Source organism: Streptomyces griseorubiginosus (assembly GCF_001514195.1).
Classification (GTDB): domain Bacteria; phylum Actinomycetota; class Actinomycetes; order Streptomycetales; family Streptomycetaceae; genus Streptomyces; species Streptomyces griseorubiginosus.
The window spans coordinates 1-56,390 of sequence record NZ_KQ948741.1 but is presented as its reverse complement, the minus strand read 5'-3'; the positions used below and the strand labels follow the sequence as shown (position 1 = coordinate 56,390).

Genomic DNA, 56,390 nt, shown 5'->3' with positions numbered 1-56,390 from the left:
GCAGCTGCTCCAGCGCCGGGTCGCCCGCGACCGGGAGGCGGGCCAGGGTGAGCGCCAGCCTGCCGTCGCACACCGCGTCGACCAGACGCTCGGTGCCGCCCGGCCAGCGCTTGATCTCGAACCGGTCGCCGGCCCGTTCCGCCAGGGCGTCCATCCGCTCCCGCACGTCCGGGTGGATGCCGGTGGGGACGCCGAGCAGCAGGGTGGCGCGCCGGGGGCGGACCGCCTCGTCCAGGCGCCAGCCGATGGAGTCGACCTGTTCCAGGACCCCGCGCGCGATCGGCAGCAGCGCGCTGCCGGCCCGGGTGAGCTTCACATGGTGGGTGTCCCGGTCGAAGAGCCGGTGCCCGAGTTCCTGCTCCAGGTCCTTGATGCGCCGGCTCAGCGGGGAGGCCGCCATGTGCAGTCTGCGGGCCGCGGTCGAGAAGTTGAGTTCTTGGGCGACGGCGACGAAGTAACGCAGGTGCAGGAGCTCCACGGGCTCACCCTAACCGCCGTGTCGAACACCCCGGGCGAAGGGTGCCCAAGGGTGCCCGGGGTGCGGGCACCGGGAGCAGCCACCGCCCACAGCCACCGCCCACAGCCACCACCAACAGCCACCGCCCACCGGCCGCCGTACACGGCCACCGCCCACCGACCACCGCCCACAGCCGCCGGAGCCCCCCGTATGCCCGCCGACTCGGCGAAGCGAACGCGTTAAGCGGGTGAAGCTTGGGCCCGCCTCCGTGCCGTGGGGCATGGATGAGGCTGCCGGCCGTATCCGGACGAGTCGGTGGACACGACGCGCTGGAGGCGAGCGATGAACCACAGAGCCGAACGAGTCGAACACGAAGAACAGGTCGAACGAACCGAACGAGCCGAACGGGCGGAGCACGTCGGCCCCGCCGTCCACCGGGTCCCCGTCCTCATCGTCGGCGGTTCCCTGGTCGGCCTGTCGACCTCGGTGTTCCTGGGCCGGCTGGGGGTGCGGCACACCCTGGTGGAGCGCCACAGGGGCACCTCCATCCACCCCCGCGGCCGGGGCAACAACGTCCGCACGATGGAGCTGTTCCGCACGGCGGGCGTCGAGCCGATGATCCGTCAGGCGGCCGCCACGCTCGCCGACAACCACGGGATCCTCCAGACCCCCACCCTCGTCGGCGACGCGGGCGAGTGGCTGTTCAAGCAGATCGACGAGGGCGGCGGACTGGCCCGCTTCAGCCCCAGCTCCTGGTGCCTGTGCAGCCAGAACGACCTGGAGCCGGTGCTGCTGGAGCACGCGAGGGAGCTCGGCGGCGACCTGCGCTACGCCACCGAGCTGATGTCGTTCGACAGCGGCCCCGACGGGGTCACCGCGGTGGTCAAGAGCCGTGAGACCGGCGAGCACACCAGGATCCTCGCGGACTACCTCGTCGCCGCCGACGGACCCCGCAGCCCCGCCCGCGAGCAGCTCGGCATCGGCCAGAGCGGCCCCGGTGAGCTGTTCAGCAACGTCAGCATCACCTTCCGCTCCCGCGCGCTGGCCGACGTCGTGGGCGAGCGGCGCTTCATCGTCTGCTACCTCACCGACCCGGACGCCGACGGCGCGCTGCTGCCCGTCGACAACCGGGAGAACTGGGTCTTCCACGCCCCCTGGCACCCCGAACGCGGCGAGACGCTGGAGGAGTTCACCGACGAGCGGTGCATCGACCACATCCGCCGCGCGGTCGGTGTCCCCGACCTCGACGTGGAGATCACCGGAAGGGCCCCCTGGCACGCCGCCCAGCGGGTGGCCACCAGCTACCGCGCGGGCCGCGTCCTGCTGGCCGGCGACTCGGCCCACGAGATGTCCCCCACCGGCGCGTTCGGCTCCAACACCGGTATCCAGGACGCCCACAACCTGGCCTGGAAGCTCGCCGCGGTGCTGGGCGGCTGGGCGGGTGAGGGTCTGCTGGACTCGTACGACGCCGAGCGCCGCCCGGTCGCGGAGGCGACCAGCGCCCGCGCCGCCGTCCGGTCGGCCGAGCACAGCCACCCCGGTTACGCCCCGCCGCCCGGCGCCGGTGGCGGCGGTCCGCAGCGCGGCATCCTGAACGTGGCCCTCGGCTACCGCTATCCGGTGGGCGCGGTCGTCGGCACCGACCCCGCGACCCCCGTCGTACCGGACCGGCTCGACCTGTCCGGCGCCCCCGGCAGCAGGGCGCCCCACCTGGCCGTACGCCTCCGTGGTGAGCCGATCTCCACGCTGGACCTCTACGAGCGGTCGTTCGTGCTGCTCAGCGGCGCCGGCGACGAGGGCGGCTGGCACGCGGCCGCCGTACGCGTCGCCGCGGACACACCCGTCCCGCTGGACGCGTACCGGATCGGCGAGGGGCCCGGCGCCGAGCTGACACCCGAGGGCGGCGCCGACTGGGCTCAGGCGCACGGTACGACGTCCGGGGGCGCCGTCCTCGTCCGGCCCGACGGGTTCGTGGCCTGGCGGGCGGCGGGGCCGGTCCCGGACGCCGAGGCCGTGCTGCGGGACGTCCTCAGGGAGCTGCTGTCCCTGGGCTGACCTCCCCTCACGTCCCGATCAGACGCCACGTCAGGCACCGCGCCGGGCGTGGCGTCAGACGTTGTGTCAGATGTGCGGATGGGGCCCGTCCGCCGCCGCGGGCACGGTCGGGTTCACCCGTGTGACCGCCTTGAGTGGTGAGGTGCGGTCCGCTGGATGACGGTGGATCACGTCGGGGGCGGGCCAATCCAGCTGACGAAGCACCAGCTGCCCGGCCGCCGACGGAAGGAACGTCAGATGCGCTCTGCTCGCATGATTCTGGCCATCGCGGCCGCCTCCACCGTCCTCGCTCTGGGTGCCCCCGGCGCCTACGCGGCGGCCGGCGGCGACTGGGACCAGTCGGACTCCTCCTCCTACAGCAAGGAGCAGGACAAGGAGCAAGGCAAGGAGCACGGCAAGGGCAGCGACCACGACCGTCCGCACGGCGGCATGCACACCGGTGGCGGTGCGCTGACCGCGGTCAACGCCGACGACTGGGGAACCGCCAAGGACCCCAAGTACGACCCGGAGACCTACAAGGACAAGGACCAGCAGGGCGGCAAGGAGTCCGGCGGCTGGAGCGGCAAGCAGGAGGAGGACGGCGGCTGGAGCGGCAGCCACGAGAAGCCCAGCGGCGGCATGCACACCGGAGGCGGCGCGCTCGCCTCGCCGGGCATGACGGCGGGCGGGCTGGCCGTCCTCGCGGTCGCCGGGGCCGGGCTGTACGCGGCGCGTCGCAAGAAGACCGCCGGAAGCCTGGCCTGACCGATGCCGGATGCGATAGCCGCTGAGGCCGCCACGCGTGCGCGCCGCGTGGCGGCCCGGCCGGCCCGCTCCGGGCCCCGTCCCGCCCCGCCGTCCGATCCGCCGCCCTGTCCCCTCCCTCTCCCGTCCGATGGGCCGCCGCGCCCCGGTGAGGTTGATTCCGTTGGCAGTTCGTTCCTCTTCCCCCGCAGACGGCTCCGGCAGCCGCCCCCTCGACAGTCTGAGCGGCGGTGAACCGGCCCGGAACGGGCGGGGATCCAACTCCGGCCTGGTGCTGGCCGCCGTGGCGATCCTGATCCTGGCCGTCAGCCTGTTCGGCGGCCGAAACGACAGCGATCCGTCCGGCCCCGTGCAGGCCGCCCCCCGGTCCACGTCGTCCCCGGTGGCGGGCAACCCGGCGGACGGCGCCGCGCCGACCACGGGGGCGGTGGGCCCGCACCTGCCCCGCTCGGAGCCCGTGCGCCTGCTCATCCCGAAGATCTCGGTCGACGCGCCCTTCACGAAGCTGGTGATCGGCCCCACCGGGCAGCTCCTGCCCCCTCCCGCCGCCGACACCAACCTCGTCGGCTGGTACGCCGACGGCGCCTCCCCCGGCGAGACGGGCACCTCGATCATCGCCGGGCACGTCGACACGGCCACATCTGCGGCCGTCTTCGCCAACCTCGGGGAGCTGCGCAAGGGAGACGTCTTCCACGTCGAACGCGCCGACGGGAGCCGGGCGAACTTCGTGGTCGACAGCGCGGAGACCTTCGCCAAGGACGACTTCCCCAGTCAGCGGGTCTACGGCGACACCGCCCAGGCCCAGGTCCGGCTCATCACCTGCGCGGGCAACTACGACCACGCGGTCAAGGACTACACCGACAACCTGGTGGTCTTCGCCCACCTGACCTGAGCCGGTTCCTGGCGGCCACCGGGCCGGTCACCCGCTCGGTGCATACGAGTCGCGCGCCTCACAGGCGAGGCACAGGATCAAGGCACGCCGACGTCACCCCCCGTGCGGCCGACGTCCGTCCGTCCCCCACGAAGGAGTTGTGCACCGCATGACCACCACGTCCGAACGTGTCACGAAGCCGCTTGCACAACAGGCGTCGCAGTGTGTCTCCCAGTCCGTCTTCGACGGTTCGAGACTCCGGGTCGTCCTGCTGGTCGACGTCTACGACGGCGCCCAGCAGCAGTTCCTGGAGGCCTACGAGCAGCTGTGCAACCAGGTCGCCTCGGTCCCCGGACACGTCAGCGACCAGCTGTGCCAGTCCATCGAGAACCCCTCCCAGTGGCTGATCACCAGCGAGTGGGAGAGCGCCCCACCCTTCCTGACCTGGGTGAACAGCGAAGAGCACGTGCACATGGTGGAGCCGCTGCACTCGTGCGTCCGGGACACCAGGTCGCTGCGCTTCCACATCGTCCGCGAGACCGGCGGCCCCGCCGTGGACACCGGGTCCGAGGAGCGCCGGCTCCAGGCCTCGCCCCGCATCGGCGACGGTCTGATCCGGCACGCGCTCACCTTCACCGTCAAGCCGGGCAGCGAGGAGGCGGTGGCGAAGATCCTCGCCGACTACGCCTCCCCCGACCCGCGCGTCGACGACACCACCCGGCTGTGCCGGACCTCGCTGTTCATGCACGGCAACCGGGTCGTGCGGGCCATCGAGGTGCGGGGCGACCTGCTCGCCGCGCTCCGGTACGTCGCCCGGCAGCCCGCGGTACGGGCCGTCGAGGAGGCCATCAACCCGTATCTGGAGCAGGACCGGGACCTCGACGACCCCGAGTCCGCCCGGGTCTTCTTCACCCGCGCCGCGCTGCCCGCCGTCCACCACGTGACGGCAGGTCAGGAGAGCCCGGACGCGGTGCGGCACGCCCTGTACTACCCGGCCCGCGAGGGTCAGGGCATGCGGCTGGCCGAACTGCTCGCCCGGCGGGACGTGGCGGCCGCGGACGATCCGCGCGGGTCCGTGCTGCGCAGCACGATCTTCCAGCGCGACGACATCGTGGTGCGCCTCGTCGACGCGCGCGGCGAGCTCGCCACCGACGCCGGCCAGGACGCCGAGCTGACCGCGCTGCTGGACGGCGGGGCGGTGTCCTCGATGGACCTCGTCACCGACCGTCGCTCGCCCGACGCCTGACCACCCTCACCGGGGCCGTACCGGCCACGCCCACACGCAGGTGCGGCACACGCAGGTGCAGCACGTCGCTACAGCACATGTTCGGAGGAACGCCGTGATCGATCGTCATCCCGGAATCGTGGATCTCAGCGAGGTCGAGCCCAACACCCGGCGCGGTGGCGACCTGCGCGCCATGCTCACCCCCACCACGGTCGGCTCCACCAGCGGCTTCATGGGCGTGGCCATCGTGCAGCCCGGGGACCGCATCGCCGAGCACTACCACCCGTACTCGGAGGAGTTCATCTACGTCGTCTGCGGGCAGCTGGAGGTGGATCTCGACGGGGAGCCGCACCCGCTCCAGCCCGAGCAGGGGCTCCTGATCCCCGCCCACATGCGGCACCGCTTCCGCAACGTGGGCCGGGTCGAGGCCCGGATGGTCTTCCACCTCGGCCCGCTGGCCCCGAGCCCGCCGCTCGGACACGTCGACACCGAGGACGCCGACGGCGTGCCGATCCCGGTGGAGGCGCACGAGGTCGCCGCCACGGCCGAGCGATCACGGGTGAGCTCATGAGCAGGCGCGTGGCGGTCACCGGCATAGGCATCGTCGCCCCGGGCGGCATCGGGGTCCCGGCGTTCTGGGACCTGCTGACCAGCGGCCGTACGGCGACGCGAGGCATCACCTTCTTCGATCCCTCCGGGCTGCGCTCCCAGATCGCCGCCGAGTGCGACTTCGACCCGGCGGCCCACGGGCTGGACGCGGAGCAGATCGCCCGCGCCGACCGCTACATCCAGTTCGCCCTGGTCGCCGGTGAGGAGGCGATACGCGACTCCGGTCTCGACCTGGCCGCGGAGAACCCCTGGCGCGTCGGGGTGTCCCTGGGCACCGCGGTCGGCGGGACCACCCGGCTGGAGCACGACTACGTGCTGGTCAGCCATGGCGGGCAGCGCTGGGACGTGGACCACCGGGAGGCCGGTCCGCATCTGCACCGGGCGTTCGCGCCCAGCACCCTCGCCTCCGCGGTCGCGGAGCGGTTCGAGGCGCGCGGGCCGGTGCAGACCGTGTCCACCGGCTGCACCTCGGGGCTCGACGCCGTCGGGTACGCCTTCCACACGATCGAGGAGGGCCGGGCGGACGTGTGCATCGCCGGCGCCTCGGACTCGCCGATCTCCCCGATCACCATGGCCTGCTTCGACGCCATCAAGGCGACCTCCCCCAGCAACGACGACCCCGCGCACGCCTCCCGGCCCTTCGACGCCGACCGCAACGGGTTCGTCATGGGCGAGGGCGGCGCGGTGCTGGTCCTGGAGGAACTGGAACACGCGCGGGCCCGCGGTGCGCACGTGTACTGCGAGATCGGCGGCTACGCCACCTTCGGCAACGCCTACCACATGACCGGTCTGACCGCCGAGGGCCTGGAGATGGCCCGGGCCATCGAGGACGCCCTCGGCCAGGCCCGCCTCGACGGCACCGCGATCGACTACGTCAACGCGCACGGCTCGGGCACCCTCCAGAACGACCGGCACGAGACGGCCGCGGTGAAGCGCGCTCTGGGCGCGCACGCCTACGAGACGTGCATGAGTTCCATCAAGTCCATGGTGGGTCATTCCCTCGGCGCGATCGGGGCGATCGAGGTCGTCGCCTGCGCGCTGGCCCTGGCCCACCAGGTGGTGCCGCCCACCGCGAACTACGAGACCCCCGACCCCGAGTGCGACCTGGACTACGTACCGCGTGTCGCCCGTGAGCGCCGGCTGCGCAACGTGCTCTCGGTGGGCAGCGGGTTCGGCGGCTTCCAGTCCGCGGTGGTCATGACCCTGCCGAGGGAGAAAACGCTATGAGCGCCTCGCATGCCCGGCGCGCGGCCGTCACCGGAATCGGCGTGGTCGCGCCCAACGGAACCAGCACCGACGCCTTCTGGAAGGCCACCAGGGAAGGTGTCAGCGTCATCGACCCCATCACCCGGGAGGGCTGCGAGGGGATGCCGCTGCGGGTGGCGGGACAGGTGCGCGACTTCGACCCGCCGTCGGCGATCGAGGAGCGCTACCTCGTCCAGACCGACCGGTTCACCCACTTCGCGATGGCCGCGGCCGACCGCGCCCTGGAGGAGGCCGGGCTCGGCCGGGCCGACACCGACGCCGCGCCGTTCTCGGTGGGCGTGGTCACGGCGGCCGGCTCCGGCGGCGGCGAGTTCGGACAGCGCGAGCTCCAGCAGCTGTGGGGCAAGGGCAGCCGGTTCGTCGGGCCGTACCAGTCGATCGCCTGGTTCTACGCGGCAAGCACCGGCCAGATCTCCATCCGGGGCGGCTTCAAGGGCCCCTGCGGGGTGATCGCCGCCGACGAGGCGGGCGGCCTGGACGCCCTGGCGCACGCGGCGCGGGGCGTGCGGCGCGGCACCGACGTCATCGTGGCCGGTGCGACCGAGGCCCCGCTGGCCCCCTACTCCATGGTCTGCCAGCTCGGGTACGAGGAGCTGAGCACCGTCGCCGAACCGGACCGCGCCTACCGGCCGTTCACCAGCGCGGCCTGCGGTTTCGTGCCCGCCGAGGGGGGCGCGATGGTCGTCGTGGAGGCCGAGGAGTCGGCCCGCGACCGGGGTGCTCCGGTGCGGGCCCTGGTGGCCGGGCACGCGGCCACCTTCACCGGCGCCTCCCGCTGGGAGGAGTCCCGGCAGGGGCTGGCCCGGGCGATCCAGGGCGCCCTGGAGGAGGCCGGCTGCGCGCCCGAGGAGATCGACGTGGTCTTCGCGGACGCCCTCGGGGTGCCGGAGGCGGACCGCGCCGAGGTGCTGGCGCTCGCCGACGCCCTCGGTCCGCACGCCGGGCGGGTGCCGGTGACGGCGCCGAAGACCGGTGTCGGCCGGGGCCTGGCCGCGGCCGCCGTGCTGGACGTCGCGGCGGCGGTGCTGGCGATGGAACAGGGCGTGCTGCCCCCCACCCCGAACGTCTTCGACGTCTGCCACGACCTCGACCTCGTCACCGGCCGCGCGCGGGCCACCGAGACGCGCACGGCGCTGGTCCTCAGCCGGGGACTCATGGGGTCGAACTCGGCGCTGGTGCTCCGGCGCGGTGCCGCCGACGCCTCGTAGCGAGGCCTCGCGAACACAGATCACAGAGCAAGGAGACAACCGTATGAGTGAGCGCATCACCGTGGAAGAGCTGGCCGGGCTGATGAAGAAGGCCGCCGGGATCACCGTCGCCCCGGAGGACCTCCAGCAGCTCAGCGACTCCGGCTTCGACAGCTTCGGCCTCGACTCGCTGGGCCTGCTCGGCATCGTGGGCGAGCTGGAGAACCGTTACGGCACGCCGATGCCGCCCGACGCCGAGAAGTGCAAGACCCCTCGGCAGTTCCTCGACCTCGTCAACAGCGCGCTGCTCGCGGGAGCCTGACATGACCGGACACACGCAGAACGAGGTCACCATCGGGGCCCCGCTGGACCTGGTCTGGGACATGACCAACGACGTGGCGAACTGGCCGAACCTGTTCAGCGAGTACGCCTCCGCCGAGATCCTCTCCCAGGAGGGCAACCGGACCACCTTCCGGCTCACCATGCACCCCGACGACAACGGCAAGGTGTGGAGCTGGGTCTCGGAGCGGGAGGCGGACCGCGACACGCTCACCGTGCGCGCCCGCCGGGTCGAGACCGGGCCGTTCGCCTACATGAACATCGTGTGGCAGTACGAGAAGGTGCCCGAGGGCACCCGGATGGTCTGGACGCAGGACTTCGCGATGCGCCCGGACGCCCCGGTGGACGACGACTGGATGACGGACAACATCAACCGGAACTCCAAGGTCCAGATGGCTCTGATCCGGGACCGCATCGAGAAGGAGGCCGGCGAGCGCCGGCCCGTCTCGGTGCTGTCCGACTGACCGGGACGGAGACCCGACGATGCACCAGTCCCTGATCGTCGCCCGCATGGCCCCGGAGTCGGCCCTCGACATCGCCAAGGTGTTCGAGGAGTCAGACCGGGGAGAACTCCCCCACCTCGTGGGGGTCGCGCGGCGCAGCCTCTTCCAGTTCGACGACGTGTACCTGCACCTCATCGAGTCCGAGCAGGACCCCGGACCCGCCATCGCGAAGGCGGCCGGACACCCCGAGTTCCGGGACATCAGCGAACGGCTGTCGGCGTACGTCACCGCGTACGACCCGGCGACCTGGCGTTCGCCGAAGGACGCGATGGCGCGCTGCTTCTACACCTGGGAGCGGGACGCCCGCTCCTGAACCACCGCCGCTCGCCGGGCACACACCGTCGTGTGCCCGGCGAGCGGCGTTGCGGAACCGGTGCCCGAGGTCAGCTCGGGACCGTGCAGTCGAAGGCGTGCAGATAGGGGTTGACCGGGCGGATGTCGTCGATGACCAGGCCCGCCTCGGTCAGACGGCCGGTCAGGGACTCGGTGGTGTGCTTGGCCCCGCCGACGTTGAGGAGCAGCATCAGGTCCATCGCGGTGCTGAACCGCAGCGAGGGCGAGTCGTCGACGAGGTTCTCGATGACCACGACCCGCGCTCCCGGGCCGCCCGCCTCGACGACGTTGCGCAGGAGACGGGTGGTGCTCTCGTCGTCCCACTCCAGGATGTTCTTGATGATGTAGACGTCGGCCTTGACCGGGACGGCCTCACGGCAGTCGCCGGGCACCAGCCGCATCCGGTCCGCGAGGGCGCCCCCGTCGCGCAGCCGCGGATCGGCGTTGGCCACCACGCGCGGCAGGTCGAGCAGCGTGCCGTGGAGGCCGGGGTGCTTCTCCAGCAGGCTCGCCACCACATGCCCCTGGCCGCCCCCGATGTCGGCGACCGAGCTGCTCCCCGACAGGTCGAGCAGCTCGGCCACGTCCCGCGCGGACTGCACGCTGGAGGTGGTCATGGCCCGGTTGAAGACGTCGGCGGACTCCGGGGCGTCCTCGTTGAGGTAGGTGAAGAACTCCTTGCCGAACAGGTCCTTCACCACGCTGCGGCCCGAGCGCACGGCCTCGTCGAGCATCGGCCACGCCTGCCAGGTCCACGGCTCGGTGCACCACAGCGCGATGGCGCGCAGGCTGTGCGGGTCGTCCTCGCGCAGCAGCCGGGACATGTCGGTGTGCGCGAACCTGCCGTCCGGCTGCTCGGCGAAGATGCCGTAGCAGCACAGGGCGCGCAGCAGCCGTCGTAGCGTCTTCGGTTCGGTCTTCACCTCGGCCGCGAGGTCCTCGACGGCCAGGGGGGTGTCGTCGAGGGCGTCGGCGACACCCAGGCGGGCGGCCGCACGCAGGGCGGCGGCGCAGGCCGCCCCGAACACGAGCTCCCGCAGCCGCATGGACGGCGGGGTGGCGGTCTGTACGGCCGTCATGGGCCGTCCTCCCTTGTCGAGTTCTTCGTTTTGTCTGATGGTCACGGCGGGTCAGCAGAGTCCGGCGGGCCGGGACGCCGTGCAGGCGTTGCCGGTGAAGGTGTTGTCGTGTCCGGTGTCCGTGTCGACGAGGTCGGCCGGGGCGTTGCCCTCCAGCGTGTTGTCGGTGATCCGGTTCCGCTCGCCGGGGGTGCCCACGAAGCTCTTGAACAGGACGATGCCGCCCGACAGCGAGGAGGTGCCGGCGTTGCCGGTGACGTGATTGCCCGTCACCAGGGTGTCCTCGGTGCCGGTGAGCACGATGCCGGAGCCCTGGAGCGCCTCCAGCCGTGCGGTCGCCGGGCAGGACTTGTTGTTGTCCGCAACGGTGTTGTCGCGCACGGTCAGGGCGCCGGCCCGCGGCTTGTTCTCGTCGCCCACGACGAAGACGCCCGCACAGTTGCCGGTGAGGTGGTTCTCGGCGACGGTGAGGTTCCGCAGGCGCCGGACGGTGATGCCGATCCGGTTGCCCTCCAGGCGGTTGTGCTCGACGACGGTGCCCTGGGTGTCGGCGGCGCCCGCCTCCTCCTTGATGGTGTTGGCGAGGAACAGGCCGGCGTCGCCGTTGTCCCTGGCGGTGTTCTTGACGAACAGCCCGCGCACCGAACGCTCCTGGGCGATCCCCCACACGCCGTTGTTCACCGCGGTGACGTTCCGCACGGTCAGGCCGTCGGTCGCCATGGCGAACACGCCGGTCCCGGTGAAATTCCGCACGGTGAGGGAGGCGACGGTGACGCCCTCGACGTCGCGGTCCTTGGTCCCGAGCACGCAGATGCCGTTGCCGTGCTCGGCACAGCTGTCGGCGGCCTTGGTGGTGCCGGGCTCGATGACGGTCTCGCGGCCCGTGCCGCGCAGGGTGAGGCCGGGGGTGCTCACCGTGACGCTCTCGCGGTAGGTGCCGGGGGTCACGAGGACGGTGTCACCGGGCTGGGCGGCGTCCACCGCCCGCTGGATCGACTGTCCCGGGAAGACCAGACGGGTCGTCTGATGCCTCGTCTGATGCGTCGTCTGATGGGCGGCGGCGGTCGGGGCGGCCGTCAGGGCCGCACCGATGATCGCCGCGGCGCAGGCCAGGTAGGAGATATGAAATCTCATCATATCCGTACGTTATGGGGCGAACAGCCTCGAACAGCCCGGATAGCCCACCTGGGGGCGTGTCACGGGGTGAGGACGACCTTGCCGACGACCGTGCCCGACTCGGCCAGCCGCAGGGCGTCGGCGGCCTGGGCGAGGGGCAGCCGGGCGGCGATCTGGGCGCTGATCTCGCCGCGCCGGTGGGCGGCGAAGACCTGGGTGAGGTCGGCGCGCAGCCGGGCGCGGAACCGGTTCCTGGCCAGGGCCTTGCCGGCCCACACGTTGTAGAAGTACGCGCGGCGGCGGTTGGGCAGCGCGTTCCACAGCCACACCCGGCCGAGGAGCTTCAGCACGGGCCACTGCTGGGAGCCCTCGGCGTCCCGGGTGGCGGCGGTGCCGTAGGCGACGAGGGTGCCGCCGGGGGCCAGCAGCCGCCAGGAGTCGACGATGCCGCGGCCGCCGACATGGTCGAACACGGCGTGCACACCGCCCTGCGGGGCGAGTGCGCGGATGCGGGCGGGCAGGTCGGCGGCGCGGTAGTCGACGGGGACGACTCCGCGAGCCCGCAGGGCGTCGTGGTGGCGCTCGGAGGCCGTGCCGATCACGTGGGCGCCCGCGGCCCGGGCGAGCTGGACCAGGACCGAGCCGACCCCGCCGTTGGCGCCGTGCACGACCACGGTCTGCCCAGCCTTGACCCGGGCCTTGCGGTGCAGCATCTGCCACGCGGTGATGCCGTTGACCACGAGGGTCTCCGCCTCGGCCGCGCCGATCCCGTCGGGCACCGGCACCACGTCCGCCGCCTCGACCACGACATGGCTGGCCCAGCCGCCGACCTTGACCAGCGCGGCCACCCGGGCGCCGGCCAGCTCCGGCGCGACACCCTCGCCGGTCGCGAGGACGGTGCCGACGAGGTCGTAGCCGGGCACGAAGGGGAACGGCGGCTGGTCGAAGTAGCGGCCCCGCCGCATCTGCTGCTCGGCGAAGGAGACGCCGGTCGCCTCCATGCGGATCACGACCTGGCCGGGGCCCGCGGCGGGCACGGACCCGCGCCGGATCCGCAGCCCCTCCGGCTCGACCTTGCCCGGCAGGACGACCTCGACGAGTTCCTCGGTGCTCATGGCGACACCCCTCCGAAGAGTTGATTGGCGGTTAGCTGTCTTCGCGTTGGTTAGAAGCTATAACCGCCCATCGGAAGTGTCAATAACTTCAGTGATAACCTCTAACTATGGTGAACTCGGAAGCGAAGACCCCCCGCGAGCGCTACCGCGCCCAGGTCCAGGCGGAGATCAAGGAACGGGCGTGGGAGCAGATCGCCACGGCCGGCGCGTCGGCGCTCTCGCTCAACGCGATCGCCAAGCAGATGGGCATGAGCGGCCCCGCGCTGTACCGGTACTTCGCCGGACGGGACGAGCTGATCACCGAGCTGGTCCGGGACGCGTACCGCAGCCTCGCCGACACCTTCGCGGCGACCGTGCGGACCGGCTCCGACGTCACCGCGCTGGCCCACGCCCTGCGGACCTGGGCCCTGGACGACCCGCACCGCTACTTCCTCGTCTACGGCACGCCCGTCCCCGGCTATCACGCGCCCGACGACATCACCGCGATCGCACGGGAGATCATGGCGCCGCTCCTGGACGCCTGCGCCCGGCTGCCCGAGGACCGCCCGGCGACCCCGTTCGACGAGTACCTCGAAGAACACCGGGACTGGGCGGAGGGCCACCCCGCCCCGGCCGCCGTCCTGCACCGGGCCCTGACGTTCTGGACCCGGCTGCACGGCGCGCTGTCCCTGGAACTGGCCGGCCACTTCACGGGCCTGGGCTTCGACCCGGCCCGCTTCTTCGCCGCCGAGCTCCACGAACTGACCGGCTCCCCCGAGTGAGGGGGGCGGGTCACCGAGTGAGGGGGCGGGTCACCAGGAGACGGCGTCGTCCATGTCCTGCTGCCAGTACGTGACCTTGAGCGAGTCGTCGACGTAGACGCCCTTCGCGGGCAGGGCCGGGGTCGCGCTCCTGCCGACGCTGCCGCTGAGGGAGCGGCCCTGGAACCAGACGGTCAGGGACTTCGCGGTGTGGCCGTGCGCGGCGCTGCCGTCGGTGGCGGACAGGTTCACGGAGGCGTAGCCGGACTGGCCCGGCTCCAGCGTGACCACCGCCTGCGGCTGCGAGTCCTCGATGACCGGCGGCACGGACTGGGCCTCGTCGAACCGGACGGCCGGGTAGCCGTAGAGGAAGCAGGTCCTGCTGCCCGTGTTGGTCACGGTCAGCAGCAGGTGGTTCACGGGACGGGTCAGCGGGGCCGCGACCGTCTTGGTGTTCGACCCCTCGCAGGTGACCGGGGTGGTCGCCGCCGAGGAGCCGGTCGACTTGCCGGTCGAGGAGCCGGTCTTGGGGGTGCGGCTGGCGCTGGACGTCTTCGACGCGGCCTGCCGGGCGCCGGACGCGGCGGTCGGGGCCGCGGCGGTGGAGTCCGTGCGGGGCGCGCCCTCCGGGGTGCTGGCGCCGGTGTCCGTGCTCGCGGAGGCGGAGGGGCTCTTGGTCGCGGCGCCCTCGTCCTGGGTGCCCGTGCCGTCGCCGCACGCGGTCAGGGCGAGCGCCGCGAGGACGGTGCCGGCCGCGGCGGCGACGAGACGGGTGCGGGAGGTGCGGAGGTTCGACATGTCTGCTGTGCCCCTTGGGAGTTCGGGTGGCGGTGGTGATTGGATGACCGGAGCTTGGAAGGTGATCCGTCCCAACCGCCACACCCAGCGGGCAGTTGGGGACGCTGGAACGCCGAAACGGGCTTTGACCAGCAAGAATGCGGTGCCCTTGGAATGCGTTCCCGGGACGCCAGGGGTGAGGGGTACAGGTGTCAGGGGCAACCGGGGCCGGAGAGCCGGAGGCGTTCGCGGAGCTGTTGCGAGAGCTGAAGGACCGCTCGGGACTCAGCTACGGCGTGCTCGCCAAGCGCCTGCACATGAGTACGTCGACCCTGCACCGTTACTGCAACGGCACCGCGGTGCCGGTCGAGTACGCACCCGTCGAGCGGCTCGCCCGGGTCTGCAAGGCGACCCCGCAGGAGCTGGTGGAACTGCACCGCCGCTGGATCCTGGCGGACGCGGCCCGCGGTCGGAGGGCGGATCGGGCGGGCGAAGCCGCCGTGGAGAGCGCGCAGGCCGCGGAGAACGCGGGTGCCACGCAGCACGCGGGCGACGGAAACGGGGACGGCGGCGACGGCGACGGCGACGGCGACGGCCACAGCGACTCCGGTGACCCGGTCGTCATCGACCCGGTGGGTGACGGCACCCCGCCCCGCCGTTCCTCCTGGCCCCACCGTCGCCGTACCGTGCTGATCGCCTCCGTCGCTCTCGTCGCCGCGCTCGGAGGCGTCGCGTACGCCCTGCGCCCGACGGGTCTCCGCGCCGGGGACTCCACGGCACCGACGATCGTCGACACCCGGGCCGCCGACCCCGGCCGGGAGCCCTCCCCCACCCCGTCCGCGGTCCGCGGCGGGTCCGGACCGTCCCCGTCGGTGTCCGCCTCCCCCACCGGCCCGGCCGCGGACTCCGGGTCGGGGGCCTCACGGAGCGCCGGCGAACCCGCCGCCCGGCCGTCCGCCACCGGCGCCCCGCTCGCCGTCGCCACCCGCCCCTACGTCTACGACAGCCCGTGCAGCCAGCACTTCCTCGTCGACAGCGAGCCCGCCCAGGTGGGCCCGCCGGCGAGTGAGCAGGACGCCCCGCGCTGGGCGGCCGCGTACGGGGCGGTCTCCTCCGGTGAGCAGCGCATCGCGCTCACCGTCCAGGGCACCGGGGCGGAGACCGTCGTCCTGAACGCGCTGCACGTCCGCGTCCTCAGCAGGAACGCGCCGCTCGCCTGGAACGACTACGCGATGGGCGTCGGCTGCGGCGGCGGGGTCGGGACCAAGTCGTTCGACATCGCCCTCGACAGCGGCAGCCCCGCGGTCACCGTGAAGAACGGCCAGCGCGCCTTCCCGTACAAGGTCAGCGAGTCCGACCCGGAGGTCTTCTACGTCACCGCGCACACCACGGCGCACGACGTCCGCTGGGACCTCACCCTGGACTGGTCCAGCGGCGACCGCAGCGGGACCGTGCACATCGACAACGCGGGCCGCCCGTTCCGCACCAGCGCCGACGTGGGGCGGCCCGGCTACGACTATCCGCTGGGCGGCAGCGAGTGGATCGAGCGGGTGGGGGGCTGATCCGGGCGCGGTTCCCGCTGGTTCCGGGCGGGGTTCACGCCGGTTCGGGGTGCGGCTGCGGCTCCCGCACCGGCACCTGGGCCGTGTCCCAGCGGGCGACGGTCCGGACGTAGCCGTAGATCACGGAGAGCATGGCCAGCAGGAGCAGCGGGCCGGCCAGCCAGGGGTTCTCGCCCATCTGGACCGGCAGCAGAGCGTACGACAGCAGGAGTGCCGTGAAGATCCCCGTGCCGTAGGCCGTCAGCCGGAGCCCGGCCGGGTCCCAGCCGCGGTCGTAGGTGCGCACGGCCGTCTCGATGGTGAGGGTGAAGACCACACCGGCGATGAGGTCGACGCCGTAGTGGTAGCCGAAGCCCAGCGTGGCGCAGAGCGTGGCGATCAGCCAGAAGGTGCCGGCGACGCGCAGCAGGCGCGGGCCCTTGCGGGAGTGGATGAAGATCGCGGTGGCCCAGGCGGTGTGCAGGCTGGGCATGCAGTTGCGGGGGGTGACGGTGTCGAAGGGTATGGAGTGCGGGGCGGATATCGGCGGCGGGGTCTCGGGCCACAGGTTCGCCACCGCCCAGTGTCCGTCGCTCGGTATCTGCGGGGACCACAGGGCGATCGACGCCCAGTGGTCGGTGCCGGTGCCGTAGGCGAAGACCGGGCCCACCACCGGGAAGATCATGTAGATCGCCGGGCCGAGGAGGCCGATCAGCAGGAAGGTCCGCACCAGGTGGTGGCGGGGGAAGCGGCGCTCGACGGCCACGTTGCGCAGCTGGTAGAGCGCCACGACCACGGCGGCGACCGCGAGCTGGCCGTAGATGGTGTCGAGGAAGTTGAAGCCGATCGCCCCGGTCGCCGTGACGAGCCGGCCCATCAGCCAGGAGGGGTTGCCGAGCGCGTGGTCGGCGGCCGCCAGATAGGGGTCGAGCACCTGCGGGCGGCTCTTCGCGGTGATGACCAGCCAGGTGTCGCCGAGCTTGCGGCCGGCGATCAGCACCAGGCCGAGGCCGACGCCCTTCAGCAGCAGCACGCGTTCCGGGCCGGTGCGGCGGGTGAGGGCGAGGACTCCGCAGCCCAGGACCACCCACAGTGCGCCGTTGCCGAAGGGGTGGCCGTGGGTCACCTCGACGCCGAGGACCCAGCGGACCAGGAGGAGGCCCAGGTCGATGGCGATCGCCGTGCCGAGCGCGATGAACCGCTGCCGCCAGGTCATCACCACCATCGTCAGCGCCAGTCCGGCGTACAGCAGCGGCCCCGACTTCGGCGGGAGGACCGTCTCGCGCACCAGCGTGGTCAGCGGCCCCTCGAGACCGTAGCCGCGCGCGGCGAACTCCAGCGCGACGAAGAGGCCGAGGCCCACGGCCCCCACCGCGGCCCAGAGGCCCGTCCGTGCGTCGATCCGCTGGAGTATCTGTCTCACTGTCGGCCACTTCGCTAGATGTCGTACACAACCGCCCGCCCTCAAGGGGAAGAGGGACGGATCACGGTCTCGGTTCCGGCGGCACGAACCCGCGCACGGTGAGCTGCCCCCTCCCCGAGACACCCGGCGCCCACCGGGTGGAGGTGACCGGCGGCGGGTCCCCTCACCGGACGGGGGTGCGCGGACGCCGCCGAAAGTGCAGCGTATGACACGGCGAGGACCATCGGACAGGGTCCTCCCGGCCGGGCCGGCACCCGCCGCCGCACCCGGGCGCACACCAGGTCGTAACGGACCTGACGGACCGGCGCGCACCGGGTCGTCACGAGATGACCCGCGGTGAGGACCTGCGGGGGCCACTCGACGGCACGACGGGGCGTGGGCGTGGTGCCTCGGGGGCGCCGGTCGGGTGAGGGGTCCGTCTCCTTCTGGTCTGCCGGGGCCGGTTCGCGCGGTCGGTGGAAAACTGTTGGGGCGGCGTCACATTTCCGGGTGGGGCGACGTTAGGGTTGTGTCCATCCGGGCACCCCTGGGACGGGAACGGAACCCGTCGGTGTCCGGTCCTTTCGAGCGCGGTGTCGGGTCGACGGGCCCCCGCGCCCCCGAAACGAAGGTGCCATGTCCGCCGACCGTCTGGACGACGACGACTACCCGGCCTACACCATGGGCCGGGCCGCCGCCATCCTCGGCATCACCCCCGCCTTCCTGCGGGCCATCGGCGAGGCGGAACTGATCACCCCGCTGCGCTCCGAGGGCGGCCACCGCCGGTACTCCCGCGGTCAGCTCCGCATCGCCGCGAGGGCCCGCGAGCTCGTCGACCAGGGCACCCCGATCGAGGCGGCCTGCCGCATCATCGACCTGGAGAACCGGCTCGACGACGCGCTCCGCCAGAACGAGGAGATGCGCCGCCGGCTGGACGAATAACTGTCGCAGCCGCAGCAGAATCACGGACGGGGCGCGGCGAGATTTTCGGAGGGGACCGGCCGAGAATTGCGGACGACTTGGCTCCGCGCATCTACGGTGTGTTACCGTGATAAAAGTTGCAGTTTTGGTTTCCGGAGATTCTTCACGAAGCTCTCCGGGTCTTTCCGGGTCTTACCGGAGGGGTGATCATCGCGGCGACTCGGAATCCGTAAAGTGCGGATCCCGGCACTGCCCCTTAGGGAGATTCAATATGGCATCTGGCACCGTGAAGTGGTTCAACGCGGAAAAGGGCTTCGGCTTCATCGAGCAGGACGGCGGCGGCGCTGACGTGTTCGCGCACTACTCGAACATCGCCACCTCCGGCTTCCGCGAGCTTCAGGAAGGCCAGAAGGTTACCTTCGACGTCACGCAGGGCCAGAAGGGCCCGCAGGCCGAGAACATCGTTCCCGCCTGACGCTGACGCAGTTTTACGGCTGGGGCCCGCACTCTTGGGTGCGGGCCCCAGCCCATTGCCCGCAACTGTTTGCATTGCTTTCTCCCCGGCTCTTTCTTGCGAATTCTCGTGCGGTTTCGCCGCGCCTCGGAGGAATTCCTCGACACGTGCCGCACGCATCGAGGAAGGTTCCCCAGCCATGAACCGCACCCGTCGCACCGGGAACACCGGTAGCGCAGGTAACGCAGGCAAGACCGGGACGAACACGTCCCGCGGCCGCTCCCGTGGCACCGGCCACCAGCGCCCCCGTACGGCATCCGCCCCCCGCGGCGAGTTCACCCTGCCCACCACGCTCACCGAGGCCCTGCCCGCGGTGGAGGCGTTCGCCGACCTCGACCTGCCCGACCGGCTCCAGGCCGCGCTGCGCGCCGAGGGCGTGACCGAGCCCTTCCCGATCCAGGCGGCGACCCTGCCGAACTCCCTGGCCGGACGCGACGTCCTGGGCCGCGGACGCACCGGCTCCGGCAAGACCCTCGCCTTCGGGCTGCCGCTGCTGGCCCGCCTGGACGGACAGCGCGCCGAGCCCCGCCGCCCCCTCGCCCTGGTCCTCGTCCCGACCCGCGAGCTGGCCCAGCAGGTCACCGACGCCCTCACCCCCTACGCACGGGCACTGCGCCTGCGCGCGGCCACCGTGGTCGGCGGCATGTCGATCGGCCGCCAGGCCTCCGCACTGCGGGCCGGAGCCGAGCTCCTCGTCGCGACGCCGGGACGGCTCAAGGACCTCATCGAGCGCGGCGACTGCGAGCTCGGCCAGGTCCGCATGACCGTCCTCGACGAGGCCGACCAGATGACCGACATGGGCTTCATGCCGCAGGTCACCTACCTTCTGGACCAGGTGCGCCCGGACGGTCAGACGCTGCTGTTCTCGGCCACGCTCGACCGCAACATCGACCTGCTGGTCCGCCGCTACCTGCACGACCCGGTGGTGCACTCGGTCGACCCGTCCGCGGGCGCCGTCACCACCATGGAGCACCACCTGCTGCACGTCCGCGACGACGACAAGCACGCCACCGCCACCGAGATCGCCGCCCGCGACGGCCGCGTGATCATGTTCCTGGACACCAAGCACGCGGCGGAGCGGCTGGCCAAGCACCTGCTGTCGGTGGGGGTCCGGGCCTCGGCGCTGCACGGCGGCAAGTCCCAGCCGCAGCGCACCCGCACCCTCGGGCAGTTCAAGGACGGCCAGGTCAGCGTCCTGGTGGCCACCAATGTCGCGGCCCGCGGGATCCACGTCGACGACGTCGACCTCGTCGTCAACTTCGACCCGCCCGCCGACCACAAGGACTACCTGCACCGCGGCGGCCGTACCGCACGCGCCGGCGAGTCCGGCACCGTCGTCACCCTGGTCCTGCCGCACCAGCGGCGCGCGGTGGACCGTCTGATGTCCGACGCCGGTGTCAGCGCCCGGATCACCCGGGTCCGCCCGGGCGAGGCCGAGCTGAACCGCATCACCGGCGCCCGCACCCCCTCCGGCGTGCCCGTCACCCTCCCCGCGCCGGCCGCCGCCGAGCCCGCGCAGCGCACCGGGGCCGGGGCGCGCGGCCGCGGCAGCCGTTCCGCCCGGGGCCGCCGCCGTCCCGCGCGCACCCCCCGCTAGCCGTCACCAGCCACTCCCAGAAGGAGACGAACAGGGCCGCACCCTGGGCGTTCTCACCGTCCCCGTCCGACCGCTCCCCGTGGAGGTGCCATGCGCATCGTCATCGCCCGTTTCCCCTTCGACCTGACCATGAGCGAGGTCGAGAGGTCGATGCAGGGCGTCGAGCCCGAACCCGCCACCGGACCGTGCGTGACCGTGGGCGCCCAGGTGTACCCGGTCAAGCAGGTCGGCCAGGTCATCACCCGGCAGGACCGCCGGGACTTCACCGCCAACGAGGTGTCCCGGGCCCTGACCCGCCTCGGCTTCACCTGCCACGAGGTCCGGCCGCCGCGCCAGGAGGCCTTCAACGACCCGTCGGCGTCCCTCCCCTGGGCCGACACCCCGCTGGGCTGACCCGCTCCACCGGGTGCGTGGCCGCGCCTCCGACCCCCGTACGGCGCGCGGCCACGCACCCTGCTCATTGGCGGCCCGAGGCCCTCAGGCGCACCGCCCCCGGACCGGCACGGGAGGCCGCGCCTGCGCGACTCTCCACCGGCCCGGGATCCGTCCGTTCCGTTCGTGGCCGCCGCCATCGCTTGAGCCGGGAGCCGCGTGGCGGGAGGCTGGGAGGATGGACGGCAGGTTCGGTACTTCCGCAGGCGCCCGGGAGGGACCCGTGCCCGAGGACCTGGCGGTGGTGGTCGACGCCGGCGGGACGATCGCGGTGTGGAACTCCGGGGCGCGGCAGCTGCTCGGCTACGAGGCCGCGGAGGTCGTGGGACGCCCGGCGGCCGAGCTGCTCGCGGCCGACCTGCCCGAGTCCGCGCGCCGCAACATCGCCGAGGGCCGGCGCTGGGCCACCGAGGTGGCGCTGCGACACCGCGAGGGCGAGCGTGTCGTCGTACGGCTGACGGGGACACCGCTCACGGACGGCGACGACGCGCGGCCGTGGCTGATCACCCCCGCCGCCCAAGAACGCGTGTACCAGCCCGCCGAGCCGACCGCGGAGGCCCTGTGGGACCTCACGCTCGCACAGCTGCCCGTGGCGGTCGCGGTCTACGACACCGAGGCCCGCCTGGTGACGGCCAACGAGATCATGACCCGGGTGATGGGCCGGACCGTGGCGGAGATGCGCGGTCTGACCCTGTGGGAGATCGAGCCCACCCCGCCCTTCGACGAGTACGACCGCCTCCAGCGGCAGGTCCTGCGCACCGGCGAGCCGGTCTTCCACGAGAACTACGGCCAGGCGCCCGGCGAGGTCCGCGGCCACGCCTGGTCGATGTTCCTGTCGCCGCTGAAGGACGAGGCCGGCACGGTACGGGGCATGTCCGCGGCCGTGTTCGACACCACCGAGCAGTACTGGGCCCGCCGCCGCCTCGCCGTCCTCAACGAGGCGAGCCTGCGCATCGGCAGCACCCTGGACGTCGTCCGTACCGCGGACGAGCTGGCCGAGGTGGCCGTGACGGGCTTCGCGGACTTCGTCACCGTGGACCTGCTGGAGTCGGTGGCGCTCGGCGACGAACCGGAGCCGGTGCCGCCGGACCGGCCGGTCACCGTACGGCGGACCGCGCAGCGCTCGGTCCTGGAGGGCTGCCCGGAGTCGGTGGTGCCGTCCGGCGGGACGACGTTCTACCCGGTCGGCACACCCCCGATGCGGGCCCTGATCGCCGGCCGCGGCACCCGCCCGGCGTCCGGGGACCCGGGGATGCGGAAGTGGATCGAGTCGTCCCCGGCCCGCGCCGAGACCGTGGCCAAATACATGATCCACTCGGTGATGATGGTGCCGCTGCGGGCCCGCGGGGTCACCCTCGGCCTGGTGCACTTCATGCGTCACCGCAGGCCGGAGCCGTTCACCGAGGACGATCTGCTGCTCGCGGAGGAGATCGTCGCGCGGGCGGCGGTGAGCGTGGACAACGCCCGCCGGTACACCCACGAACGCCGTACCGCGCTCGCGCTCCAGCGCAGCCTGCTGCCCGAGCGGCCGCCGGACCTCGCGGCGATGCAGGTGGCCTACCGCTACCTCCCGGCCGGCTCCGGCGCGGACGTCGGCGGCGACTGGTTCGACGTCATCCCGCTCTCCGGCGCCCGGGTCGCCCTGGTCGTCGGGGACGTGGTGGGCCACGGCATCCACGCCTCGGCGACCATGGGCCGGCTGCGGACGGCCGTGCGCACCCTCGCGGACGTGGACCTCGCCCCCGACGAACTCCTCACCCAGCTCGACGACCTGGTGGTCAGGCTGGACCGGGAGGAGGGGCCGGAGACCCGCGACGACCCGGCGATCCAGGCCCCGACCCCGAGCGAGGTGGGCGCCACCTGCCTCTACGCCGTCTACGACCCGGTCGCGCGCCGCTGCACCATGGCCCGCGCCGGCCACCCGCCGCCGGCCGTGGTCACCCCCGCCGGCGAGGTCCGCTTCCTGGACCTGCCGGCCGGGCCGCCGCTCGGTCTCGGCGGCCTGCCGTTCGAGTCCGTCGAGGTGGAACTGGCGGAGGGCAGTCTGCTGGCCCTCTACACCGACGGCCTGGTCGAGGCGGCGGACCGCGACATAGAGGTCGGCCTGAACCTGCTGCGCGCGGAGCTGGCCGACGCCGCGGGTCCCCTGGAGGAGACCTGCGACCGGGTCCTGCGGACGGTCCTGCCGGCCCGCCCCGCCGACGACATCGTCCTGATGCTGGCCCGCACCTCCGCCCTGGACTCCGCGCAGGTCCGCACCTGGCGCCTGCCCGATGACCCTGCCGCGGTGTCGCGGGCCCGGAAGGCGGCGAGCGAGCAGGTCACCGCGTGGGGCCTCGGGGACGCGTCCTTCGCGACGGAACTGATCGTCAGCGAACTCGTCACGAACGCGGTCCGCTACGGCGCCGAACCGATCGTCCTGCGGCTGATCCGCGACAACACGCTGATCTGCGAGGTGTCCGACGGCAGCAGCACCGCCCCGCATCTGCGGCGGGCGCGGGTGTTCGACGAGGGCGGACGGGGACTGCTGCTGGTGGCGCAGATGGCGGAGCGGTGGGGGAGCCGGCAGACGGCCACGGGGAAGACGATCTGGGCGGAGTTGGGGCTGCCGGAGTAGTTCCTCCCGGGCGGGGTTGGGGCTGCCGGAGCAGTCCGTCCCGGGCGGAGCGCAGGACGTGGCCCGGCGGTGCCGTCGGGGCCGGTCACCCAATGCCTGAATTGCACCCTTCATGCTGTGCGGTAAACGGAACAGTACGTTCACCCACCTGTGCGACGATGCGCCCGTGAACGCACCCTCCACCCCCTCCGCCGGCAGACCCACCACGGAGCCGGCCCCCAAGTCCCCCGGTTTCGCAGCCGAGTTCAAGGACGCCGTGACCTTCCGGGCCTTCGGCCTGGTCCTCGGCGGCCTCCTCGTCCAGCTGGCGTTCGTGCTCTCGTACGTAGGCGCCTTCCACTCCCCCACCCCCCACCGCATCCCCGTGGCGGTGGTCGCTCCCCAGCAGGCCGCCGCGAAGATCGTCGCCCAGCTCAACGCGCTGGACGGCAACCCCGTGAAGGCCACGACGGCTTCGAGCACGGCCGAAGCCCGCGACTGGGTCATGACCCGCAGGACGGACGCGGCCTTCGTCTTCAACGCGCAGGGCACCGAGGACACCCTCCTGGTCGCCTCGGCGGGCGGCCCGTCGGTCTCCCAGACGGCCACCCAGATCGCCCAGAAGATCGAGGCGTCCGAGAAGCGCCGGATCTCGGTGACGGACATCCGGCCCCCCAACCCCGGCGACGGCCGCGGCATGACGTCCTTCTACCTCGTCCTCGGCTGGGTGATCGGCGGCTACCTGACCGCCACGATCATGGGCATGGCCGCGGGTTCCCGCCCGGCCAACCGCCAGCGCACCCTGATCCGGCTGGGGGCCCTCGTCCTGTACGCGGTGGTCTCGGGCGTGGCCGGAGCGATCATCGTGGGCCCGGTCTTCGACTCGCTGAGCGGGCACTTCTGGGCGCTGAGCGCGATCGGCGCCCTGGTCGTCATGGCCTCGGCGGCGACGGCGCTCGCCCTCCAGACCCTGCTGGGGCTGCTCGGCACGGGCCTGGTCATCCTGCTGTTCGTGGTCCTCGGCAACCCGAGCTCGGGCGGTGTGTACCCGGCCCCGCTGCTGCCGCCCTTCTGGAGCGCGATCGGCCAGGCGCTGCCGCCGGGGGCGGGCACGACCCTGGTCCGCAACACGGCGTACTTCTCCGGCCACGCGACGGCGGGCGCCCTGTGGGTGCTGAGCGCGTACGCGGTCGGGGGAGCGGTGCTCGCTTGGGGGGCCTCGTGGTGGCGGGAGCGCCGGGCGGCCGAGGCCGGGCAGGGGACCGCGACCCCGGCCGCTTCCGCGGCGACCGCCTGACGAACCCCCTTGGACGGTCGGGCAGTCGGTCAGTCGCCCCGTTCCCGGTTGTCCGGGAACCACCCCGGGATTGTCCTTGATCGGTAACGGACGCATCCCATGACCGCCCCCGCTCGTCCTGCCAGTTGTCGCAAGACGACCGGCCGATCGTTGTGTGTGTATCGGCACGGGTGAGCAACTGCGGGAGAGCGGGGCGGACATGGCACGGCACGGTGGGCGGGGCTGGTACGGCAAGGTGCTGGGGGCGGCGCTCGGAGTGACGCTGCTCGCCGCCGGCGCCTCGATGTGGACCGCGCAGGCCGGTGCCGTGGGCTCATCCCCGAAGACCTCGACGTCGGCCGGGCCGGCCCGTGCGGTCAAGCCGGTCGACGTGACGATCGTGCACGCCTCGGACAAGGGCGCGCACGGCGTCAACATCACCATCGACGACGGCCCCGACCCGGCCTGGACGCCCCAAGTCCTGGACGTGCTGCGCGAGTACGGGGTCAAGGCGACGTTCTGCATGGTGGGCACGCAGGCCCAGGCCCACCCGGACCTGGTGAAGAAGGTGGTCGCGGCGGGGCACCGGCTGTGCGACCACTCCGTGTCCCACGACACCACCATGGACAAGAAGTCCGAGGCCTACCAGTCCCAGCAGATCCTCGACGCCGAGCGCATGATCACCGAGGCGTCCGGTGGGGTGCGGCCGATGTACTACCGGGCCCCGGGCGGCGCCTTCACCCCGTACAGCCGCAAGCTCGCCGCCTCGCGCGGCATGCGCCCGCTGGGCTGGAACGTCGACTCCAAGGACTTCGAGCGCCCGGGTACGGCCGCGATCGTCGCCACGGTCGAGCACGAACTCCCGAACGGTCCGACGATCCTCTTCCACGACGCGGGCGGCGACCGCGCCGAGACGGTGCAGGCCCTGCGCGAACTCCTCCCCCGACTCCGCGACCAGGGGTACGTCTTCGGCTTCCCGGTCCGCTGAGAACCGGGCTTCGGCGGCCGGTGAAACCCGGTGGTCACCGGCCACGACGTTCTGTACGTTCCCCCCATGGCCGACACCCGAAGGGGCAGTGCCGCGTAGGCGCCCCTCAGCCCTGCGGGGCGACCTGACACAGCGCACGCCCGGTCGGCGGCGGTACCCGCCGATCGACGGCCTCTCCGGATCCTGCGCGGCCGACCTGCGCCGGCTCGAACGGGTCCGCTTCCGGTCCGAGGCCACGGAGGAGGCCTTCTGGCACTGGAAGACCCTGGCCCACGGCCCCCTGAGACACCTTCTCAACGCCCTCGCGGACGAGGACTGCGCCATCCCGACGTGCGGCTGCTACGGCGTCGACTTCCGCGGCCACCTCGAAACCGTGCTGCACGCGCTGCCGAGAAAGAGCGCGCGTGAGCTGCGCTCTCTCGTACGGCCCCTGGACCGGAAGATCCTGGCCAGAGCCAAGGCGCTCCCGGCCCACAGCCCGGACGCGCCGTGGTGGCGAGCCTGACGTCCCGCATCCCGTCTTCGCAACGGTCCTGGACAAGCGGCGACGGGTGGGGGGTCGTGGGCGCATACTGAGGACGATGACTAAACCTGCCGCACCGAAGCGTCATTTGCCCACCAGCCCCTTCAAGGCCCCGGTCGCGCCCGCGCCCAAGCACTTCGCCGTGGGTGACCAGGTCACGCACGACATGTACGGCCTCGGCCGGGTGCTCGGTGTCGAGGACGGAATCGCGGTACTCGTCGATTTCGGCTCGTCGCAGATGAGGATCCTGAGTCCGTACTCGAAGATGACCAAGCTGTAAGCAGCAAGGAGCTCCTCCCATCGACCTGAACTCGCTGTTCTCCGCCCCCGAAGGGCAGTCCCAGCGCACCCCCGCGGCCCTGCCGCCCCTCACCATCGACCCCTTCAAGGCCCCGGACTTCGGGGACGACGAGGACGAGACCTTCCCACGGCCGGAAGCGGCCTAGCTCCCTCCGCAGTTCTCTGCGCACCACGCCATGCCACACCCGTGCTGCCCGTCGGCGCCGGTGCGCTTTCGCCTGCCCTCGCCGCGAGCCCTGCCGGTCGGCGCACATGCCCGCCCCGGCGGATTCCGCATGCGGTGGGATACGGCCACCGTGCCGGGTGTGACTGAGCCCACCCTGTTTCTGACCTGTGGTTCCGCGGTGATTCGCCACAGCTGACGCCCAGCGAGGCATGTCAGCGTGATTTCCGGTTAGGCGCACCGGGATTACTCGAATCAGCCGGCAGGTGAGAAGCGATCTCTTTCATGGCGAAGGCACCGGACTCGACGGACGTGACGGAAGCGGAGCGGGAGGGAACGGACACGGCGGTCGACGCCCGTAGACCCCCAGCCCCGGTCGCACCCCGTGCGAGCCGGGGTTTTCCGTCCGCGGTCTCCCGCACCGGACGGGTGGGAGGCCTCGACGGCCTGCGCACCCTCGCGGTCGCGCTGGTGATCGTCCACCATGTGGAGCCCGAGGCCCTGCCCGGCGGCGCGGTCGCCGTCGACGTCTTCTTCACCATCAGCGGCTTCGTCATCACCCGCCTGCTGCTCGCCGAGTACGTCCGCCGCGGCGGCATCTCCCTGCCGTCCTTCTACCGGCGCCGCTGGCTGCGGCTGGTGCCCGCGATGCTGGCCGTGTGCGCGGTCTGCGCGGTGCTCGGCACGACCACCTCGCTGTGGGGCTTCGAGGGTTCGCTGGAGGCGGCGGGCCTGTCCGCGGCCTTCCTCACCAACGTCGTACGGGCCATGGAGTCCGGCCCCTACTCCGACCTCACCGCGCCGCTCGCGCACACCTGGTCCCTCGGCGTGGAGGAGCAGTTCTACTTCCTGTGGCCGCTCGCCCTGATCTTCCTGCTGCGGAGGTTCCGGGCCCGGACGGTGCTGCTGGGCACCGCGGCCCTGTGCGTGCTGCCGCTGCTGTGGCGCTGCGTCCTGTGGAACCCCGACGCGGCCCACCGCATCTACAACGGCACCGACACCCGCGCCGACCAGCTGCTCGCCGGCGCCCTCGTCGCCGTGGCCCTGGCGCGGCTGCGGGCCGACGACCCGCGCCTGGCCCTCCTGCGCACCTGGACCGGAAGGCTGGCCTGGCCGGCGCTCGGACTGCTGGCCCTCGTCGCGTGGCAGGTGCCGGTGACGGAGGATCTCGGCCGCTGGACGGCCGCCTACTACACGATCGGGTTCCTGGTGGTGGCGGTCCTGTCCGCCACGCTGGTCGCGGCGCTGGAACTGCGGCCCGAGACCGCGCTGTCCCGCCTGCTGGCCCTGACCCCGCTCGCCTGGGTGGGCCGCAACCTCAGCTACGGCGTCTACCTCTGGCACTACCCGGTCGTACGGCTCCTCGCCTCCCTCGGCGTCCAGGAGGGCCGCCTGGCGGCGACGGTGGTGCTCACGCTGCTGATGGCGCTGCTCTCCTACTACGTCATCGAGCGGCCGTTCCTGAGGAGGGCGCACCGGGCGAAGGCACCACGTCCGACGCCGGTACCGGCCACGGCGACGACGTAGGGCCACCGGGTATCCGGCCGGTACCGTTTCCTACACTCGCGGAATGGATGACCTCACCTGCACGCACTGCGGCACCGTCGGCCTGTCGGAAGGCTTCATCGAGGACGCCGGGGAGCACGCCCGCGGCTACGCGCGGTGGATCGAGGGCGCGTTGGAGCGGGGGATCTTCGGGGGCGCCAAGCGGATGGGCCGCCCCCGGCGCCAGATCGTGGCGTTCCGCTGCCCCAAGTGCGGACACCTCGACCTGTTCGCCACGGACCCGGTGTAGCCGGGCCCTCCCGGGCTGCCGGGCGGGTCAGTCGGGGCCGGTCCAGTCGAAGGGGAAGTGCTTGCTCGACTTTCCGGAGCGGTCCCAGGAGAAGCCGAACGCGTCCGCGCGGTCGACGGTGGCCCGGCCCCAGGTGGCGACCTGGCCCGGTCCGACCTCGGCGCCCGGCGCGTTGTGGACCTGGACGCGTGCGCCGTCCGCGGTGGTCGGGCCGGTGAGCGCCTCGGCGGCCGCCGTGACCCGGCCGGGGATCTCGGCCCGCCAGGTGGCGAGGTCGTCGTCCAGCTCGACGTGGATGGGGGCGACGTCCATGCCGCGGATCTCGGGGTGCAGCATCTGTCCGAACCGCGCCGGCCAGCCGCCCGCCTCGCCGCCGAACACGGCCCCGAGAGCACCGCGTTGCTGTTCGTCGGCACGTTCGTCGAGGAAGACGGCGGCGTAGGGGTCGCTGTGCTCGCCCGCCCAGACGTTGCCCGTGAAGGTGCCGAGCATCAGGACGTTGAGGCCGTCGAGACGCACGTCGCCGTAGCTGCCTTCCCTGATGTGCCAGACCAGGACGCCTTCGCAGTCGCCGTAGGTCGGGGGCTGGGCGAACGTGCACGGACAGGGGATGGCGCACTTGCACACATCGAACCAGTCGCCGGTCAGGTGCCAGCGCGTCGCGGTGGTGGCCTGTTCTGTCATCTCGCTTCCCTCCTGCCGAGCCCAGGAGGCTCACTCGGAGTGGCGAGACCGGGTGTACCGAGCCCGGTCCCGGGATCGGGAGACGGTCTCCCTTCCAGCTTGCACCTCGTTCCGCCGGTGGGGAACCCGGCGCCGGGATCACATGTCGTCCATCGACGGCATCGAGTCCCGCAGCCCCGGCAGCAGCCAGTCCTGGAACGGCGCGAGCACCGCCAGCACGAGGAACACGACGCCCATGGCGCGGGCGAGCAGCGGACCCCGGGACCACAGCTTCTCCAGGAAGACCACCACGGCAAGCCCGGCCATCGCCGCCACGTTCATCACGCCCAGCGGAACGAGGACCACCATCAGGCCGGCGCAGCAGCCGACGCAGTAGGCGCCGTGATGGAGGCCCACCCACAGGTCGCGGGCGGGTCCCCGGAAGCCGGAATAGTGCACCAGGTGGCCCAGGGGGTCACGGCAGTGCCGCAGGCAGACGGACTTCAACGGGCCCAGCTGGTACAGGCCCGCGAGCAGGAAGGCAGCCGAGCCGATCCAGCGGCCGACCGTGGGGTGGTCGTCCAGGAGACTGTCGGTGAGGGCCAGCGCCGCGTAGGTGAGCAGCCCTGACGCCGTCCACACCAGCAGATATCCGGCGGCGAACTCGGCGGTCCGGGCGGTCCGGGCCCAGCCGGAGGTCTGCCGGCCGATGCCCCGGACCCAGGTGATGGCCACCGGCGCCATGGACGGCAGCATCATGGCCGCCATCATCGTCGCCCACAGGAGCAGGAACAGCGGCAGGGCCATCCCCATGGTGCCGGGCTCGACCCCCATGTCCCGGGCCTGACCGATCGTCAGCACCCAGGCGGGGACCGCGATCAGGATGACGAGCGACCAGGCGGCCGCGAGATCCCGGGTGGGCAGCAGTCCCCCACCCGTTCCGGTCGGGGCGGCCGACCGGGCGGCGAAGTGAGCGGAACTCCGGCTGGGACGCATCGGCGTGTTCTCCTGCGGCTCCTTCCAGGAGAGCATTTCCCCGCCCGCCACGCGACCCGGCCCGGACGACCCGACCGCCGTGACGACGGCCCCGGCCCGGCGGCCCGCGCGGGCTCCTCGACCGCTATCACCCCCCGAGGGTGAGGCGATCGCCCGAGGGGTGGCGAACGCTGGGCGTGCACAGGTCCGTGACGGTCCCCGCCGTCACGTGACGGCGTTCCCGCACCGAACAGGGGGACCAGGTGAACCGGTACCCGCCCATCGCGGAGCACGGCATGGTCGGCGATCTCCAGACCGCCGCCCTCGTGGCGTCCGACGGAACCGTCGACTGGTGGTGCACACCCCGCTTCGACTCGCCCAGTGTCTTCGCCTCCCTCCTGGACGGTGAGAGAGGAGGCCACTGCCGGCTGGCCGCCGAGTACCCGGACGACGACGGCATGACCGTCCGGCAGCTGTACCTGTCCGACACGGCCGTCCTGGTGACCCGTTTCATGGCGCCCGGCGGGGTCGGCGAGGTGGCCGACTTCATGGTCCCGGACGACTCCTCCACCCCGACCGGCGTCCACCGGCTGCTGCGGGTCGTACGGGTCGTACGCGGCAGTCTGCCCTTCGCGCTGAGCTGTCAGCCGCGCTTCGACTACGGCCGCGCCCCGCACACCCTCGAGCGGCCCGACGAGCACTCCGCGGTCTTCCGCGGCCCGGGCACCGACCTGCACCTCCAGTCCACCGACGGGGTCGTCTTCCACGAGGACGGAAACGACATCAGCGCCCGCTTCACCCTCTCCGCCGGTCAGGCGGTGGCGGTCGTGCTCACCAGCACGCCCGGCGGGCACCCGGCCCCGCCCCGCCCGACCCTGGAGAAGGCCGCCGACGCCCTGGAGACCTGCCGCGCCTTCTGGCAGTCGTGGCTGCGCTCGTGCACCTACCGGGGCCGCTGGCAGGACATCGTGAACCGGTCGGCGATCACCCTCAAACTGCTCACCTACGCCCCCACCGGAGCGCCCATCGCCGCCGCCACCATGGGCCTGCCCGAGCAGATCGGCGGGGAGCGCAACTGGGACTACCGCTACACCTGGGTCCGGGACGCCTCGCTGTCCGTCCGGGCACTGATCGACCTGGGCTTCCACGAGGAGGCGCACGCCTTCCGCCGCTGGCTGCGCGAGCGCATCGAGACCGACCGGCCGCCCTCGGCGGACCCCCTCCAGATCATGTACCGCATCGACGGCGACCCCCATCTGACCGAGGAGACCCTCGACCACCTGGAGGGCTACCGGGGATCCCGCCCGGTGCGGGCCGGCAACGCGGCCGCCGACCAGCTCCAGCTCGACATCTACGGCGAGGCGTCCGACGCGCTGATCGTCGGCGGGGACATCGGCGCGATCCGGGGCTGGCACTCCCTGAGCCAGGTGCTGGACTGGCTGGCCGACCACTGGGACCAGCCCGACGAGGGGATCTGGGAGACCCGGGGCGGGCGCCAGGACTTCACCTACAGCCGGCTGATGACCTGGGTGGCCTTCGACCGGGGTGTCAGCGCGGCCACCAGGTTCTCCCGGCCCGCCGACACCGCCCGCTGGACCGGCGCGCGGGACGCCGTCTTCCGCCAGATCGTCGAACGCGGCTGGCACGACAAACGGCAGGCGTTCGTGCAGCACTACGACACCGACGTCCTGGACGCCTCGCTGCTGCTGATGCCGCGGGTGGGCTTCGTCTCGCCCCGTGACCCCGACTGGCTGAGCACGCTCGACGCGATGGGCGAGGAACTCGTCAGCGACAGCCTGGTCTACCGCTACGACCCGACCGCGTCCCCGGACGGGCTGCGCGGCTCCGAGGGCACCTTCAACCTGTGCAGCTTCTTCTACGTCGAGGCACTCGCCCGCAGCGGCCGGCTGGACCAGGCCCACCACGCCTTCGACAAGATGCTCACCTACGCCAACCATGTCGGCCTGTTCGCCGAGGAGATCGGCCCCTCTGGCGAGCAACTCGGCAACTTCCCGCAGGCGTTCACCCACCTCGCCCTGGTCACGGCGGCCATGGCACTCGACGAGGAAATGGAGAAGGCGCGGAACAGGGCCGGAGGGTGGCGTCCGTGACCGCGACGGCCGGGACGGGGCGTCCGGCACGGCCCGGCCGTGTGCTGGCCGCCCTCGCCCTGGCCCAGTTCATCTGCAGCTTCGCCGGCTCCAACATGAACGTGATGATCAACGACATCAGCGAGGACCTGGACACCACGGTCCAGGGCGTGCAGGTGGTCATCACGGTCTTCCTGCTGGTGATGGCCGCGCTGATGATCCCCGGCGGCAAACTCACCGACCGCTTCGGCCGCAAACGCTGCTTCCTGACCGGGCTCGTCGTCTACGCGGTCGGGGCGCTGCTGAGCGCGGCCGCGCCGGGGCTCGGCGTGCTGGTCCTCGGCAACTCGATCCTGGAGGGCGTCGGCACCGCGCTGCTGATCCCGCCCGTGTACATCCTCACCACCCTCCTCCACCCCGACGTCTCCTCGCGGGCGCGTGCCTTCGGGGTCGTCATGGCGCTGGGCGGGGTCGGGGCGGCGGCGGGGCCGCTGATCGGCGGTCTCATCACCACCGGGATCAGCTGGCGGGCGGCCTTCGTGTTCCAGGCCCTCGTGATCGCGGTGATCGTCCTGCTCAGCCGGCGCATCGAGGACCCGCTGCCGCCGGACCCGACCCGTTCCTTCGACACCGCCGGGGCGGTCCTGTCCGCCGTCGGCCTCGTCCTCGTCGTCATGGGAATCCTGGCCGCGGACGACAACGTCTGGCTCATGATCGGCCTGCTGGTGCTCGGCGCCCTGGTCCTGGCCTGGTTCCTGCACTCCTGCCGCGCCAAGGAGGCGTCCGGCCGGGAGCCGCTGCTGTCGCTGAGCCTGTTCCGCGACCGCACGTCCAACCTCGGCCTCGTCACGCAGAACATCGAGTGGCTGGTGCTCATGGGCACGTCGTTCACGGTCGCCGCGTACCTCCAGGTGGTGCGCGGCTACGACGCCATCCAGACGGGTGTCGTCTTCACGGCGGCCACGCTGGGCCTGCTGGCCTCCTCGTTGTCCGCCGAGCGCCTGGCACGCCGGTACGCCCAGCGCACGCTCATCATGGCCGGGTTCGTCGTCTCCATCGCCGGTGTGGTGGTGCTGATCGTGCTGGCCGGGAGCTTCTCCACCGCGTGGGCGTTCGTCCCCGGGCTCCTCCTCATCGGCCTCGGCCTGGGCGTGATGCTGACCCCGTCCGTCAACGTCGTCCAGTCGAGCTTCCCCGAGGAACGGCAAGGAGAGATCTCGGGCCTGTCCCGCAGCGTGTCCAACCTCGGCTCGTCCTTCGGCACGGCCATCGCGGGCACGATCCTGGTGGCCGGCCTCTCCAAGGGCGCCTACGCCACCGCGATGATCACCCTGGCGTCCCTGGCCCTCACCGGCCTCACGGCAGCGGCCCTTTTGCCACACGGTACGAGCGAGAGCGGGAGGCTGACCGGGACGGGGGCACGGGGAGCTCGTACGCGGCGGTGAGCGGTAGGGGTGAGGGGTCTGGGGGCTGGGCGGGGTTCGGTGCCGGCGGATTGAGGGCCGGGCGAGGGGAAGAGGGCGCCGGGCGGAGGGGGCACGACGTTCGGAGCGGGCGGAGGAGGTGCCGAAGGCAGGGGCGCCGATGCGGCAGCCTGCTCCCGAAGCCCGCACGCAGCGCTGACGCGTCGGGGGCGGGCGGCCTGTGATGCCGAGCGGGGTTCCGTGCCGGCGGATTGGGTGCCGGGCGAGGCGGAGAGGGCGTCGGGCGGAGTTCGGTGCTGACGGGGCGGGTGCCGGTCAGAGGGGTTCCGAGCTGCGGCAGCCGGGGCTCGACGAGCTGCTGCTCCTGAAGCCGGTACGCGGTGCTGACGCGTCCGGGGGAGTTGATCAAGAAGTCGGTAAGAAGGCGTGGGGTCGGGGCAACCTTCGCCGGGTGGGTGGGGTCGCAGTCGGCGTCCGGTGTCGGTCGTCGTGCCGGGGTTCTTCTGTCCCAGCTGGGGGATGTCATGAGTTCTGTCTCCGTCCGACGTGCGGTGTGTGCGGGAGCGGTCGGCGCGCTGGTCGTCGCCGCGCTCGGGAGCGGGGTCGCGTCCGCCGACGGTTCGGATCCGAACGACGGGCTGGAGATCCAGGCGCCGTACGAGCAGGCCGTCGTCGCCGCCCCCGAGGGCGGGGGTACGGCCCCGTACCGGTCCATGGCTCTCGGGCTCCAGCACTACAACTCCGACTACACCGTGACCGACGGACGCCTGACCGTCGACGTCTCCGGGCTCACCGGGGTCGCCGAGGTGCAGTGGCCCGCCGACTGCGTGCCGGACGACGCCGGTACCGTCGCCGTGTGCGACACCGGTGACGTGCCGGTCCGCTACACCCCGCAGGTGCAGCTGAAGCTGCGGGCCGCCCCCGGCGCCGCCGTCGGCGCGCAGGGCACGGTCGAGTACTCCGCGACCGCCACCGGCGGCCCCGACGGCACGCTCTCCGTCCCGGAGTACTCCACCGAGACCTTCGTGACCGTCGGCTCCGGCCCCGACCTCGGCGTGAGCGCCCCGCAGGACGTCTCCGGCGTCGCCCCCGGCACCGACCTCACCGTGCCGTTCGACATCACCAACACCGGCAACGAGGTCGCCCACGGCTTCAGCGTGAAGCTGTGGGCGACCTACGGCCTGGACGTCGCCACCCGCTACCCCGAGTGCACCTACAGCGGGCCGGACGACACCGGCAGCCAGTACCCGTCCATGACGTACGTGACCTGCTCCTTCGACACCGAGGTCGCGCCCGGCGCCACCGTGCAGCTGCCCGCGCCGCTGCGGCTCGCCGTCACCCGCCACGCACTGAACGAGCGCTTCGACTACGAGGTCGAGCCCGCCGGGGACGTCACCGACCTCGACACCTCCGACAACGGCCGCTCCTGGCACATCACCGCCGACAACACCGCGGACTTCGCCGTGCACGGCACCGAGGTGAGCGGCGCGGCCGGGGACACCGTCGCCGCCGGGTTCCGCTTCGTCAACCGCGGTCCGGCCTGGGTCGCGGACGTGGCCTCCGGCGACCCGGTCCCGGCGATCGACTACTACCTCCCGCCGGGCACCACCGCGACCTCGGTGCCCCGCACCTGCCGTACGGCCGCACCGGCCGCCGGCGACCCCTCGGTCCCCCACTACGTCTGCACCCTGCCGACCTGGACCAGCCCCGACCTGAAGGTCGACTTCCCGTTCCGGCTGCGCGTCGACCAGGTCGTCCCCGACGCGACCGGCCGGGTCACCGTCCGCCCCTACGACGGCAGTCCGGCTTTCGCCTTCGACCCGCGGGTCAGGAACAACTCGGCGAAGGTCGTCGTCAACCCGTCTGCCTGAGCGCGGAACGGCGGTGCGGGCGCGGAGCCGGTCCCCTCACCGCCGTGCGCTGCCCATCTCCGCCATGAACACCGTCGGGTCGCTGTCGAAGCCCCGGATCAGTTCTCCGAAGTGCCAGCAGCCCGCCGCGTCCCGGGTGAACTCCGCGATCGTGGCGGCGGTGGCGTCGGCGACGCCCGCGAAGTCGTCGGCCAGCAGCGTGCGGTAGCCCTCGACGACGAGCACCCCGCAGTGGGTGAGGTCGCCGAAGGTGCGGGGGCCGCCGTCCTGGTGGATGGCGACCCCGACGACGACCCGCCCGTAGGCGGACACCATCCGCTCGAACTCCAGCTGGAGCACCTCGACATAGCCGAGGCCGAGGCCGTTCTCGCTGTGCCGGGTCATGTTGATGGTGCCGTCCGGGGCGCGGTTCTCGTGGTAGACGACGTACTCGGGGCGGCCGTGAGGATCGGCCGCCGGATAGGTCGCGGCGATGATGTCGAGGTGCCGGGCCGGCTCCCCGTAGGGACTGGGGTCCCACTTCAGCCGCACCTCGACCTTGCCCAGCCCCGCGCCGTCGGCATGCATCAGCCGCTCCCCGTCAGAATGCCCCGGGACCCTCCCGCTTGCTGAAGTATGTGCTCCGGTCAGCCGGTTGATGCCTTCCTGACGGCCATCTCCTGGTCAGATCTCGGCCAGGTCGCCGTCATCCCGCCCACGTCACCGTCATCCGTCGGCCGCCCCCGTCGCATGCCACAGCTCGGTCGTCTCCTGGGCCGCGCCCGGCGCCACGAGGAGCAAGGGCTGGTTGTGGGACGGGAGTTCGGGAACCGCCACCGCTCCCGCCTCGCGGGCGATCAGCAGGGCCGGGAGGCCGTCGATCGCGTGGAAGGCACCGATCGCCGCCGCCGTCGCCCGGCCCGCCGCGACCTGGGCCAGGGAGAGTGCCGTGGAGCCCATCACCCGTGCCGTGCAGTGCCGTTCGGCGAGTCGGGCCAGGAGGGTGTCCAGGCCGGGCCAGTGGGCGTGCGCCGCCCATTCGGTGAGGAAGACGTGGCCGGTGAGGGTGGTGTGGGCGGCCGCGTACGTACGGGTGCCGTTCAGGTACGCGCCCCGCCCCCGGACCGCGGTGAACGTCTCGCCCCGCCAGGGGTCCGCGACCACCCCGAGCAGCGGGGTGCCGTCGGCGGCGGCCAGGCCCAGCGAGAAGGAGCACCAGCCCAGGCCGTGGGCGTAGTTGGTGGTGCCGTCGACCGGGTCGACCACCCAGTGGGGAGCGCCGGCCGAGCCCTCCTTCGGGTCGTACTCCTCGCCGACGATCCCGTGATCGGGGAAGGCCCGCCCGAGCACCTCGCGGACCCGGGTCTCCACCGCCTCGTCGGTCGCGGTCACGATGTCTGCGGGGCCGTCCTTCTCCCGCACCTCGGCACCTGGGTCCCGGGGCCGCCTGATCGCCTCCGACGCCCAGGCGGCGAGCCCGGTCGCGACCTCCAGTGCCCGGTCGAGATCCACGTCGGCCATGCCGGCCACAGTGTCAGCCATGCCGGTCACAGTACGGGCACCGGGCGGGGGCCCGGCGGCCTCCGGGTGAATCCCCGATGGCCGGCCCCTACCGGTCACCCGTCGCCCTCCCCGCGCAGCGCCCCGCCCGTCACCCATCGCCCTCACCGCGCACCGCCCCGCCCGTCACCCGTCACCCTCCCCGCGCACTGCCGGCTGCAACGGCAGTGCCGTGCTCACCTCGAAGCCGCCCTCCGGCCGCGGCCCCGCCCGCAGTTCGCCCCCGACGGACTGGGCGCGTTCACGCATCCCGATGACGCCGAACCCCTTCGAGGGCTCGGGGCCGGACGCGATGCGCGCTCCCTCGTCCGTGACCGTGATGAGGAGACGGCTGCCCGCGTAGGCGAACCGGACGTGCGCGCGCTGCGTCGCCGCGTGCTTGGTGACGTTGGTGAGCGCCTCCTGCACGATCCGGAACGCGGTCAGGTCCACGCCCGGGGACAGCGGCTGCGGCTCCCCCTCCGTGGTGACGGTGACCGTGATCCCCGCGGAGGCGCACGAGGAGACCAGTTCGGGCAGCCGGGCGAGGCCGGGGGCCGGTTCCAGCGGGGCCGAGGCGTCGTCGCCGTTCTGCCGCAACAGGCCCAGCGTGGCCTTGAGTTCGCGCAGTGCGGAGGAGGTCGTGCCGGTGAGGTCGTGCAGGATCCGCTTGGTCTGCGGGGGGTTGGTCAGCGCGAGGTGCTCGGCGGTGCCGGCCTGGGCGTTGGCGAGGGCCAGATGGTGGGCCACCACGTCGTGCAACTCCCGGGCGATCCGCATGCGTTCCTCGGTGACCCGGAGCCGTGCCTCCTCCTCCCGGGTGCGCTCGGCGTGCTCGGCACGCGCCTGGGTGGCCGCCAGGTAGGCGCGGCGCAGCCGGGTCATCGTGCCGGCGGCGAGCGGGAACATCAGCCAGAAGACCGGGCCGATGGTCCGCAGGAGCAGCGACACATGATCCATGGAGTCGGAGACGGCCGCGGCGACCGTGAGCACTCCCGTGGTCGCGAAGCCGTAGACCCGGACGGTGGCGCGCTCGGTGAGGGTGGCCAGCCAGTACAGCGACGCCATGACGGGACTCAGCAGCAGCGGGGTGAGGAGGTACCCCTGCGCGATCACGGCCGTGGCGCAGACGGCGTTGACGACGACGGCGGTGCGCGGGTGGGTGCGGTGCTTGAGCAGGGCCAGACAGGACACGCCCATGAGCACCACGGCCAGCTGGTCGTCGTCGGGTGGCGTGGCGCCGGGCAGGGTCAGCGAGGCGCCGAGGACCGCGCAGCCCAGCAGTGTGAAGACGAGCGCCAGGTCGACGAGGAAGGGGTGGCGGTCCGACAGTTCCTCCAGGCGGTCCGCGTAGCGCCGTTCCATGCTCGTGGTCATCGTGTTCTCCGGTGCGTGGGCTCGGGTCCCATGGTGAGCGAAGCGGGCCGCCCGTGCCGTACGACACGGGCGGCCCTGGTGGGGGGGGGTGGGGTCAGACGCGGACCGCCTCCTGGTCGGCGGGGGTGGGGGCGGGGTCGGGGGTGTCGGCGGCCCGGGTGAGGGCCTCGCCCTCGACGTCCACCCGGGGCAGGATCCGGTCCAGCCACGCCGGCAGCCACCAGGCCTTGTCGCCGAGCAGGGCGAGCACGGCGGGGACGATGGCCATCCGGACCACGAACGCGTCGAGCAGGACGGCGGAGGCGAGCCCGAACCCGATCATCTTGATCATGGAGTCGCTCTCGCCGATGAACCCGGCGAACACCGCAATCATGATCAGCGCGGCGGCCACGACCACCCGGGCGCTGTGCCGGAATCCGGAGGTCACCGCCTGGGCGGGCGTCTCGCCGTGGACGTACGCCTCCCGCATCCGGGAGACGAGGAAGACCTCGTAGTCCATGGCGAGGCCGAAGACGATGCCGACCAGGAAGATCGGCATGAGGCTCATGATCGGGCCGGTGGTCTCCACGCCGAGCAGGGAGGCGCCGTGGCCCTCCTGGAAGACCATGACGACCGCGCCGAGGGAGGCCAGGACGGAGAGCAGGAAGCCGAGGGCCGCCTTCAGCGGGACCAGCAGTGAGCGGAAGACGACGAGCAGCAGCACGATCGCGAGGCCCACCACCACGATCAGGTACGGCACGAGCGCCGACTGCACCTTCGCGGCGATGTCGATGTTCATCGCGGTGCTGCCGGTGACCTCGAAGGTCGCGCCGGTCCCGGACTCCAGGGCCGGGCGGGCATCGCGGATGGTGGTGACGAGGTCCTTGGTCCTCTCGCTGGTGGGCGCGGTGGACGGCACCACCGAGAAGACGGCGGTGTCACCGGCCTTGTTGAAGCGGGCCGGGGACACCGACACGACGCCCTCGGTCGCGCCGATCTTCCGGGAGATCGTCGAGACCGCGGCCTTGGCGTCGGCGTCGCCCTTCGCGTCGGCGTCGCCCTTCGCGTCCACGACGACGGTCAGCGGACCGTTGAAGCCGGGGCCGAAGCCCTCGGCGAGCGCGTCGTAGGCACGGCGCTCGGTGGTGGAGGTGGACTTGGCCTCGTCGCCGGGCATGCCCAGCTGGAGGGAGGTCATCGGCACGGCGAGGGCACCGAGACCGACCACGCCGAGGATCAGTACCGGCAGCGGTCGGCGCAGCACGAACCTGGCCCACCGGGTGCCGCCGTTGTCCTTGGCCTCCTCCTCGATACGGCCCCTCTTGCGGTCCTTGCGGCGCAGTACCGCGTTCGGCCAGAAGCCGAGGAACGCCGGGACCAGGGTCAGCGCGATGAGGACGCCCACGACGACCGCGCCCGCCGCGGCCAGGCCCATCTTGGTGAGCATCGGGATGCCGACGACGGTCAGCCCGGCGAGGGCGATGACGACGGTGAGCCCGGCGAAGACGACCGCGGAGCCCGCCGTACCGACCGCGAGGGCCGTGGCCTCCCCGGGTTCCCTGCCCTTGGCGCGTTCCTCGCGGTAGCGGGAGACGACGAACAGGGCGTAGTCGATGCCGACGGCCAGGCCCAGCATCATCGCCAGGGTGCCCGTGGTGGTGGACAGGCCGAGAGGGTGGGCGAGGGTGAGGATCGTGGCCATGCTGACGCCGACGCCGAGGATGGCGGTCAGCAGGGGCAGTCCGGCGGCGGCGAGGGAGCCGAAGGTGACGAGCAGGACCACGGCGGCGATCGCGATGCCGATCACCTCGGCCGAGCCGCCCGCGCCGGCGCCGTCGTCCATGGCGGTGCCGCCCGCCTCGACGGTCAGCCCGGTGTCCCGGGCCTGGTCGAGGGCCTTGACCAGCTGGGACTTGCTCGCGTCGGTGAGGTCGTTGGAGGCGACCTTGTAGGTGACGGTGGCGTACGCCGTCGTGCCGTCCTTGCTCACCGCCTTCGCCTGGAAGGGGTCGACGGCGGACGCGACCTGCGAGCCGTCGGCCAGGTCGGCGACCGCGCTCTCGACGGCCTTCCGGTGGTCGGCCGCGGTGACCTTCTCGCCCTTCGGCGCGACGAAGACGACCCGGGCGGTCGCGCCGTCCGCGGTGGCGCCCGGGAAGCGCTCGTCCATGAGGTCGAACGCCTTCTGGGACTCGATGCCCGGCATCGAGAAGCCCTCGTCGGCCGCGCCGGGCGCCTTCAGGGCGCCCAGCCCGACGGCGGCCAGGACGGCCGCCCAGACCAGGGCGACGTACCAGCGTCGCCGGAAGGCCAGGCGGCCCACGCGGTAAAGAAATTCAGCCACGGCGAGGGTCTCCACATCTGATGCCGAACAGTCCCTCCAGACTCGTCGGACGAGACCCGCCGTGTCGTCGTGCGCCTGCCGACATCCCCGCTACTCGGTACGCAGTAGGCGGCGGCCGCGGAGTAGGCCCGCAGGACGACGGACCGGGAGCCGACCCCGTCCGGGAACCATGCGGCGGGATTTGCTGTGTGTCCTCTGTGAGAGAACCGATTCGTCGGTGATGACGACCGATTCACTGAGGCCTGACCAGCCCAAGGGGGAACAAAGACAGTGAAGTTCAGACGACTCAGACTCACCGGAGCGGCGGTGAGCGCGCTCGCCGTGGCCTGGACCGGGGCCGCGACCTCGGCGTCGGCCACCCCGACCACTCCGACCGCCCCGTCCGCACCGCCCGTGCCGGCCCTCGCCTGGTCCGACTGCCAGGGCGGGTTCGAGTGCGCGAACGCCCAGGTGCCCCTGGACTACCGGGAGCCGCAGGGCAGGACCCTCACCCTCGCCGTCATCCGCAAGAAGGCGACCGACCCGTCGAAGCGCAAGGGCACGCTGTTCCTCCAGCCGGGCGGCCCGGGCAACTCCGGCGTGGACTTCGTGCGCAACAACTACGACGACCTGCCGACCGCCCTGCGCGAGGACTTCGACGTCTTCGGCTACGACGTGCGTGGCGTGGGCCGCAGCTCCCAGGTGGTGTGCTGGGACGACCCGACCTACACCCGGGCCGTGACCGCCGCCAAGGGCGTCCCGGGCCCCGACGCCTACGAACCGGCGGTGCGACAGGCCGCCGACTTCGACCAGGCCTGCCAGGACAACGCGGGCGACCTGCTGCCGTACGTCGGCACCCAGTACGTCGCCCGGGACATCGACCTGCTGCGCCAGGCGCTCGGCGAGAAGCAACTCACCTACTACGGACGCTCGTTCGGCTCCTACATCGGTACGGTCTACGCGGCGATGTTCCCGAAGCGGGTGCGCGCGCTCGCGCTCGACGGAGCGTACGACCCCGAGCACTACACGAACCGCCCCTACGCCTACGACCGTCCGCAGTACCTGGCCCTGGACGGGGCGATGGGCCGCTTCCTGGACTGGTGCAAGGCGAACCCGACGACCTGCGGTTTCGGCGACGGGGACCCGCGCGGGGCGTTCGAGAAGCTGAAGGCCGACCTGGACGCCAACCCGGTGCCCACCGCCAACGGGGGCCAGGCCAACGGCTACACCCTCGTCTACCGGCTGATGTTCAACATCAACGAGGGCAAGGTCATCTGGCCGTCCTTCGGGGAGGCCCTGCGCAAGGCGCAGCTGCGCGACAACACGTCGTTCCTGCTGCGGCCGCCGTCCCCGGCGAGCTTCGACTTCCTCAACCCGAACGTCGTGGTCGAGTGCGTCGACAAGAAGTACCCGAGCGACCCGGCACTGCTGAAGCGCGAGGTCACGACCAACGCCAGGCTGGCCCCGCTCCTCGGTCCCGCCATGGCCTACGGCCCGCCCACCTACGACCACCAGCACGCCACGGCCTGCGTCCAGTGGAAGGGCGAGCACACCAGCCGCTACGCCGGCACCTTCCGGGCGAAGGGCTCCGCGCCGATCCTGGTCATCGGCAACACCGGGGACCCGGACACCCCGTACCAGGACGCGGTGGCCCTCTCCCGTGAGCTCGACAACGGCCGCCTCCTCACCTTCGAGGCGGAGGGCCACACGGCGTTCAACCGCAGCGTCTGCGCGACGGACCGGATCACGGACTACCTCGTGAACCTGAAGGTCCCGTCCCGCGGGGCGAGGTGCACGGACGAGACCCAGCCGCCGTCGTCGGAGCCCACGGTGGCCCCGCCGGGGACGACCCTGAAGGAACTCCGCGAGGGAGTGAACGAGCGGGTGGACCGGATCGGTTCGCTGCGCTGACGAAACGAGGGCCCGGGTCCCGGCGGGGACCCGGGCCCTCGCACGTCGTCACGACCGTCTCCCAAGGGACGGTAACAAAAGGAAAAGCGCTGTTTGATTTCCGTGGATATTTCGTGGATACCGGCCCGTAGATCTCCCACGCCAACCATGACGGCCATAGCGGACTGGTACCTTCCGCGTCACCGGCCTGGGGGAACGCGCGGCCGGTATCGACCTTCACAAATGAATTCAGGCGGAATTCCTTGCGCACCATTCGTGAATATCCAGGAGGCCGGCACCGCTGGGTGCCGAAGAACCGGCGCGGGAGAATACTCGCGGCTTCCGGTATGTCCGTAGCGGCACTCGCCCTCGTCGCGCCTCTCGCGTCCGCGGCCCTGACCGACCCCTCCGACCCGGCGCCGGCCCCGACGGACCGCATCACCGACACCTCCCGACTCCCCTCCGGCTGGCAGAAGTCCGGCGACCGGATCGTCACCTACGACGGTGACGCCACCGGACTGCACGTCCTGGTCGCCGACGCGGCCGACGCCTACCGGTGGCACACCGCGGCCACCCTGTCCGAGCCGGGCGTCGACACCGACCAGTGGATCGGCCAGACCTGTGTGACCGGCTCCGGCGACCGTGCCGTCGTGGTCTACGCGCCCCGGCAGGCCGTCAACGACCAACAGGGCTTCCAGCAGGGCGCGTTCGCCGCCGTGGTCGACCTCGCGGACGGCCGTGTGACCAAGCTGCCCGAGCTGGTCTCCCTCGCCTACTTCAACCCCGGCTGCGGCGACGGCGAACAGGCCGTCCTGACCCGGCCGCAGGGCGACGACACCGAGCTGCTCACCGTCGACACCGCCCGGGCGAAACTGGTGCGGCAGCAGACCGTCGCCGGTCAGCTCACCTCCGCCGTGCCCTTCGGGAACGAGATCGCGGCCGCCCGGGGCGACGCCGTGGTCTCCGTGGACGCCAAGGGCGACACCAGCACCCTCGCCAAGACCGGTGGTACGCCGTTCCGGCTGGTGCCGGACGCGCACCGCGGGCTCGCCTACCAGGTACCCGACGGCAAGCAGGTGCAGGTGCGCCGGGTCACCTCGGCGGGTTCCGACCAGCTCCTCGGCTCCGGCGCGCTGGGCTCCCTCGCGGTGCACGGCAACGGCGGCCGCGTCTTCGTGACCGGCCGGGACGCCGAGGACGCCGTCAAGCACTCGGCGCTGCCGAAGAGTTGGCGGACGCTGGACGTGCCGGCCTCCGCCGAGGTCTCCACCACCGGCTCGCTCGCGCTGACCTCCGTCGGCAACGGCACCGAGGCGGCCGGCGGCCGGAAGACGGCCTCGGGCCTCGCGCAGCCGGTCGGCATCGACGCGGTGCTGCCCGGCAGCGACAGCAGCGTCGGGTTCAAGGTCGTCCCCAAGGCGGCGGCCCAGGGCGCCGAGCAGTCCCCGGCCCTGTCCGACGGCGTGCACACCGACAGCGTCCACATGAAGAGCACCGCCGACGACGACCCGGCGACCTCCACCACCGACCCCGACCGCGCCTGCGCCGTCACCCGCAACGACCCGAAGCTCCAGTCGCTCCAGCCCTCGACCGCGCAGGCCGAGTGGGCGACGGACCTCGCCGTGCAGGGCAAGCTCGACGTGCGCCGGCGCAGCGGCTGGAACGGCAGCGAGCTCCCGTCGTACACCCCGCAGGGCCTGTTCCCCTCGACCCCGCTCAAGGGCGGCGGCCGGGTCCCCGCGCAGGTCATGCTCGGGGTGCTCTCCCAGGAGTCCAACCTGCTCCAGGCCAGTTCCCGGGCGGCCGCCGGCGAGAGCAGCAACTTCATCCAGGGCGGCTACTACGGCAACGCCGGCAGCGTCCACACCGTCAACTGGGCGGCCGCTGACTGCGGTTACGGCATCGCCCAGGTGACCAGCGGCATGGCCAAGGCGGACACCACGTACACCGCCGAGCAGCAGCAGGCGCTCACCGTGGACTACGCGGCCAACATCGCCGCGGGGCTCCAGATCCTCCAGGACAAGTGGAACCAGCTCTACGACAGGGGCCTGCTCGTCAACGGCGGCGACCCGAAGTACCTGGAGAACTGGTGGCTCGCGCTGTGGGCCTACAACAGCGGCCTCAACCTGCCCAGTTCGACGGACGCGAGCGCGCCGTGGGGCCTCGGCTGGTTCAACAACCCGGCCAACGGCCTCTACCCGGCCGACCGCACGATGTTCCTGTCGTCCGGCTACGACGACGCCCGCACCCCCAACCTGTGGACGTACCCGGAGCGGGTGCTCGGCTGGGCCGCCTACTCCCAGCAGAAGACGGACCCGGCGACCGGGGCGGCCGTCAGGGCGTTCACCGTCGGCGAGTGGCCCTCCGGGGCGCCTGCCGCCGAGCCCGCGCACGACACCTTCTGCAAGCCCACCGCCAACGACTGTGACATCACCAAGCCCCGCAAGGTCGCGGGCTCCAGCCAGCCCGAAGGGCCGTGCCAGCGCGACGACTTCAAGTGCTGGTGGCACCAGCCGGTGAGCTGGACCGACTGCACGGCGACCTGCGGCACCGAGGTGCTGAAGTACGCGGCGGGTGACCCCGAGCCGAAGGTCGCCGCCCCGCATCCGGCGGCCTGCACGTCCACGCTCCCGGCGAACGCCCTGATCGTGGACGACGTGCCGAACACGGTGAAGTTCCGGGTCGGCTCCACCAACCCCTGTGCGGGCAAGCGGAACTGGACGAGCCGGGGGACGCTGACGTTCACCTTCGGGTCGGCGCAGCAGAACGGGGCGACCGTCTATCCCTCGAAGATCGACTTCCATCAGCTGGGGGCCGGGTTCGGGGGCCACTTCTGGCTGACCCACACGCGGGTGCCGTCGTACACCGACTCGGTGGTCACGGGTACCTGGACGCCGGACCGGAAGGTGGTGGGGTCGGCGGAGGTCATGGTGCATCTGCCGGACCACGAGGCGAACACGCCGTCGGCGACGTACCGGATCGATCTCGGGGACGGGACGGTCGTGGAGAAGACGATCTCGCAGGACACGGGTGGGAAGAACGCGTGGGTGTCGCTGGGGTCGTACGACTTCGCGGGGACGCCGAGTGTTTCGCTGGCCTCGGCCACGGGTGATGGGACGGGGGATGCGTCGATTGCGTGGGATGCGTTGGCTTTCGTCCCGGTGAGGGGGAAGTAGTGCCACGACGGGTCACATCCCGTCTGCCGCGCCGTCGTGGCTGGTCGCGCCCGCGCGGCGGTAGCCGCTGATCGATACAGCCCCGCGCCCCTAAAAGCCCTACCTGAGCGCCCGTCGTCAGTCCACCCGGCCGACGGCGGGCGCTCCCGCGCTTGCACCCCGGCCGACCCGGCGCCACCGGCCGCCCTCACCCCGCGGCGGGCGCTCCCGCTCGTGCCGCCTCCACGAACGCCGTGATCAGGGTCGGGTCCTTCACGCCCCGGCTCGCCTCCACGCCGCTGGAGACGTCGACGCCCCAGGGGCGGGTGACGTCCACGGCCTCGCGGACGTTCTCCGGGGTCAGGCCGCCGGCCAGCAGCCACTTCTCGCCCGCGGCCGCGACCTGCTTGCGCGACCAGTCCCAGGCGATGCCCGAGCCCGGCACCGGGGCGTCCAGGAGCAGCATGTCCTCGCCGAACTCCCCGCAGCGCGGGACGGAGTCGCCGAAGGCGGCGGCGCGGATCAGGGTCCAGCCGCCGGTGGCCAGGGAGGCGTAGTAGTCACGGTCCTCGGGGCCGTGCAACTGGACGGCCCCGATGCCGGACTCGGTGGCCACGGAGCGGACGTACTCCAGGGGCTCGCGGCGGAACACCCCCACCGTCAGGACGTTCTCCGGGATCCTGGCGGCCAGCCGCGCGGCCGTCGCGGGGTCGATGCGGCGCGGGCTGTCGGAGAACACGAACCCGATGGCGTCGGCGCCGGCCTCGACGGCCGTGTCGACGTCCTGCTCGGTCCTCAGGCCGCAGATCTTCACGAAGAGCGTCATGCCGCCCACCGTATCCAATTCGTATCTGTGAACAGCAATCACATACACAGCCGTTGACGTGACCATGGTAAGCGCTTACCGTCCGAGGGGCGTCCGCAGAACATCCGCGGAACACGTGCCCCCCGTCACCACACACCATGGAGACGAACGATGCGCCTGAGACCCCTCATCCCCTCCGTCGGCCTCCTCGCCGGCACGCTCGTCGCACTGTCCGGCACCACCACCGCGCAAGCCGCCCCCAACCGGTACGAGGCCGAGACCTCCCCCGCAGTCTGCACCGGAGCCGTCGAGACCGAGTACGCCGGCTACTCCGGCAGCGGTTTCTGCAACGGCACCAACGCCACCGGCGCCTACGCCCAGTTCACCGTGTCCGCACCCGCAACGGGCACGGCGACCCTGAGCGTCCGCTTCGCCAACGGCACCACCACCGCCCGAACGGCGGACATCATCGTGAACGGCTCGACGGTCTCCTCGGCCTCCTTCGAGTCCACCGGCACCTGGACCGGCTGGACCACCAAGACCCTCACCGTCCCGGTGACGGCGGGCGGCAACACGGTCCGGCTCAACCCCACGACCGCGAACGGCCTGCCCAACGTCGACTACCTGGACGCCGAGACCTCCGGCACCACGACCCCGCCGTCGAGCAGCGCCCTGTACGTGTCACCGACCGGCACCGACGGCGCGGCCGGCACCGTGACCGCGCCCACCACGCTCACCTCGGCCATCAGCCGCGTCACCGCCGGCGGGACCATCTACCTGCGGGGAGGGACGTACGCCTACTCCTCGACGGTGACCATCCCGGCCGGCCGGAACGGCACCGCGGCCGCCCGCACCACGCTCTCCGCCTACCCGGGCGAGACGCCGGTGCTCAACTTCGCGGCGCAGAGCGAGAGTTCCGTCAACCGGGGCCTCCAGCTCAACGCCGACTACTGGAAGCTCTACGGCCTGGTCGTCGAGCGGGCCGGGGACAACGGCATCTACGTCGGCGGCAGCAACAACGTCGTCGAACGCACCGTGACCCGCTTCAACCGGGACACCGGACTCCAGCTCGGCCGGATCGCCTCCACCACCCCGGCGAGCCAGTGGCCGTCGAACAACCTGATCCTGAGCGCCGAGTCGCACGACAACGCCGACTCCGACGGCGAGGACGCGGACGGTTTCGCCGCGAAGCTCACCACCGGCACCGGCAACGTGTTCCGGTACGCCGTCTCGCACAACAACATCGACGACGGCTGGGACCTCTACACCAAGACCGACACCGGCCCGATCGGCCCGGTGACCATCGAGTACTCCCTGTCCTACGGCAACGGCACGCTCAGCGACGGCTCGCAGGCCGGCAACGGCGACCGCAACGGGTACAAGCTCGGCGGCGACGACATCGCGGTCGACCACGTCGTCCAGCACTCGCTCGCCTACGGCAACGGCCACCACGGGTTCACCTACAACAGCAACCCCGGCTCGATGACGATCACGAGCAACGTCTCCGTCTCCAACACCGAGCGCAACTTCAACTTCGAGAAGGGCACCTCGGTCTTCCGCTCCAACACCTCGTGCAACAGCGGGGGCAACGACCGGTACGCCGGTGACGCCGACAGCTCCAACCAGTTCTGGTCCGGCACGAACGGGTCCCGCTGCGCCGCGTACTCCGGCGCCCTGGGCTGGTCGTTCGCCGCGAACGGCAGCCTGGTGGTGACCTTCGGGGGCAAGCAGGTCACGCTGTAGCGCACGGAAGGGGACCCCGGCGCCCAATGCCGGAGTCCCCTTGGCCCGCCCCTGCTTGGGGCGCGGCCTGGTCGGGGTGGCTCTCCAGTACGCAATGATCCCGCAAAGATCATTGACGGCAGGCCGCGGTCGTTGTGCCATCAAGGCGATGAGGAGGAGATGTTGAACACCACTGTTCGCCAGGGCGCCGTTCTCGCCGCCACAGCCGGCGTCCTCGGCGTGCTCGCCGCCCAAGGTGCCGCGACTGCCGCCACGCCGAAGGACAACGCCCTCGGGTACACCTGCCGGTACGGAGCCGTGTCGGTCTCGGACGCTGCCGGATCGGTCGTACCCACCGCACGGAAGCCCGACGTTGCGCTCCATGCCAAGCTCCGGCTCCACAACACCGAGAACGCAGCACTGACCAAGGCCTCGTACGTCTTCGCCATCGGCAACCTCATGAAGAACCGGGGCCCCGCGCCCCACGTGCGCTGGCGCGTCGGCAAGGGCTCCTGGCACTCAATGGCGCTGCACTGGAACAGCAAGACCAACGGCTCGCTGCCCCTGTGGAACTCACAGTCCCTGACCGTGGGCACGATCCCCTCACGCGGCACTGTCACTACGGAAATCTCCGTGACTTTCCCCAAGAGGTCGATCAAGGCCGTCAACTACGACTTCCTGGACGTGCACAGCGGTGCATGCGGCAGGACCCGCCTGGACTGGTACACCGGCAACGGCTTCTCCTACTGGCCGTGGCATGGGACAGAGGGCAAGCCGGCCTAGGCTTCCGGCCAGGACCGAGGAGGACGGTACGGGCCTGCGCGCACGCGATGTCATCGCCGAAGCCACCGGTCACAAGCTGGAGCACATGGGCAAGGTGGCCCGCTGCGACACCGGCGGCAAGGCGTCCGCCCCGGGATCGTCCAGCGCGCACCGGTCGTGCTTCCCGACCCGGCCTGCGGTCCGCCGGAGGCGCGGGCCAGTCGCTCGCGGATCTCACTCCGCGAGCGACAAGCACGCCCGGTTCTCCCAGGCCACGAGCAGGATCACCGCCGCTGACCGAACCCAGGAGCATGAGGGACGTCAGCTTGCTGGTCTAGTCGAGCTTGGGCGCGGCCTGCTGGACGACCTCGAAGCTCCACAGGGTGGCGCCGGAGGCGGCCGGCCTGGGGCGCTCCCCCTCACCGCCGCTCCCGTGCGCGGCCTGTGCCATGCCGGACATCCACTTCTGGAACGACTCCTCGTCCCGCCAGCGGGTGTAGACGAGGTAGGTGTCGGTGCCCTCGACCGGCCGCAGCAGCTCGAACCACTCGAACCCGTCCGAGTTCTCCACGCTCCCCGCCCGGGCCGCGAACCGCTTCTCCAGCGTCTCGCGCTGCTCCTCGGGGACCGTGAGTACGTTGATCTTGACGATGCTCATGTCCGTCATTGTGCTCCAGGGGCCGTCAGCGGGACGTCAGCGAGAGGCGGACCGGGCGGGCACCTCGCCCTTCCTGTCGACGACCGCCCTCTCGATGACGGCGCTGGTGCCGGCCAGGGTCTCGGTCGTGATCCCCCGGTCCGGATCGGTGATGTAGAAGCGGGAGCCGAGCAGGGCCAGGGTCTCCTTGTCGAAGATCCACTCGTAACGGGTCGCGAAGCCGGTGTCGTCGAGGGTGATGGCGATGCCGTGCCGGCCGGTGGCGTCGACGGCGTCGGGGATCTCCCGCACCCCGGGCAGCCGGGCCGCCGCCCGGTAGAAGGCGGCCATGGTGGCGGGCGGCATCACCGTGCCGCCGATCAGATCGCCGATCAGGGAGAAGACCGCCTGGTCCCGCGACTCGCCGTCCACCGGCCTGGCCTCCTTGTACAGCCTGGAGAGCAGGGCGTCGGGATCGGTGGGCAGCGAGGCCAGCCACCGGTAGGTGGGGTGGGCGACCCCGACCGGGACGGGATCGGAGGACTCGACCGGGATGAGCTGACCCGGCATGATCGCGTCCTTTCCGCTCGCCCGGAGCCATCCGGTGATCCGGAGCGGGCCGGGGTCCTGGGCGGTCCAGTGCTCCTCCGTGTGCAGCGCGCCGAGCTCGACCGGCCCGGTGAAGCTCCCCTTGTTCGAGCGGTCCAGCGTCCTGACGTACACGAACTGGTCGTCCCGCACCCGGATCGTGTCGCTCGCCATGGCGGCCGTCGCGATGCGGCCGAGGGTGACGGAGGCGCTGGGAGCCTCGGGGGCGGGGGTGTGTCCGCCGGTCGTGAGCGTGGTGAGCAGGGCCCCCGCCAGGGCCGCGGAGACCAGCGGGACCAGCACGGCCGGCCGGGCGAACCGGCGCCGTACGGAAGGCTTTTGGGCAGCTTGCTTGTCGTCGTCGATGCGCTGCATCAGTACGTCCTTGAAGTGACGGTGACGCTCCGGCGGGAGGTCCCACTCCGCCGTGGCCGCCAGTTCCTCGGCCTCGTTCATCGGGTCTCCTCCTTCAGGAACAGGGCCGCGAGCGCGGCCTCACTCTCCATCCCTCCGTGGGCCGGGGGCGGTTCCGTCTCCGCGCTGAGCCGGGCGAGGCGGGCGCGGGCCCGGGACAGCCTCGACCGCACGGTGCCGACCGGGACGCCCAGGGCCTCGGCGGCCTGCCGGTAGTCGAGGCCGGCCGACACGCACAGCGCGAACACCTCACGGTCCTGGCGGCTGAGCCGGCCCAGGGCGCGGTGCACCGCCGCGAGCCGCCGTGCGTCGTCGATCCGGCCGGCGCTCTCCTCGGCGAAGTCCTCCACCGGGCGCGGCTGCGGACTGCGGGCCAGGAAGGCGAGCCTGCGCCGCAGACCCCGGTTGACGTTGTACGCCTTGTGCGTGGCGATCCCGAGCAGCCAGGGCTTCAGCGAGCCGCCCTCCGGCTCGACCGTCTCCCGGGTCCGCCAGGCGGCCAGGAAGGTCTCGGACATCGCCTCCTCGGCCTCCGCCCAGTTCCCGGTCAGCCGCAGGGCGTGGTTGTACACGGTCCGCGCGTAGCGGTCGTACAACTCCCCGAAGGCCGCCCGGTCCCCGGCCCGTATCCGTGCCCGCTCGGGTTCCGCCGTCTCTGTTTCCCTCACACCCGTAACGCTCCGCTCCGCTGTGCCGAGTTCCTGTGCCCTGAGTCACATGACGTGTGCCGCCGAGCGCATACGCTGCGGAACCATGGAACAGCGCGAGGTCATGCAGAACGTCGTCGGGATCCTCACCGAGGCACTGGAGATGCGCCGGCAGGTGCGGGAACACCCGGATCGGCAGGCCTCGTTGACCGGTGCGGTCTCCGCGCTCCTCGTGGAGACCCTGCCCCGCATCCACCTGCCCGCCGACGCCAGTGGCCACGCCGCCGCGGACGCGGTGGTGGAGGAACTCGGTCCCGCCATCGCGAGCATCGCCAACTGCTTCGCCTTCGCCTTCGTCCAGCTGGCCGAGGTCCATGACGAGGGCCGCACCGACACCTCCGCCGCGGAGGTCCTGCGGCGCATCTCGCTCCGGTTCGCGTCCGGGACCGGGTCCGGGAGCGGGAGCGGGACCGGGACGGACTGAGGGAGCGGGTTCATATCCGCCGAGCACCTCGGATCACCGCCTGGGCAGTCCCAGCCGCCCCCGTGTCGCGATCAGCAGGACCAGCGCCGCCGCCGTCGCCGCGAGCAGCAGGGCCCGCGCCCCGTCGTGCTCGGAGAGCGAGGGGAACATGTCCGTCCAGGCGAGGGAGAGGTAGTTGTTGACGCCGGTGTGCAGCAGCATGACCAGCGGCATGCTCTCGCCGGACCGGTTGAACACCCACGTCATCACGAAGCTGAAGGCGATCGTCATCACGACGAACTGCACCGGCACGGTCCAGGACACGTGCGGCCCGCCGCCCCACTCCGTCAGGAACAGCGGCAGGTGCCAGCAGCCCCACAGCACGCCGACGACGAGGGTCGCGGTCAGGGGACCATGGCGCTGCTGCATCCGCGGCATGGCGAACTCCCGCCAGCCCGGCTCCTCCGCGAGCCCGGTGGTGATCATCTGGATGAGCAGTCCCGGCAGGTACGCGGCGAGGATCATCGCGGACGGCAGCGCGGGACCCCGGCCGGCGAGCACGGCGGAGGCGACGGTCAGGGCGGCCGGCACGGAGAGCAGCACCACCAGGTACCAGCGCCAACTGACCTTGAACCGCAGCATCCGGCGCCGCCAGGTCCGCAGCCCCGCGCGTCCTTCGGTGATCCCGGTGACGAGGAGCGCCGAGGCGATCGGGCCGAGGTAGGCGCCGGGCAGGACACCGGTGAGCTGACTGCCCGCGCGCCCGCCGGGGAAGGTGAACTGCCAGACGTCGAGGCCGTTGCGGGACAGGACGTACGGCGTCCAGGCGGCCCAGCTCAGGGCGAAGGCCAGGGTGAAGAACCAGGTCAGGGGGTTGCGTCGGATGCTTCCGCGCAGCCCTGCGGGCTCGTGCGGAACGGGCGGGTTCTCGATGCCGACGGGGGCTTGGACACTCACCGCGGATCCCTTCCTAGGGGGCTGATGTGATGTCTCCAGCACACCAGCGCGGCGCCCCCGGATCATTGCCGCGCACGCCCCGGATCCCCGTACAGCAGGCTGTACTTCAGCGGGTCCGCCGGGCGTCCTCCAGGTACCGCAGCACCGCCGCCACCCGCCGGTCCACCTGGTCGGTCGGCGCCAGGTCGAGCTTCGCGAAGATGCTGCGGATGTGCTTGTGCACGGCCCCGTCGGTCACGAACAGCCGTTCCGCGACGGCACTGTTGCCCAGTCCCTCGGCCATCAGGGCGAGTACGTCCCTCTCGCGCGGGCTGAGCCGGGCGAGCCGGGCGTCCTGGTGGGACCGGGTGAACAGCTGGGCGACGACCTCGGGGTCGATGGCGGTGCCCCCGGACGCGACCCGGTGCAGCGCGTCGAGGAACTCCTCGACGCGGCCGACCCGTTCCTTGAGCAGATAGCCCAGCCCGCCGACGCCCCCGGTCAGCAGCTCGGTGGCGAAGCTCTGCTCGACATAGGCGGAGAGCACGAGGACGGCGAGACCGGGCCTGCGCCGCCGGGCCTCGACGGCCGCGCGGACCCCCTCGTCGGTGTGCGTGGGCGGCATCCGTACGTCGAGGATGGCCACGTCCGGTTCGTGGGTGTCGACGGCGTCGAGCGCGCCGTCGGCGGTGTCGGCCGTGGCGACCACGTCCAGCCCCTCGGCGCGCAGCAGCAGGGCGAGTCCCTCGCGCAGCAGGGGATCGTCCTCGGCGATCACGATCCGCATGGCAGGTGCACCTCCGGGGTCAGGGGGTCAGGGTCATGGGGGCGCCCGGCCGAGCGCGCTCCCGTACGGCCGTACGGCCGTTCACGTCCCGCACGGCAGCTCCACCTCCACCACCGTCGGACCGCCGGCCGGGCTGGTCAGCCGGAGGCTGCCGTCGTGGGCGGCCACCCGGCGCCGGATGCCGGTGAGTCCGGAGCCGCCGTGCTCGTCGGCGCCGCCCCGGCCGTCGTCCGTGACCCGCAGCAGGAGCCGTGGGCCCGGGGCGCGGACCGTGACGGTGGCCCGGGACGCGCCGCTGTGCTTGGCGATGTTGGTCAGCGCCTCCGCGACGACGAAGTACGCGGTGGCCTCGGCGGAGGCCGCGCACCGCCGTGGCATCTCCACGTCGAGGGTGCACGGCACCGGGCTCTCGGCGGCGAGTCCGGTGAGCGCCCCCGCGAGGCCCCGGTCCGCGAGCACCGGGGGCAGGATGGAGCGGGAGACGGTCCGCAGTTCCGCCAGTGCCTGTTCGGCGGCGGACTGGGCGCGCTCCAGGAGCTCGTCGGCGCCGGCCGGATCGCGGGCGACCATCCTGCGGGCGGCCCCGAGCAGCACGGTCACCGTGACGATCCGGTTCTGGGTGCCATCGTGCAACGACCGCTCGATGCGCCGCAGTTCGGCGGCGTGGGCGTCCAGCGCGGCGGCCCGGGTGGCGGTCAGCTCGGCGACCCGCAGGGAGAGGTCGGCGTCGGGCCCCGCAGACAGGAGCCGGCGTCCCGGGCTCGCCTGGAGGCGGGCCAGGGCGGGGGCGAGCCCCAGGATGATGGCGATCCAGCCGACGCCGAGCAGGCACACGGCGAGGGCGTCCGGCCAGGAGTGCGCGACACCGATCCCGATGGAGGTGGCGGTCGCGTCCGTGGGAGCGAGCCGCCAGTACAGCGGGAAGGCGGTGTCCCGTACGGCGAGCAGCGGCAGCACGAAACCGAGCATGCCCAGCGGCAGCCCCACGGCCAGATGACGCAGCAGCCAGCGGAGTTCGCGCCGGGTGGTGGGGTCGGTGAGGGCGGCCCGCAGCCGCGCGGGCGGCCGGGCGGGGGCGATGACCTCGGGGCCCCAGCGGGTGAGCCGGGCGCGCTCCATGTCCGCGAGGGCGTGCAGCACCCGCACGCCTTTGGGCAGGGCCAGCCACAGCAGCACGAACGGCGCGAGGGCGGCCGTACCGAGTCCGGAGACCAGTTGGCCGAGGGCGGCGGCCGCGGTCGTCGCGGTGCCCACGACCAGGCCCTTCAGGTCGGCGGTGGCCATGGGAACCTCCTGTGGCTGGAGGACAACGACCCTAGGCGGAAGGAGAGTTCACCGCACGGCCGGGAGCGGGAAAGTACAGCCTGCTGTACCCCGGACCGGGTCGCGGGCGGGATCGGCGCGCCGGGGTGCGGGCTCGTAGCGTCGTCGGCACCGAGAACCACCGAGAACCACCGACAACCACCGAGTCCCTTGGAGCACCCCGTGAACCTTCTGCTGTGGCCCCTGCTCGTCCTCAGCGTGCTCGGCAACGCGATCGCGTCCTTCACCCCCGCCGACACCGCCGTCCACCTGGCCTTCGGCACGGTCACCGCGCTGACGGCGACCACCCTCGCCGTACGACGCCTGCGCACGGGCCCCTGAGGGCGGCTCCCGGGAACCGGCGTGCGGGCGGTTACTTGAGGCCGATGGCCACTACTTGAGGCCGATGGCCGCGCAGTCCGCCGCGTACGGGGCGGTGCAGATCTGCTGTGCGGTGTAGACGCCGTCCTTGATGACCGTCTGCTCGATGTTGTCCTTGGTCAGGGCGACCACCGGCACCAGCAGCGACGGGATGTCGTTCTGGGTGGGGCTGTCGACCTTGTCGCGGATCAGGGCGTCGAACTGGAGGTCGCGGCCCTGGATCTTGTAGACCGCGATCTGCGCCGCGTTGGTGGCCTCCAGCAGGAACGACTTGTACACGGTCATGTACTGCTCGCCCGACACCACCCGCTGCACGGCGGCCAGCGTGGCGTCCTGCCCGGTCACCGGCGGGATCCTGGTCGCCCCCGCCTCCTTGAGCTCGTCGATGACCGCGCCCGCCATGTCGTCGTTGGCCGAGTAGACCGCGGCGATGTTGTTCAGGCCGACGGAGGCGATCGCCTCCTTCATGTGGGCCTTGGCGACCGAGGGCAGCCACTCGCGGGTGTCGTACTGCTTGGCTATGACGACCTTGCCGTCGAGCTCGCTGTGGGCGCCCTTCTCGAACAGGGCGGTGTTGGGGTCGGCGGGCGAACCGTTCATCATGACGATCTTGCTGGACTCGGCCTTGTCACCGAGCGCCTGGACGATGGACCGGCCCTGCACCTCGCCGACGAGTTCGTTGTCGTGCGAGACGTAGGCGTCGATCGGGCCCTGGGCGAGGCGGTCGTAGGCGATGACGGGGATGCCCGCGTCCTTGGCCTTCTGCACGGCCGGTTCGATGGCCGCCGCGTCGACCGCGTCCACCAGGATCACGTCCACCTTGTCGGCGACCATCTGCTGGAACTGCTCGCTCTGCCGCTTCGCGCTCGCCCCGGCGTTGGCGTAACTGACCTTGCCCTTGTTGTGGGTGAGGGTCGCCACCTCCTGTTTGATGAGGGGGTAGTCGAACCGGTCGAAGCGGCTGGTGTCCCGGTCGGGCAGCAGCAGCCCCAGGGTGATGTCGTCGCCCTTCTTGGGGCTCACCGCGGTGTCACTGCCGACGACTCCGCAGGAGCTGAGCAGAAGGGCCGACACGCAGACGGCCACGACGGAGGGGACGGTACGCATGGCGATCCTGGGGGTGGGGGGCTGTCAGGTAGGCGCAACAGTAGGTGCCCTCTCCCCCGATCAAACGCCCTGCCGTCTTCCTTCAAGGGATCACCACTCGGCGTCCGCAA

52 protein-coding genes (1 of these 52 running past the window's edge) are annotated in these 56,390 nt (G+C 72.1%); 32 read left to right on the top strand and 20 right to left on the bottom strand.

Annotated features, from left to right (window positions below; all coding sequences use genetic code 11):
* Nucleotides 1-478, bottom strand: partial view of a LysR family transcriptional regulator gene (locus tag AQJ54_RS30365; protein ID WP_248845463.1) — the 5' end (the start) only. The gene continues 530 nt to the left of window position 1, outside the view; the window shows 478 of its 1,008 coding nt (coding positions 1-478); the start codon lies at nt 476-478; its stop codon lies off the left edge, out of view.
* Between the two features lie 321 nt (nt 479-799).
* Between AQJ54_RS30365 and AQJ54_RS30360 the strand changes: the two genes are divergently transcribed.
* From AQJ54_RS30360 to AQJ54_RS30315, 10 genes are all read left to right on the top strand, one after another.
* Nucleotides 800-2,512 (top strand): FAD-dependent oxidoreductase, encoded by a 1,713-nt coding sequence (locus AQJ54_RS30360; RefSeq protein ID WP_062242524.1) that lies wholly within the window; start codon nt 800-802, stop codon nt 2,510-2,512.
* Between the two features lie 237 nt (nt 2,513-2,749).
* Nucleotides 2,750-3,256, top strand: coding sequence for a hypothetical protein (locus AQJ54_RS30355; protein ID WP_062242522.1), 507 nt, complete (start codon nt 2,750-2,752; stop codon nt 3,254-3,256).
* A gap of 271 nt (nt 3,257-3,527) precedes the next feature.
* Entirely contained in the window at nt 3,528-4,148 is a 621-nt protein-coding gene (locus AQJ54_RS30350; RefSeq protein ID WP_062242520.1) for a class F sortase, read from the top strand.
* A 148-nt stretch (nt 4,149-4,296) separates the two neighbouring features.
* Nucleotides 4,297-5,373 carry a SchA/CurD-like domain-containing protein gene (locus tag AQJ54_RS30345; protein ID WP_062242518.1) on the top strand — a complete coding sequence of 359 codons (1,077 nt, stop codon included), beginning with the start codon at nt 4,297-4,299 and terminating at the stop codon, nt 5,371-5,373.
* A 94-nt stretch (nt 5,374-5,467) separates the two neighbouring features.
* Nucleotides 5,468-5,923, top strand: coding sequence for a cupin domain-containing protein (locus AQJ54_RS30340; protein ID WP_062242516.1), 456 nt, complete (start codon nt 5,468-5,470; stop codon nt 5,921-5,923).
* Complete coding sequence (locus tag AQJ54_RS30335; protein WP_062242515.1) at nt 5,920-7,188, top strand: beta-ketoacyl-[acyl-carrier-protein] synthase family protein; 1,269 nt, start codon at nt 5,920-5,922, stop codon at nt 7,186-7,188. The genes AQJ54_RS30340 and AQJ54_RS30335 overlap by 4 nt, the downstream gene beginning before the upstream one ends.
* Entirely contained in the window at nt 7,185-8,435 is a 1,251-nt protein-coding gene (locus AQJ54_RS30330; RefSeq protein ID WP_062242513.1) for a ketosynthase chain-length factor, read from the top strand. Before AQJ54_RS30335 ends, AQJ54_RS30330 begins: the two co-directional genes overlap by 4 nt.
* 43 nt (nt 8,436-8,478) lie before the next feature.
* A complete protein-coding gene (locus AQJ54_RS30325; protein ID WP_020134378.1) occupies nt 8,479-8,736 on the top strand; it encodes an acyl carrier protein in 258 nt (85 codons plus the stop codon).
* Between the two features lies 1 nt (nt 8,737).
* Nucleotides 8,738-9,217: an SRPBCC family protein gene (locus AQJ54_RS30320; RefSeq protein WP_062242511.1), complete on the top strand. Its 480-nt coding sequence runs from the start codon at nt 8,738-8,740 to the stop codon at nt 9,215-9,217.
* 19 nt (nt 9,218-9,236) lie between these two features.
* On the top strand, nt 9,237-9,569 hold the full coding sequence (locus AQJ54_RS30315) for a TcmI family type II polyketide cyclase (RefSeq protein WP_030319878.1): 333 nt from the start codon (nt 9,237-9,239) through the stop codon (nt 9,567-9,569).
* A gap of 70 nt (nt 9,570-9,639) precedes the next feature.
* Here the strand turns inward: AQJ54_RS30315 and AQJ54_RS30310 are convergent, their stop codons facing one another.
* From AQJ54_RS30310 to AQJ54_RS30300, 3 genes are read right to left on the bottom strand one after another with little or no spacing between them, the layout of a single operon-like run.
* Entirely contained in the window at nt 9,640-10,668 is a 1,029-nt protein-coding gene (locus tag AQJ54_RS30310; RefSeq protein ID WP_062025894.1) for a methyltransferase, read from the bottom strand.
* A 51-nt stretch (nt 10,669-10,719) separates the two neighbouring features.
* The gene (locus tag AQJ54_RS30305; protein WP_062242509.1) at nt 10,720-11,805 is read right to left on the bottom strand and encodes a right-handed parallel beta-helix repeat-containing protein; all 1,086 of its coding nucleotides are present in this window, start codon (nt 11,803-11,805) and stop codon (nt 10,720-10,722) included.
* A gap of 59 nt (nt 11,806-11,864) precedes the next feature.
* Entirely contained in the window at nt 11,865-12,899 is a 1,035-nt protein-coding gene (locus tag AQJ54_RS30300; RefSeq protein ID WP_062242507.1) for a medium chain dehydrogenase/reductase family protein, read from the bottom strand.
* A gap of 107 nt (nt 12,900-13,006) precedes the next feature.
* Between AQJ54_RS30300 and AQJ54_RS30295 the strand changes: the two genes are divergently transcribed.
* Nucleotides 13,007-13,660 (top strand): TetR/AcrR family transcriptional regulator, encoded by a 654-nt coding sequence (locus tag AQJ54_RS30295; protein WP_062242505.1) that lies wholly within the window; start codon nt 13,007-13,009, stop codon nt 13,658-13,660.
* A gap of 30 nt (nt 13,661-13,690) precedes the next feature.
* Here AQJ54_RS30295 and AQJ54_RS30290 read toward each other — a convergent pair whose 3' ends face one another.
* On the bottom strand, nt 13,691-14,437 hold the full coding sequence (locus AQJ54_RS30290; RefSeq protein WP_062242503.1) for a DUF4232 domain-containing protein: 747 nt from the start codon (nt 14,435-14,437) through the stop codon (nt 13,691-13,693).
* Between the two features lie 188 nt (nt 14,438-14,625).
* Between AQJ54_RS30290 and AQJ54_RS30285 the strand changes: the two genes are divergently transcribed.
* The gene (locus AQJ54_RS30285) at nt 14,626-15,978 is read left to right on the top strand and encodes a helix-turn-helix domain-containing protein (RefSeq protein WP_062242501.1); all 1,353 of its coding nucleotides are present in this window, start codon (nt 14,626-14,628) and stop codon (nt 15,976-15,978) included.
* 34 nt (nt 15,979-16,012) lie between these two features.
* Here AQJ54_RS30285 and AQJ54_RS30280 read toward each other — a convergent pair whose 3' ends face one another.
* Nucleotides 16,013-17,380: a phosphatase PAP2 family protein gene (locus AQJ54_RS30280; RefSeq protein ID WP_079070069.1), complete on the bottom strand. Its 1,368-nt coding sequence runs from the start codon at nt 17,378-17,380 to the stop codon at nt 16,013-16,015.
* A gap of 615 nt (nt 17,381-17,995) precedes the next feature.
* Between AQJ54_RS30280 and AQJ54_RS30275 the strand changes: the two genes are divergently transcribed.
* From AQJ54_RS30275 to AQJ54_RS30225, 11 genes are all read left to right on the top strand, one after another.
* Nucleotides 17,996-18,301, top strand: a complete 306-nt coding sequence (locus AQJ54_RS30275) for a MerR family transcriptional regulator (protein ID WP_030319900.1) — start codon at nt 17,996-17,998, stop codon at nt 18,299-18,301.
* Between the two features lie 250 nt (nt 18,302-18,551).
* Nucleotides 18,552-18,755, top strand: a complete 204-nt coding sequence (locus AQJ54_RS30270) for a cold-shock protein (protein WP_007383480.1) — start codon at nt 18,552-18,554, stop codon at nt 18,753-18,755.
* 178 nt (nt 18,756-18,933) lie between these two features.
* Entirely contained in the window at nt 18,934-20,391 is a 1,458-nt protein-coding gene (locus tag AQJ54_RS30265) for a DEAD/DEAH box helicase (RefSeq protein WP_062025888.1), read from the top strand.
* 90 nt (nt 20,392-20,481) lie between these two features.
* Nucleotides 20,482-20,784: an SCO5918 family protein gene (locus tag AQJ54_RS30260; protein ID WP_030319905.1), complete on the top strand. Its 303-nt coding sequence runs from the start codon at nt 20,482-20,484 to the stop codon at nt 20,782-20,784.
* A 217-nt stretch (nt 20,785-21,001) separates the two neighbouring features.
* Complete coding sequence (locus tag AQJ54_RS30255) at nt 21,002-23,440, top strand: SpoIIE family protein phosphatase (RefSeq protein ID WP_062242499.1); 2,439 nt, start codon at nt 21,002-21,004, stop codon at nt 23,438-23,440.
* 166 nt (nt 23,441-23,606) lie between these two features.
* Nucleotides 23,607-24,716, top strand: coding sequence for an ABC transporter permease (locus tag AQJ54_RS30250; protein WP_062242497.1), 1,110 nt, complete (start codon nt 23,607-23,609; stop codon nt 24,714-24,716).
* A gap of 199 nt (nt 24,717-24,915) precedes the next feature.
* The gene (locus AQJ54_RS30245) at nt 24,916-25,683 is read left to right on the top strand and encodes a polysaccharide deacetylase family protein (protein ID WP_062242495.1); all 768 of its coding nucleotides are present in this window, start codon (nt 24,916-24,918) and stop codon (nt 25,681-25,683) included.
* Between the two features lie 88 nt (nt 25,684-25,771).
* Complete coding sequence (locus AQJ54_RS30240; protein WP_062242493.1) at nt 25,772-26,188, top strand: hypothetical protein; 417 nt, start codon at nt 25,772-25,774, stop codon at nt 26,186-26,188.
* A gap of 76 nt (nt 26,189-26,264) precedes the next feature.
* Nucleotides 26,265-26,486: a hypothetical protein gene (locus AQJ54_RS30235; protein ID WP_028809078.1), complete on the top strand. Its 222-nt coding sequence runs from the start codon at nt 26,265-26,267 to the stop codon at nt 26,484-26,486.
* A gap of 468 nt (nt 26,487-26,954) precedes the next feature.
* Nucleotides 26,955-28,196 carry an acyltransferase family protein gene (locus AQJ54_RS30230; protein ID WP_062242491.1) on the top strand — a complete coding sequence of 414 codons (1,242 nt, stop codon included), beginning with the start codon at nt 26,955-26,957 and terminating at the stop codon, nt 28,194-28,196.
* A 43-nt stretch (nt 28,197-28,239) separates the two neighbouring features.
* Nucleotides 28,240-28,464: a hypothetical protein gene (locus AQJ54_RS30225; protein ID WP_062025882.1), complete on the top strand. Its 225-nt coding sequence runs from the start codon at nt 28,240-28,242 to the stop codon at nt 28,462-28,464.
* Between the two features lie 27 nt (nt 28,465-28,491).
* Here the strand turns inward: AQJ54_RS30225 and AQJ54_RS30220 are convergent, their stop codons facing one another.
* The gene (locus AQJ54_RS30220; protein WP_062242489.1) at nt 28,492-29,148 is read right to left on the bottom strand and encodes a DUF1326 domain-containing protein; all 657 of its coding nucleotides are present in this window, start codon (nt 29,146-29,148) and stop codon (nt 28,492-28,494) included.
* Between the two features lie 138 nt (nt 29,149-29,286).
* The gene (locus AQJ54_RS30215) at nt 29,287-30,123 is read right to left on the bottom strand and encodes a DUF2182 domain-containing protein (RefSeq protein WP_062243015.1); all 837 of its coding nucleotides are present in this window, start codon (nt 30,121-30,123) and stop codon (nt 29,287-29,289) included.
* 242 nt (nt 30,124-30,365) lie between these two features.
* On the opposite strand from AQJ54_RS30215, the gene AQJ54_RS30210 reads away from it, so the two are divergent.
* The 3 genes from AQJ54_RS30210 to AQJ54_RS30200 all read left to right on the top strand — a co-directional run bounded on the left by AQJ54_RS30210 (nt 30,366) and on the right by AQJ54_RS30200 (nt 35,487).
* Complete coding sequence (locus AQJ54_RS30210) at nt 30,366-32,213, top strand: glycoside hydrolase family 15 protein (protein WP_062025880.1); 1,848 nt, start codon at nt 30,366-30,368, stop codon at nt 32,211-32,213.
* Nucleotides 32,210-33,637 (top strand): MFS transporter, encoded by a 1,428-nt coding sequence (locus AQJ54_RS30205; RefSeq protein WP_248845462.1) that lies wholly within the window; start codon nt 32,210-32,212, stop codon nt 33,635-33,637. Before AQJ54_RS30210 ends, AQJ54_RS30205 begins: the two co-directional genes overlap by 4 nt.
* Before the next feature lie 503 nt (nt 33,638-34,140).
* Nucleotides 34,141-35,487 carry a COG1361 family protein gene (locus tag AQJ54_RS30200; RefSeq protein WP_062242484.1) on the top strand — a complete coding sequence of 449 codons (1,347 nt, stop codon included), beginning with the start codon at nt 34,141-34,143 and terminating at the stop codon, nt 35,485-35,487.
* A 36-nt stretch (nt 35,488-35,523) separates the two neighbouring features.
* On the opposite strand, the gene AQJ54_RS30195 is transcribed toward AQJ54_RS30200, so the two are convergent.
* The 4 genes from AQJ54_RS30195 to AQJ54_RS30180 all read right to left on the bottom strand — a co-directional run bounded on the left by AQJ54_RS30195 (nt 35,524) and on the right by AQJ54_RS30180 (nt 40,705).
* A complete protein-coding gene (locus AQJ54_RS30195; RefSeq protein ID WP_062242482.1) occupies nt 35,524-36,054 on the bottom strand; it encodes a TerD family protein in 531 nt (176 codons plus the stop codon).
* 138 nt (nt 36,055-36,192) lie between these two features.
* Nucleotides 36,193-37,008: an inositol monophosphatase family protein gene (locus tag AQJ54_RS30190; RefSeq protein ID WP_248845461.1), complete on the bottom strand. Its 816-nt coding sequence runs from the start codon at nt 37,006-37,008 to the stop codon at nt 36,193-36,195.
* A 144-nt stretch (nt 37,009-37,152) separates the two neighbouring features.
* Complete coding sequence (locus AQJ54_RS30185; RefSeq protein ID WP_062025876.1) at nt 37,153-38,382, bottom strand: sensor histidine kinase; 1,230 nt, start codon at nt 38,380-38,382, stop codon at nt 37,153-37,155.
* Nucleotides 38,383-38,476: 94 nt separating this feature from the next.
* On the bottom strand, nt 38,477-40,705 hold the full coding sequence (locus AQJ54_RS30180) for an MMPL family transporter (RefSeq protein WP_062026085.1): 2,229 nt from the start codon (nt 40,703-40,705) through the stop codon (nt 38,477-38,479).
* 270 nt (nt 40,706-40,975) lie between these two features.
* Here AQJ54_RS30180 and AQJ54_RS30175 point away from each other — a divergent pair, with 270 nt between their 5' ends.
* Nucleotides 40,976-42,595, top strand: coding sequence for an alpha/beta hydrolase (locus AQJ54_RS30175; protein WP_062242480.1), 1,620 nt, complete (start codon nt 40,976-40,978; stop codon nt 42,593-42,595).
* Nucleotides 42,596-42,921: 326 nt separating this feature from the next.
* On the top strand, nt 42,922-45,750 hold the full coding sequence (locus AQJ54_RS30170; protein WP_062242478.1) for a golvesin C-terminal-like domain-containing protein: 2,829 nt from the start codon (nt 42,922-42,924) through the stop codon (nt 45,748-45,750).
* A gap of 187 nt (nt 45,751-45,937) precedes the next feature.
* Here the strand turns inward: AQJ54_RS30170 and AQJ54_RS30165 are convergent, their stop codons facing one another.
* Entirely contained in the window at nt 45,938-46,555 is a 618-nt protein-coding gene (locus AQJ54_RS30165; RefSeq protein ID WP_062242476.1) for a phosphoribosylanthranilate isomerase, read from the bottom strand.
* Between the two features lie 150 nt (nt 46,556-46,705).
* On the opposite strand from AQJ54_RS30165, the gene AQJ54_RS30160 reads away from it, so the two are divergent.
* A complete protein-coding gene (locus AQJ54_RS30160) occupies nt 46,706-48,277 on the top strand; it encodes a right-handed parallel beta-helix repeat-containing protein (RefSeq protein ID WP_107121167.1) in 1,572 nt (523 codons plus the stop codon).
* 162 nt (nt 48,278-48,439) lie between these two features.
* Nucleotides 48,440-49,039: a hypothetical protein gene (locus tag AQJ54_RS30155; protein ID WP_132835615.1), complete on the top strand. Its 600-nt coding sequence runs from the start codon at nt 48,440-48,442 to the stop codon at nt 49,037-49,039.
* Nucleotides 49,040-49,352: 313 nt separating this feature from the next.
* Here the strand turns inward: AQJ54_RS30155 and AQJ54_RS30150 are convergent, their stop codons facing one another.
* Genes AQJ54_RS30150 through AQJ54_RS30140 form a run of 3 tightly spaced genes read right to left on the bottom strand, consistent with a single transcriptional unit; the run spans nt 49,353 to nt 51,325 of the window.
* A complete protein-coding gene (locus AQJ54_RS30150) occupies nt 49,353-49,676 on the bottom strand; it encodes an antibiotic biosynthesis monooxygenase family protein (protein WP_062243006.1) in 324 nt (107 codons plus the stop codon).
* Nucleotides 49,677-49,712: 36 nt separating this feature from the next.
* Entirely contained in the window at nt 49,713-50,699 is a 987-nt protein-coding gene (locus AQJ54_RS30145) for a CU044_5270 family protein (protein ID WP_062242472.1), read from the bottom strand.
* Nucleotides 50,696-51,325 (bottom strand): RNA polymerase sigma factor, encoded by a 630-nt coding sequence (locus AQJ54_RS30140; RefSeq protein WP_062242470.1) that lies wholly within the window; start codon nt 51,323-51,325, stop codon nt 50,696-50,698. Before AQJ54_RS30140 ends, AQJ54_RS30145 begins: the two co-directional genes overlap by 4 nt.
* An 85-nt stretch (nt 51,326-51,410) precedes the next feature.
* Here AQJ54_RS30140 and AQJ54_RS30135 point away from each other — a divergent pair, with 85 nt between their 5' ends.
* Entirely contained in the window at nt 51,411-51,788 is a 378-nt protein-coding gene (locus tag AQJ54_RS30135) for a hypothetical protein (RefSeq protein ID WP_062242468.1), read from the top strand.
* Between the two features lie 33 nt (nt 51,789-51,821).
* Here AQJ54_RS30135 and AQJ54_RS30130 read toward each other — a convergent pair whose 3' ends face one another.
* The 3 genes from AQJ54_RS30130 to AQJ54_RS30120 all read right to left on the bottom strand — a co-directional run bounded on the left by AQJ54_RS30130 (nt 51,822) and on the right by AQJ54_RS30120 (nt 54,774).
* Nucleotides 51,822-52,724, bottom strand: a complete 903-nt coding sequence (locus AQJ54_RS30130) for a CPBP family intramembrane glutamic endopeptidase (protein ID WP_079070064.1) — start codon at nt 52,722-52,724, stop codon at nt 51,822-51,824.
* Nucleotides 52,725-52,830: 106 nt separating this feature from the next.
* Entirely contained in the window at nt 52,831-53,490 is a 660-nt protein-coding gene (locus AQJ54_RS30125) for a response regulator transcription factor (RefSeq protein ID WP_062242465.1), read from the bottom strand.
* 81 nt (nt 53,491-53,571) lie between these two features.
* The gene (locus AQJ54_RS30120; RefSeq protein ID WP_062242463.1) at nt 53,572-54,774 is read right to left on the bottom strand and encodes a sensor histidine kinase; all 1,203 of its coding nucleotides are present in this window, start codon (nt 54,772-54,774) and stop codon (nt 53,572-53,574) included.
* A 201-nt stretch (nt 54,775-54,975) separates the two neighbouring features.
* On the opposite strand from AQJ54_RS30120, the gene AQJ54_RS46200 reads away from it, so the two are divergent.
* Nucleotides 54,976-55,134 carry a hypothetical protein gene (locus AQJ54_RS46200; RefSeq protein ID WP_162952069.1) on the top strand — a complete coding sequence of 53 codons (159 nt, stop codon included), beginning with the start codon at nt 54,976-54,978 and terminating at the stop codon, nt 55,132-55,134.
* A 51-nt stretch (nt 55,135-55,185) separates the two neighbouring features.
* On the opposite strand, the gene AQJ54_RS30115 is transcribed toward AQJ54_RS46200, so the two are convergent.
* The gene (locus tag AQJ54_RS30115) at nt 55,186-56,280 is read right to left on the bottom strand and encodes a sugar ABC transporter substrate-binding protein (protein WP_062242461.1); all 1,095 of its coding nucleotides are present in this window, start codon (nt 56,278-56,280) and stop codon (nt 55,186-55,188) included.
* Nucleotides 56,281-56,390: the final 110 nt, after the last annotated feature.

What these genes read in the sequence shown, in the direction of transcription:
- AQJ54_RS30300 (WP_062242507.1), bottom strand. Translation starts at nt 12,899, where the DNA reads ATGAGCACCGAGGAACTCGTCGAGGTCGTCCTGCCGGGCAAGGTCGAG.
- AQJ54_RS30275 (WP_030319900.1), top strand. Translation starts at nt 17,996, where the DNA reads ATGTCCGCCGACCGTCTGGACGACGACGACTACCCGGCCTACACCATG.
- AQJ54_RS30225 (WP_062025882.1), top strand. Translation starts at nt 28,240, where the DNA reads ATGGATGACCTCACCTGCACGCACTGCGGCACCGTCGGCCTGTCGGAA.
- AQJ54_RS30345 (WP_062242518.1), top strand. Translation starts at nt 4,297, where the DNA reads ATGACCACCACGTCCGAACGTGTCACGAAGCCGCTTGCACAACAGGCG.
- AQJ54_RS30115 (WP_062242461.1), bottom strand. Translation starts at nt 56,280, where the DNA reads ATGCGTACCGTCCCCTCCGTCGTGGCCGTCTGCGTGTCGGCCCTTCTG.
- AQJ54_RS30320 (WP_062242511.1), top strand. Translation starts at nt 8,738, where the DNA reads ATGACCGGACACACGCAGAACGAGGTCACCATCGGGGCCCCGCTGGAC.
- AQJ54_RS30120 (WP_062242463.1), bottom strand. Translation starts at nt 54,774, where the DNA reads ATGGCCACCGCCGACCTGAAGGGCCTGGTCGTGGGCACCGCGACGACC.
- AQJ54_RS30195 (WP_062242482.1), bottom strand. Translation starts at nt 36,054, where the DNA reads ATGCATGCCGACGGCGCGGGGCTGGGCAAGGTCGAGGTGCGGCTGAAG.
- AQJ54_RS30315 (WP_030319878.1), top strand. Translation starts at nt 9,237, where the DNA reads ATGCACCAGTCCCTGATCGTCGCCCGCATGGCCCCGGAGTCGGCCCTC.
- AQJ54_RS30170 (WP_062242478.1), top strand. Translation starts at nt 42,922, where the DNA reads ATGTCCGTAGCGGCACTCGCCCTCGTCGCGCCTCTCGCGTCCGCGGCC.
- AQJ54_RS30255 (WP_062242499.1), top strand. Translation starts at nt 21,002, where the DNA reads ATGGACGGCAGGTTCGGTACTTCCGCAGGCGCCCGGGAGGGACCCGTG.
- AQJ54_RS30270 (WP_007383480.1), top strand. Translation starts at nt 18,552, where the DNA reads ATGGCATCTGGCACCGTGAAGTGGTTCAACGCGGAAAAGGGCTTCGGC.
- AQJ54_RS30190 (WP_248845461.1), bottom strand. Translation starts at nt 37,008, where the DNA reads ATGGCTGACACTGTGGCCGGCATGGCCGACGTGGATCTCGACCGGGCA.
- AQJ54_RS30355 (WP_062242522.1), top strand. Translation starts at nt 2,750, where the DNA reads ATGCGCTCTGCTCGCATGATTCTGGCCATCGCGGCCGCCTCCACCGTC.
- AQJ54_RS30310 (WP_062025894.1), bottom strand. Translation starts at nt 10,668, where the DNA reads ATGACGGCCGTACAGACCGCCACCCCGCCGTCCATGCGGCTGCGGGAG.
- AQJ54_RS30260 (WP_030319905.1), top strand. Translation starts at nt 20,482, where the DNA reads ATGCGCATCGTCATCGCCCGTTTCCCCTTCGACCTGACCATGAGCGAG.
- AQJ54_RS30160 (WP_107121167.1), top strand. Translation starts at nt 46,706, where the DNA reads ATGCGCCTGAGACCCCTCATCCCCTCCGTCGGCCTCCTCGCCGGCACG.
- AQJ54_RS30235 (WP_028809078.1), top strand. Translation starts at nt 26,265, where the DNA reads ATGACTAAACCTGCCGCACCGAAGCGTCATTTGCCCACCAGCCCCTTC.
- AQJ54_RS30360 (WP_062242524.1), top strand. Translation starts at nt 800, where the DNA reads ATGAACCACAGAGCCGAACGAGTCGAACACGAAGAACAGGTCGAACGA.
- AQJ54_RS30125 (WP_062242465.1), bottom strand. Translation starts at nt 53,490, where the DNA reads ATGCGGATCGTGATCGCCGAGGACGATCCCCTGCTGCGCGAGGGACTC.
- AQJ54_RS30335 (WP_062242515.1), top strand. Translation starts at nt 5,920, where the DNA reads ATGAGCAGGCGCGTGGCGGTCACCGGCATAGGCATCGTCGCCCCGGGC.
- AQJ54_RS30330 (WP_062242513.1), top strand. Translation starts at nt 7,185, where the DNA reads ATGAGCGCCTCGCATGCCCGGCGCGCGGCCGTCACCGGAATCGGCGTG.
- AQJ54_RS30325 (WP_020134378.1), top strand. Translation starts at nt 8,479, where the DNA reads ATGAGTGAGCGCATCACCGTGGAAGAGCTGGCCGGGCTGATGAAGAAG.
- AQJ54_RS30185 (WP_062025876.1), bottom strand. Translation starts at nt 38,382, where the DNA reads ATGACCACGAGCATGGAACGGCGCTACGCGGACCGCCTGGAGGAACTG.
- AQJ54_RS30150 (WP_062243006.1), bottom strand. Translation starts at nt 49,676, where the DNA reads ATGAGCATCGTCAAGATCAACGTACTCACGGTCCCCGAGGAGCAGCGC.
- AQJ54_RS30290 (WP_062242503.1), bottom strand. Translation starts at nt 14,437, where the DNA reads ATGTCGAACCTCCGCACCTCCCGCACCCGTCTCGTCGCCGCCGCGGCC.
- AQJ54_RS30215 (WP_062243015.1), bottom strand. Translation starts at nt 30,123, where the DNA reads ATGCGTCCCAGCCGGAGTTCCGCTCACTTCGCCGCCCGGTCGGCCGCC.
- AQJ54_RS30220 (WP_062242489.1), bottom strand. Translation starts at nt 29,148, where the DNA reads ATGACAGAACAGGCCACCACCGCGACGCGCTGGCACCTGACCGGCGAC.
- AQJ54_RS30245 (WP_062242495.1), top strand. Translation starts at nt 24,916, where the DNA reads ATGGCACGGCACGGTGGGCGGGGCTGGTACGGCAAGGTGCTGGGGGCG.
- AQJ54_RS30305 (WP_062242509.1), bottom strand. Translation starts at nt 11,805, where the DNA reads ATGATGAGATTTCATATCTCCTACCTGGCCTGCGCCGCGGCGATCATC.
- AQJ54_RS30165 (WP_062242476.1), bottom strand. Translation starts at nt 46,555, where the DNA reads ATGACGCTCTTCGTGAAGATCTGCGGCCTGAGGACCGAGCAGGACGTC.
- AQJ54_RS30265 (WP_062025888.1), top strand. Translation starts at nt 18,934, where the DNA reads ATGAACCGCACCCGTCGCACCGGGAACACCGGTAGCGCAGGTAACGCA.
- AQJ54_RS30200 (WP_062242484.1), top strand. Translation starts at nt 34,141, where the DNA reads ATGAGTTCTGTCTCCGTCCGACGTGCGGTGTGTGCGGGAGCGGTCGGC.
- AQJ54_RS30135 (WP_062242468.1), top strand. Translation starts at nt 51,411, where the DNA reads ATGGAACAGCGCGAGGTCATGCAGAACGTCGTCGGGATCCTCACCGAG.
- AQJ54_RS30145 (WP_062242472.1), bottom strand. Translation starts at nt 50,699, where the DNA reads ATGAACGAGGCCGAGGAACTGGCGGCCACGGCGGAGTGGGACCTCCCG.
- AQJ54_RS30295 (WP_062242505.1), top strand. Translation starts at nt 13,007, where the DNA reads ATGGTGAACTCGGAAGCGAAGACCCCCCGCGAGCGCTACCGCGCCCAG.
- AQJ54_RS30230 (WP_062242491.1), top strand. Translation starts at nt 26,955, where the DNA reads ATGGCGAAGGCACCGGACTCGACGGACGTGACGGAAGCGGAGCGGGAG.